At 72.2% G+C, this 47,207-nt stretch carries 46 protein-coding genes; 23 read left to right on the forward strand and 23 right to left on the reverse strand.

Going from position 1 to position 47,207, the window contains the following annotated elements:
- Together ACFC1F_RS22795 and ACFC1F_RS22800 are read right to left on the reverse strand one after the other, a co-directional pair.
- Window positions 1-285, reverse strand: a 285-nt coding sequence (locus ACFC1F_RS22795; RefSeq protein WP_376160739.1) for a DUF6271 family protein, incomplete at its 3' end; no start/stop codon positions are given.
- Between the two features lie 14 nt (window positions 286-299).
- Window positions 300-1,388, reverse strand: coding sequence for a phytanoyl-CoA dioxygenase family protein (locus ACFC1F_RS22800; protein ID WP_376160741.1), 1,089 nt, complete (start codon window positions 1,386-1,388; stop codon window positions 300-302).
- Between the two features lie 1,454 nt (window positions 1,389-2,842).
- On the opposite strand from ACFC1F_RS22800, the gene ACFC1F_RS22805 reads away from it, so the two are divergent.
- The 5 genes from ACFC1F_RS22805 (at window position 2,843) to ACFC1F_RS22825 (ending at window position 9,306) form a co-directional block, all read left to right on the forward strand.
- Window positions 2,843-3,877, forward strand: a complete 1,035-nt coding sequence (locus ACFC1F_RS22805) for a serine hydrolase domain-containing protein (RefSeq protein WP_376160743.1) — start codon at window positions 2,843-2,845, stop codon at window positions 3,875-3,877.
- Between the two features lie 225 nt (window positions 3,878-4,102).
- Window positions 4,103-4,591: a hypothetical protein gene (locus ACFC1F_RS22810; protein ID WP_376160745.1), complete on the forward strand. Its 489-nt coding sequence runs from the start codon at window positions 4,103-4,105 to the stop codon at window positions 4,589-4,591.
- 115 nt (window positions 4,592-4,706) lie between these two features.
- Window positions 4,707-5,042, forward strand: a complete 336-nt coding sequence (locus ACFC1F_RS22815) for a hypothetical protein (protein ID WP_376160747.1) — start codon at window positions 4,707-4,709, stop codon at window positions 5,040-5,042.
- A 341-nt stretch (window positions 5,043-5,383) separates the two neighbouring features.
- A complete protein-coding gene (locus ACFC1F_RS22820) occupies window positions 5,384-6,343 on the forward strand; it encodes a LysR family transcriptional regulator (protein WP_376160749.1) in 960 nt (319 codons plus the stop codon).
- A gap of 278 nt (window positions 6,344-6,621) precedes the next feature.
- A complete protein-coding gene (locus ACFC1F_RS22825; RefSeq protein ID WP_376160751.1) occupies window positions 6,622-9,306 on the forward strand; it encodes a collagenase in 2,685 nt (894 codons plus the stop codon).
- Window positions 9,307-9,532: 226 nt separating this feature from the next.
- On the opposite strand, the gene ACFC1F_RS22830 is transcribed toward ACFC1F_RS22825, so the two are convergent.
- Complete coding sequence (locus ACFC1F_RS22830; protein WP_376160753.1) at window positions 9,533-10,552, reverse strand: NADP-dependent oxidoreductase; 1,020 nt, start codon at window positions 10,550-10,552, stop codon at window positions 9,533-9,535.
- Window positions 10,553-10,656: 104 nt separating this feature from the next.
- Between ACFC1F_RS22830 and ACFC1F_RS22835 the strand changes: the two genes are divergently transcribed.
- Window positions 10,657-11,301 (forward strand): TetR/AcrR family transcriptional regulator, encoded by a 645-nt coding sequence (locus ACFC1F_RS22835; protein ID WP_376160755.1) that lies wholly within the window; start codon window positions 10,657-10,659, stop codon window positions 11,299-11,301.
- A 149-nt stretch (window positions 11,302-11,450) separates the two neighbouring features.
- On the opposite strand, the gene ACFC1F_RS22840 is transcribed toward ACFC1F_RS22835, so the two are convergent.
- The gene (locus tag ACFC1F_RS22840) at window positions 11,451-12,020 is read right to left on the reverse strand and encodes a TetR/AcrR family transcriptional regulator (protein WP_209410274.1); all 570 of its coding nucleotides are present in this window, start codon (window positions 12,018-12,020) and stop codon (window positions 11,451-11,453) included.
- A gap of 289 nt (window positions 12,021-12,309) precedes the next feature.
- On the opposite strand from ACFC1F_RS22840, the gene ACFC1F_RS22845 reads away from it, so the two are divergent.
- Window positions 12,310-13,224, forward strand: a complete 915-nt coding sequence (locus ACFC1F_RS22845) for a TIGR03620 family F420-dependent LLM class oxidoreductase (protein ID WP_376160757.1) — start codon at window positions 12,310-12,312, stop codon at window positions 13,222-13,224.
- 40 nt (window positions 13,225-13,264) lie between these two features.
- On the opposite strand, the gene ACFC1F_RS22850 is transcribed toward ACFC1F_RS22845, so the two are convergent.
- The 4 genes from ACFC1F_RS22850 to ACFC1F_RS22865 all read right to left on the reverse strand — a co-directional run bounded on the left by ACFC1F_RS22850 (window position 13,265) and on the right by ACFC1F_RS22865 (window position 17,039).
- Window positions 13,265-13,819 (reverse strand): hypothetical protein, encoded by a 555-nt coding sequence (locus tag ACFC1F_RS22850; protein WP_376160759.1) that lies wholly within the window; start codon window positions 13,817-13,819, stop codon window positions 13,265-13,267.
- Window positions 13,820-13,841: 22 nt separating this feature from the next.
- Window positions 13,842-15,491, reverse strand: coding sequence for an alpha/beta hydrolase (locus ACFC1F_RS22855; RefSeq protein ID WP_376160761.1), 1,650 nt, complete (start codon window positions 15,489-15,491; stop codon window positions 13,842-13,844).
- Entirely contained in the window at window positions 15,488-15,751 is a 264-nt protein-coding gene (locus tag ACFC1F_RS22860) for a hypothetical protein (RefSeq protein WP_376160763.1), read from the reverse strand. Before ACFC1F_RS22860 ends, ACFC1F_RS22855 begins: the two co-directional genes overlap by 4 nt.
- Window positions 15,752-16,127: 376 nt before the next feature.
- Window positions 16,128-17,039: a LysR family transcriptional regulator gene (locus ACFC1F_RS22865; protein ID WP_376160765.1), complete on the reverse strand. Its 912-nt coding sequence runs from the start codon at window positions 17,037-17,039 to the stop codon at window positions 16,128-16,130.
- 195 nt (window positions 17,040-17,234) lie between these two features.
- Here ACFC1F_RS22865 and ACFC1F_RS22870 point away from each other — a divergent pair, with 195 nt between their 5' ends.
- On the forward strand, window positions 17,235-17,744 hold the full coding sequence (locus tag ACFC1F_RS22870; protein ID WP_376160767.1) for a cupin domain-containing protein: 510 nt from the start codon (window positions 17,235-17,237) through the stop codon (window positions 17,742-17,744).
- A 78-nt stretch (window positions 17,745-17,822) separates the two neighbouring features.
- On the opposite strand, the gene ACFC1F_RS22875 is transcribed toward ACFC1F_RS22870, so the two are convergent.
- A complete protein-coding gene (locus ACFC1F_RS22875) occupies window positions 17,823-18,869 on the reverse strand; it encodes an Lrp/AsnC family transcriptional regulator (protein ID WP_376160769.1) in 1,047 nt (348 codons plus the stop codon).
- 165 nt (window positions 18,870-19,034) lie between these two features.
- Here ACFC1F_RS22875 and ACFC1F_RS22880 point away from each other — a divergent pair, with 165 nt between their 5' ends.
- Window positions 19,035-20,618 (forward strand): MFS transporter, encoded by a 1,584-nt coding sequence (locus ACFC1F_RS22880; RefSeq protein WP_376160771.1) that lies wholly within the window; start codon window positions 19,035-19,037, stop codon window positions 20,616-20,618.
- A 183-nt stretch (window positions 20,619-20,801) separates the two neighbouring features.
- Here ACFC1F_RS22880 and ACFC1F_RS22885 read toward each other — a convergent pair whose 3' ends face one another.
- On the reverse strand, window positions 20,802-21,524 hold the full coding sequence (locus ACFC1F_RS22885; protein ID WP_376160773.1) for a hypothetical protein: 723 nt from the start codon (window positions 21,522-21,524) through the stop codon (window positions 20,802-20,804).
- Between the two features lie 342 nt (window positions 21,525-21,866).
- Between ACFC1F_RS22885 and ACFC1F_RS22890 the strand changes: the two genes are divergently transcribed.
- Both ACFC1F_RS22890 and ACFC1F_RS22895 read left to right on the forward strand, forming a co-directional pair.
- Entirely contained in the window at window positions 21,867-22,247 is a 381-nt protein-coding gene (locus ACFC1F_RS22890) for a PadR family transcriptional regulator (protein ID WP_376160775.1), read from the forward strand.
- The gene (locus ACFC1F_RS22895) at window positions 22,244-22,849 is read left to right on the forward strand and encodes a hypothetical protein (protein WP_376160777.1); all 606 of its coding nucleotides are present in this window, start codon (window positions 22,244-22,246) and stop codon (window positions 22,847-22,849) included. Before ACFC1F_RS22890 ends, ACFC1F_RS22895 begins: the two co-directional genes overlap by 4 nt.
- Before the next feature lie 39 nt (window positions 22,850-22,888).
- Here the strand turns inward: ACFC1F_RS22895 and ACFC1F_RS22900 are convergent, their stop codons facing one another.
- The 3 genes from ACFC1F_RS22900 to ACFC1F_RS22910 form a co-directional block, all read right to left on the reverse strand.
- Window positions 22,889-23,590, reverse strand: coding sequence for a 2-phosphosulfolactate phosphatase (locus tag ACFC1F_RS22900; RefSeq protein WP_376160779.1), 702 nt, complete (start codon window positions 23,588-23,590; stop codon window positions 22,889-22,891).
- Between the two features lie 194 nt (window positions 23,591-23,784).
- Complete coding sequence (locus ACFC1F_RS22905; RefSeq protein WP_376160781.1) at window positions 23,785-24,492, reverse strand: hypothetical protein; 708 nt, start codon at window positions 24,490-24,492, stop codon at window positions 23,785-23,787.
- A gap of 182 nt (window positions 24,493-24,674) precedes the next feature.
- On the reverse strand, window positions 24,675-25,247 hold the full coding sequence (locus ACFC1F_RS22910) for a TetR family transcriptional regulator (protein ID WP_376160825.1): 573 nt from the start codon (window positions 25,245-25,247) through the stop codon (window positions 24,675-24,677).
- Between the two features lie 272 nt (window positions 25,248-25,519).
- Here ACFC1F_RS22910 and ACFC1F_RS22915 point away from each other — a divergent pair, with 272 nt between their 5' ends.
- Entirely contained in the window at window positions 25,520-26,998 is a 1,479-nt protein-coding gene (locus tag ACFC1F_RS22915) for an FAD-dependent monooxygenase (protein ID WP_376160782.1), read from the forward strand.
- A 325-nt stretch (window positions 26,999-27,323) separates the two neighbouring features.
- Here the strand turns inward: ACFC1F_RS22915 and ACFC1F_RS22920 are convergent, their stop codons facing one another.
- The gene (locus tag ACFC1F_RS22920) at window positions 27,324-27,977 is read right to left on the reverse strand and encodes a LysE family translocator (RefSeq protein WP_376160784.1); all 654 of its coding nucleotides are present in this window, start codon (window positions 27,975-27,977) and stop codon (window positions 27,324-27,326) included.
- A gap of 301 nt (window positions 27,978-28,278) precedes the next feature.
- Between ACFC1F_RS22920 and ACFC1F_RS22925 the strand changes: the two genes are divergently transcribed.
- The 5 genes from ACFC1F_RS22925 (at window position 28,279) to ACFC1F_RS22945 (ending at window position 32,802) form a co-directional block, all read left to right on the forward strand.
- Window positions 28,279-28,878, forward strand: coding sequence for a histidine phosphatase family protein (locus ACFC1F_RS22925; protein ID WP_376160786.1), 600 nt, complete (start codon window positions 28,279-28,281; stop codon window positions 28,876-28,878).
- A gap of 177 nt (window positions 28,879-29,055) precedes the next feature.
- Window positions 29,056-29,502: an NADAR family protein gene (locus ACFC1F_RS22930; protein ID WP_376160788.1), complete on the forward strand. Its 447-nt coding sequence runs from the start codon at window positions 29,056-29,058 to the stop codon at window positions 29,500-29,502.
- Window positions 29,503-29,989: 487 nt separating this feature from the next.
- Window positions 29,990-30,688 carry an SDR family oxidoreductase gene (locus tag ACFC1F_RS22935; protein WP_376160790.1) on the forward strand — a complete coding sequence of 233 codons (699 nt, stop codon included), beginning with the start codon at window positions 29,990-29,992 and terminating at the stop codon, window positions 30,686-30,688.
- A 231-nt stretch (window positions 30,689-30,919) separates the two neighbouring features.
- Window positions 30,920-32,164, forward strand: a complete 1,245-nt coding sequence (locus ACFC1F_RS22940; protein WP_376160827.1) for a histidine kinase — start codon at window positions 30,920-30,922, stop codon at window positions 32,162-32,164.
- The gene (locus ACFC1F_RS22945; RefSeq protein WP_376160792.1) at window positions 32,152-32,802 is read left to right on the forward strand and encodes a response regulator; all 651 of its coding nucleotides are present in this window, start codon (window positions 32,152-32,154) and stop codon (window positions 32,800-32,802) included. The genes ACFC1F_RS22940 and ACFC1F_RS22945 overlap by 13 nt, the downstream gene beginning before the upstream one ends.
- A 167-nt stretch (window positions 32,803-32,969) precedes the next feature.
- Here ACFC1F_RS22945 and ACFC1F_RS22950 read toward each other — a convergent pair whose 3' ends face one another.
- From ACFC1F_RS22950 to ACFC1F_RS22960, 3 genes are all read right to left on the reverse strand, one after another.
- Window positions 32,970-33,782 carry a hypothetical protein gene (locus tag ACFC1F_RS22950; protein WP_376160794.1) on the reverse strand — a complete coding sequence of 271 codons (813 nt, stop codon included), beginning with the start codon at window positions 33,780-33,782 and terminating at the stop codon, window positions 32,970-32,972.
- A 222-nt stretch (window positions 33,783-34,004) separates the two neighbouring features.
- Window positions 34,005-34,238, reverse strand: a complete 234-nt coding sequence (locus ACFC1F_RS22955; RefSeq protein ID WP_376160796.1) for a DUF397 domain-containing protein — start codon at window positions 34,236-34,238, stop codon at window positions 34,005-34,007.
- Window positions 34,235-35,155, reverse strand: a complete 921-nt coding sequence (locus ACFC1F_RS22960; RefSeq protein WP_376160798.1) for a helix-turn-helix domain-containing protein — start codon at window positions 35,153-35,155, stop codon at window positions 34,235-34,237. The genes ACFC1F_RS22955 and ACFC1F_RS22960 overlap by 4 nt, the downstream gene beginning before the upstream one ends.
- 134 nt (window positions 35,156-35,289) lie before the next feature.
- On the opposite strand from ACFC1F_RS22960, the gene ACFC1F_RS22965 reads away from it, so the two are divergent.
- The 3 genes from ACFC1F_RS22965 (at window position 35,290) to ACFC1F_RS22975 (ending at window position 37,420) form a co-directional block, all read left to right on the forward strand.
- Window positions 35,290-35,733, forward strand: coding sequence for an ATP-binding protein (locus ACFC1F_RS22965; protein ID WP_376160800.1), 444 nt, complete (start codon window positions 35,290-35,292; stop codon window positions 35,731-35,733).
- An 82-nt stretch (window positions 35,734-35,815) separates the two neighbouring features.
- A complete protein-coding gene (locus tag ACFC1F_RS22970) occupies window positions 35,816-36,538 on the forward strand; it encodes a hypothetical protein (protein ID WP_376160802.1) in 723 nt (240 codons plus the stop codon).
- A gap of 72 nt (window positions 36,539-36,610) precedes the next feature.
- The gene (locus ACFC1F_RS22975) at window positions 36,611-37,420 is read left to right on the forward strand and encodes an alpha/beta fold hydrolase (protein ID WP_376160803.1); all 810 of its coding nucleotides are present in this window, start codon (window positions 36,611-36,613) and stop codon (window positions 37,418-37,420) included.
- A gap of 132 nt (window positions 37,421-37,552) precedes the next feature.
- Here the strand turns inward: ACFC1F_RS22975 and ACFC1F_RS22980 are convergent, their stop codons facing one another.
- The 5 genes from ACFC1F_RS22980 to ACFC1F_RS23000 all read right to left on the reverse strand — a co-directional run bounded on the left by ACFC1F_RS22980 (window position 37,553) and on the right by ACFC1F_RS23000 (window position 42,391).
- Window positions 37,553-38,080: a hypothetical protein gene (locus tag ACFC1F_RS22980; RefSeq protein WP_376160805.1), complete on the reverse strand. Its 528-nt coding sequence runs from the start codon at window positions 38,078-38,080 to the stop codon at window positions 37,553-37,555.
- Between the two features lie 186 nt (window positions 38,081-38,266).
- Window positions 38,267-38,848 (reverse strand): GNAT family N-acetyltransferase, encoded by a 582-nt coding sequence (locus tag ACFC1F_RS22985; RefSeq protein ID WP_376160807.1) that lies wholly within the window; start codon window positions 38,846-38,848, stop codon window positions 38,267-38,269.
- Window positions 38,849-40,165, reverse strand: a complete 1,317-nt coding sequence (locus tag ACFC1F_RS22990) for a DUF6271 family protein (protein WP_376160809.1) — start codon at window positions 40,163-40,165, stop codon at window positions 38,849-38,851.
- A 410-nt stretch (window positions 40,166-40,575) separates the two neighbouring features.
- Window positions 40,576-41,028, reverse strand: a complete 453-nt coding sequence (locus ACFC1F_RS22995; protein ID WP_376160811.1) for a carboxymuconolactone decarboxylase family protein — start codon at window positions 41,026-41,028, stop codon at window positions 40,576-40,578.
- A 202-nt stretch (window positions 41,029-41,230) separates the two neighbouring features.
- Window positions 41,231-42,391, reverse strand: coding sequence for a serine hydrolase domain-containing protein (locus ACFC1F_RS23000; RefSeq protein WP_376160813.1), 1,161 nt, complete (start codon window positions 42,389-42,391; stop codon window positions 41,231-41,233).
- Between the two features lie 266 nt (window positions 42,392-42,657).
- Here ACFC1F_RS23000 and ACFC1F_RS23005 point away from each other — a divergent pair, with 266 nt between their 5' ends.
- Entirely contained in the window at window positions 42,658-44,175 is a 1,518-nt protein-coding gene (locus ACFC1F_RS23005; protein WP_376160815.1) for a serine/threonine-protein kinase, read from the forward strand.
- Window positions 44,176-44,325: 150 nt separating this feature from the next.
- Here ACFC1F_RS23005 and ACFC1F_RS23010 read toward each other — a convergent pair whose 3' ends face one another.
- Window positions 44,326-45,069, reverse strand: a complete 744-nt coding sequence (locus ACFC1F_RS23010) for a TetR/AcrR family transcriptional regulator (RefSeq protein WP_376160817.1) — start codon at window positions 45,067-45,069, stop codon at window positions 44,326-44,328.
- A gap of 103 nt (window positions 45,070-45,172) precedes the next feature.
- Here ACFC1F_RS23010 and ACFC1F_RS23015 point away from each other — a divergent pair, with 103 nt between their 5' ends.
- The gene (locus ACFC1F_RS23015) at window positions 45,173-46,156 is read left to right on the forward strand and encodes an ATP-binding cassette domain-containing protein (protein ID WP_376160819.1); all 984 of its coding nucleotides are present in this window, start codon (window positions 45,173-45,175) and stop codon (window positions 46,154-46,156) included.
- Complete coding sequence (locus tag ACFC1F_RS23020) at window positions 46,156-46,995, forward strand: ABC transporter permease (RefSeq protein WP_376160821.1); 840 nt, start codon at window positions 46,156-46,158, stop codon at window positions 46,993-46,995. The genes ACFC1F_RS23015 and ACFC1F_RS23020 overlap by 1 nt, the downstream gene beginning before the upstream one ends.
- Window positions 46,996-47,207 lie beyond the last annotated feature (212 nt).

Consider the following 47,207-nt stretch of genomic DNA (forward strand, 5'->3'; position numbering starts at 1 on the left):
GAGCAGGGTGTCCGGTTCGGGGGTGTGGGAGCGGTGGATCACCTCGCGGAGGAAGGTGCGCTGGCGGGTCTCGTCGAGGTGGTGGACGGTGACGCCCGGCAGGGCGGGGAGGGCGGCGGCGGCCTTGGCGTGCACGGCGAACGTCGGCTCGTCGGAGGAGTCCAGGATCAGCAGGTGGACCTCGACGCCGAACTGCTCGGCCGCGTAGGCCGCCTCCTCGCCGACCGCCGAAATGGTGGCGGCGCAGGGCCGGTTGGTGGGCAGGGTCAGGCAGATCTTGTGCATGCCGGTTCTCCGGTTCACCCTTCGGCGCCCTGCTGCTCGCGGTGCCCGTCGGAGCACTCGGCGTCCTGCCCGCGGCCGGCGGAGGTGTCCGCGTGCCAGGAGTCGAGGCCGAGCAGCCTGGCGCCGAGGGCGCTCAGCTCCGCGCGGCCGTAGCGCAGCGACTCGTGCCGGCGCGCGTCACCCACCAGCGTCCTGTTCCAGGTCGGCGTCGAGAGGTCGCGCCAGGACGCGATCCGCGAGCGCTTCAGTTCCTCGTGCTCCTCCAGCGCCGGCATCATCGACAGGTACTGCACCGCGCGGACGCCGCTCGCCGAGGTGTTCCGGGCCACGCCGTGGGCCAGCATGCCGTTCCAGATCAGCAGGTCGCCGGCGTTCAGCTCGGGCCGGACCACCGGGAACTCGGAGCGGTCGACCGCCGGCCGGATCGGGTCCCGGTCGGCGGGCTGGGCCGCCTGCCACTGGTTGAACCGCCGGAACAGCTCCGGGTTGCACTGGAAGCCGCCGTGGTCCGGCCGGGTGTCGTTGAGCGCGATGATGCCCTGGACGCGCTGCGGCAGCATGCCCTGCGTGGTGTCGACGTCCCAGTGCAGCTCGATGTCGAAGCCCCGGTCGGTGGGTTCGATCAACGCGCGGTCGCGGTTCTTCACGTTCGGCGGGTTGAGGTTCAGCCGGTCCAGCGTGACCCACAGCTCCTCGCAGTCCCAGATGTCGACGAACGCGTCGTAGACGCGCTGCGCCTGCCGGCTGTCCCAGATCAGCTGGTGCTGGTACGCCTCGACGAAGCCGTAGACGTACAGGTGCTCGTCCAGTTCGTCACGGAACTCCCGCTCCTCGTACCAGGTTTCCGGCCGCTCGGGGTCGAGCCCCTGGAAGTCCCAGGCGAAGTCCAGCAGGCGCTTGGCCGCCTCGGCGGGGATCGCCTCCCGCACGATCACGTAGCCGTAGGTCTGCCAGAAGGTGAAGTCGTCCTCGGAGAGCACGCGCAGGGGCCGCGACTTCTCGATGTCCTTCAGCGGCGTCCGGGCGAGGTAGGCCTCGCCGTCGTTGCTGAAGTACGGACGGTCCGACGCGGCCCGGTAGAGATGTCCGTCAGGGGTCGGCATGCAATCACTCCAAGGATCGGGATGCTTCGTTCGGCCAGGAGGTGAGGGGGAGGGGAAGGGGTGGGAGGAGTGGCGGGAGGCGCGACCGAGAGGGGGGAACTGCGGCCTGGCGGTGGGGTCGTGGTGGGTGCGTGGGTGCGTGGCTGCGTGGGTGACGGTGTGCGTGAGTGTGTGAAGACGTGCGTGCGTGCGGAGGCATGCGGGCGGCTGCGTGCGGACGTTCCCGCTGGGTGTTCCTGGTTGGCGTTCCGGGTTGGCGTTCCGTGCGGCGGGCCGCGTGTGCGGGCAGGCGGTGGTGCCCGGCTGCACGCGGTGTCGCGGGCCGGGAGTGGATGCAGGTGGGTACGGAGGCGGGCGTGACGGACCCGGTTGACGGACCCGGCGTGCGGATCCGGTGTGCGGATCCGGGCAACGTGGGTCCGGGGATTGAGGGTCCGGGAAGTGCGGATTCGTCGTCGAGCGTTCGACGAGGGAGGGGCGTCGGCCGGCCGGAGGTTGCGGTACTGGCGGTTCCCGGGCCGTTTCTCACTGTCCGCCGGCGGCTGCCGTCGCTGCTGCTTCCGCTGTTGCTGCTGCGGGTGCCGCGAGGGCTGCGGTCGTGCGCGGAGACAGGGCCGGGGTTCCTTCCTCCTTCTGGTGCTGGGCGCCCGTTGCGGCTCGTTGACGCCGTTGGCGGACATGCGGAGTCGTGGGCCAACTCCGTTGTCCGGAACGGCGTCCGGCCAGGGCTTTCCGCCTCGTCGAACTTGCTTTCTCCTAAGGTGGACTAGACCAACTTGCGGTGTCAACCCTTGTCCGGGGGTGGCCGGATGACACCTTCGCCACCGTGCGGACCGGCGGTGACCTGCGCCGGAGCCGCCGCAGTGAAAATGGCCCCGGTGGCCGGTGGTGGCCCCTGCCCGAAAGGGCGGCACGGGTTGCCCTTTCGGGCAGGGGCCGGCCGGAGCGGGGCACGGCGGACCGGAGCGGGGCGTCGCGGACCGGAGCCGGGGGCGCCACCGGCCGGAGCCGGGTGTAGCGGACCGGAGCCGGGTGTGGCGGACCAGAGACCGGCGCGCGGCCGACCGGTAGTTAACTGCCGGTGGATCGTCGAGTCGGCTCCACTGTTCGAGGACGACCCGATCGGTAGCGTCAAGTCCGTGAGCAGCCGGCCCGGTTCGGCGGGCGGCGCCACGAACTCGATCGGGAGGTCGGAGATGGGTGGGGGAGTAGTGACGGCTGGTCGCGGCGCCGGGCTTCGGACGGCGGCCGTGGCGCTGGTGGTCGGTGCCGGGCTGACCGGCGTTCCGGCGCCGTCGGCCTCGGCGGCTCAGCTGCCCGCTGTGTCGAAGTCGGCCGTGGAGGCGAAGTCGGCCTCGATGTCGCAGGCGGGCGTGGCACCGCAGGCGGCCGGGGTCCGGGGTGGAGCGCCGGAAGCAGCGCGAGGGTCGCAGGGCTTGGAGGGGTTGCAGGGATTGCAGGGCCTGCAGGGTGAGTTGCAGGCGGTGGTCGACAGTGGTGCGGTGACCTGGGACCTCGCCCGTGTCGTCGCGGACGGCCGGACGGTGTGGAAGGGCGCGGCAGGGGTGTCGGACCTGTCCGGCCGGCGACCGGTCGACCCCGACGGACGGTTCCGGATCGGCAGCATCACCAAGACCTTCACCGCGACGGTGGTGCTCCAACTGGTCGGCGAGGGCCGGATCCGCCTGGACGCGCCGGTGGAGACGTACCTGCCGGGAGTGGTCCCGAACGGCGCGGGCATCAGTGTCCGGCAACTCCTGAACCACACCAGCGGTTTGTTCAACTACAACGACCTGCCCGAGTACGTCCCGGTGGACCAGGCCGGACTGGCGGAGTGGGTGCGCGTCGGCCGCTGGCGGACGTTCTCGGCCCCGGCGATCGTCGCCGACGCGACCTCGCACGCGCCGTACTTCGCGCCGGGCCGGGACTTCCACTACTCCAACACCAACTACCTGCTCGCCGGAATGCTCATCGAGAGGACCACCGGCCGGAGTTGGAACGAGGAGGTCGAGCGCCGGATCATCCGCCCGCTCGGCCTGCGGGACACCTCGATGCCCACCACCTCGCCGCTGCTCACCGGCCCGCACGCCCACCAGTACCTCGTGCTGGCCTCGGGGCCGGTGGACGCCACGCTGATGAACCCGTCCCTCGCGGGCGCCGCCGGAGCCGGGATCTCCACCGCCGCCGACCTCGCGCGCTTCCAATCCGCCCTGCTCGGGGGCGGGTTGCTCCGACCGGCCGAGCTGGCGGAGATGAAGCGGACCGTCGACACGCACTTCGGTGTGGCCTACGGCCTCGGCCTGATGCGCTTCGATGTGGTCGGCTGCGGCGAGCTCTGGGGTCACCTCGGTGGCATCCGCGGCAACGTCTCCTACTTCTTCGGCGATCCGGCGGGCCGCCGCCAGGTCGTCACGGCCGGCGGCCTGTACGGACAGGTCGACTCCAGCGAGGTGTTCACCGACCTGAACCGGGCGGCGGCCTGCGGCTGAGCCGTGAACCCCACAGGATCCGGAGCCGGGCCGGAGCGGACTCGGCGCCGGCCCGGGGTGGACTCGGCGCCGGCCTGGGGTGGACCAGGGAGGCGGCCCGGGACCGGGCTCCGGCGGCTCCGGCGCGCCCGTAACGGTTGTGGGATCGGGCGGTCGCTGATCGGGTGATCCTATGATCCAGCTGTGCGGGCGTCGGCCGACGGCGCCCGAGGGAAGGGGTGGGCCGTGGTCCTTCTGTTGATCATCCTGGCCGGGCCGGTGATCGCCTTCGGCCTCATCGGGTACGGCGGCACCACCCTGGCCCGCCGTCGTGAGGGAGGGGCCCGGACCGTTCACGGTCTCGCCGCCCTGGCCGGAGCCGGCGCCGCCGCGATGTACACCTGGGGCGCGCTGCACGTCGGCATGGCCGTCCTGGACGCGGACGACAGCGGGGCGGGCTCCGCCCCGATCCGGCCCTGCCGGGCGGCCGGGAACGAGAAGGCCATGGAGGTGGTCGGCTACGAGGTGCACTACCTGCCGCTCGACTTCGTCTGCCACGTCCCCGGCGGGCGCGACTACACCGCGGACACCGTTCCCGGTTACGTCACCCCGGCCGCGTCGGCACTGGGGCTGACCGCCGTCGCCCTGCCCCTGTCCACGGCCTTCGCGGCGGAGTTCCGCGCCAGGAGGTCGCGCAACGGCGGGCCCGACCGGGAGCCGCAGCGCAGCCAGTGACGCCCGCCCCGCCGGCGGCCCAGGGCGGGCAGGCGACGACTGGGCGGATCCCGACGGGCAGGCGACGGCTGGGCCGACCTGACGGGCAGGCCAATCGAAAGGTTGGTGTAGATCTATGGGAAGCGCCGATCCGCTGCATCAGGTGTCAACGCCCCGCTTCGACGCGGTCTTCATGCTGGGGGCGGACGACACGGTGGAGAGCGTGGAGAACGTGGACGCCGAGCTGATCCTTCCCGACGGCAGACGGTGGAGTGCCACCTTCATGACACTGGACGAGATCTCGCGTGTCATGGGGAGGTGGCGCGGGACCGGAGAAGCTCTCGGAGGACGCTACTTCCACTGCGATGACCTGGTGATCGTCCGCGAGGCCGGCGTTCAGGCGATGGTCGACGTGTTCGCGGGGATCCTCGACGAGGGCGATCCGGACGATGTCCTCCGGCGGCTTGAATAGGTGCGGTAGACGCAGTTGACCGAGTGGGGCGTGTCTTCGAGGAGGTACTCGAACACACGGCCCATGTGCGTCTCAGCGTCGCGCGAGTGCGATGCGAGAACTGACGCCCCCAGGCGCGCGGCCGGCGGGTCACGGGGCGGTCAGGTGCAGACAATGCGCAGGTAAAAGGTGGTGCCGGTGGTGCTGTCCGGCCCCCGGGCGGGGCTTGACGGGGTGAATCGTGAGGGGTGATGGTTGGCCGCTGACATGTCATGTGTGCGGTTGCACCGGCACGGCGGAACCCGCCCGACGCCGTCGGCCGGGAGGGCCCGGCCGTCGTGTGTGGGGGGAGGGGGAGGGTCATGGAGCTGGAGCTGCGGCACCTTCGGGTGCTGTGCGCCATCGCCGACGCCGGGAGCGTCGGTCGGGCCGCCGCCCTGCTCGGCGCCTCTCAGCCGGCCACCAGTACGCAACTACGGCGGATCGAACGCCATTTGGGTGCGCCGTTGTTCGAGCGGACGGCCGTGGGGGTGGCGCCGACCTGCTTCGGGGTCGAGGTGCTGGCCGCCGCCCGCGACCTTCTCGTGCGGGCCGACGGTCTGGGGCGCCGCCCGGACTCTCCCGACGGGCCGGTCCGACGGGAGCTGCGCCTGGCCGCGACCAACTCGCCCATGCTGCCCGGGCTGGTGACCCGGGCCCGGCACCAGCGGCCCGACCAGCGGTTCACGGTGACCTCCGTCTACCGGTCCTCCGACATCGTCGACCTGTTGGAGCACGGCGACGCGGACGCCGCCGTGGCCGTGGACTACCCGGGCCAGGAACTGCGCCACTCGCCGACCGTGGCCCATCGCGGCATCGTCACCGAGCCCGCCTTCGTCGTCCTTCCGGCGGGCCACCGGCTCCGCCACCGCACCGAGATCTCCCTGGTCGACCTCGCGGACGAGGACTGGTTCCTCACCCCTGACGACGGGGCCGGCTGGCACGGCGTCTTCTACGGCGCCTGCGCCGCGGCGGGGTTCGCCCCGGCGACCGTGCACGAGTTCCTCGGCGGCCGGCTGGAGCTCCAGGAGATGATCGCCGCCGGGCTCGGGATCTCCGTCGTCCAGGCGACCACCCGGCCGCTCGCCGACGTCGTGGTCAAACCGCTTGCCGGGACGCCGATCTGGGTCCGCCACCTGCTGGTCTGGCGGCCCGGCGGGGTGAGCGGGGAGGTGGTGGAGACCCTGTTCGGTGCGGCGGCCGCGGCGTACCGGGATCTGATCGCCGCCTCGCCGACCTTCCAGGCCTGGGCCGCGCGGACGTACCGGCCGACCCGGCCGTAGCGCGGGGCGGGGCGGGGGCGTGCCGGGCCGGGGGTGTTCGGGGGCGGGGGCGTGCCGGGCCGAGGGCATGCCGGGCCGAGGGTGTGCTGCGTTCCCCCGCGGTGGCGGGAGGCGGTGTCCTGGAGGCCGTGTCCGGGAGCCGTGTTATGGCCGGTGGAACAAATGTCATATGACCTGTGACATTGTTCTGAACCTTCGACGACTGGGACGATCGCGTCGGATTCCCCCATGCCTCGGCAGTCGTCCAGCGCCCTCCCCCCACAGGAGAAGGACCCACCGTGCGTCTCCGCATACCCCTTCCCACGCTCATGGCCGGCTTCGTCGCCGGCTGTGCCGCCACCGCCACCCTGTTGCCGGTCCCGGCGCTCGCCGCCGCCGGCCAGGCCTCCCGGCCCTCGGCCGCCGCCCAGTACTCCGCCGACCAGCAGTCCGCCACCACCCAGCAGGCGGCCGACGACGGCTCGGCCGTCCCCAAGCCGCTCGGGGCCTTCCTCACGGTGGACCAAACGTCCGAGGACATCGCCCCCGTCGCCAAGCCGCTGCCGCCGGCGCTGCTCGGCCAGGTCGTGATGGGCCAGCCGGCCGGTACCGCCGTGCAGACCGCGCCGCGCCCGGGCACGCGGCAGACACCCCCGGCCAAGCCGGGCACCTCCGCCCACCCCGCCGCGGGTGCGGCCGGCCCGCTGAGCGCGGCGCCCGCCGGTGCGGCCGCCACAGGCGGCGCCGCGACCGCGCAGAGCTGTACCCCGGCCGACTTCGGCAGCCGCAGCGGGGCCGACCTGGTCTCCTTCGTCGAGGGCTCGACCCTGGACTGCGTCAACACCCTCTTCAACGTCACCGGCACCGACGCGGGCAACATCTTCAAGGAATCGAAGATGCTCACCGTCACCAACGCCTTCCAGAGCCTGGCGGCCAACTACACCGGCGACAACTCGACCGCCATCCTCCAACTCGTGCTCTACATGCGGGCCGGCTGGTACGTGCAGTCGAACAACGCGGCCGCCGTCGGCCCGTACGACGCCGCGCTCACCAGCGCGTCCAAGGCCGGCCTCGACGCCTTCTTCGCGAGCCGGCACTGGACCGACGTCACGGACAACAACGGCACCGTGCTCAACGAGGTGCTGGTCCTCACCGACAGCGCCAACCTGCAGGGCGGCTACCTGGGCGTCTACAAGCAGGTGCTGAACGGCTACAACAACTCGTACAACGCGTTCCCGAAGATGCTCAAGTCGGTCAACTCCGTGCTCAGCGCACCGCTCTGGCGCGGCAACTGGAACAGCGACTTCGTCAAGGCGGTCACTGCCGACCCGAGCATCGCCACCACCCTGGGCACCTTCGCGATCAACCACAAGGACCTGCTCGGCACGGCGAACGCGTACCTCGACACCAACGCGGGCAACGACCTCGGCCGCATGGCCGGTGACGGCCCCGCCGTCGAGGCCGCGGTCAAGGGCCAGGTCAAGGCGGTGCTCGACGCCAGCCAGATCACCGGTGTCACCGGCCCGCTGTACGTCCACACCGCGTACCAGGCCAACGCCTTCGACCCCGGCCAGTGCTCGTACTACGGCACCTGCAACCTGCCGGCGAAGCTGACGGCGGCGGTGCTGCCGAACCAGCTGGTCTGCGACAACCGCACCATCCAGACCGAGGCCCTGTCGCCCGCCGACCTGGCCGCCGTCTGCGCGAGCCTGCGCGGCGAGGACACCTTCTTCCACAACCTGGTGAAGGACAACGGCCCCATCCCCGGCCAGTACGACAAGACCCTCACCCTCGCGGTCTTCGCCAACCAGGCGGACTACCTGACCTACTCCTGGGCGATCTTCGGGAACTCCACCAACAACGGCGGCCAGACCGTCATGGACCCGACCGACCCCAACAACCAGGCCGTGTGCGTGATGTACCAGAAGTCGTGGAACGACGGCTTCACCGCCAACGTGTGGAACCTCAACCACGAGTACACGCACTACCTGGACAGCATCTACGACATGAAGGGCAACTTCACCACCGAGATCTCCGTCCCGGACATCTGGTGGATCGAGGGCGTCGCCGAGTACGAGTCCTACGCCTACCGCGGCACCACCGACACCCAGGCGATGGCCGAGGCCGCCAAGCACACCTACAAGCTCAGCACGGTCTTCCAGAACACGTACAACAACTCGGACACGGTGCGCACCTACCCGTGGGGCTACCTCGCCGTCCGGTACATGTTCGAGAAGCACCCGGCCGACGTCGCGGCCATGCTGGCGCGCTTCCGTACCGGTGACTACCAGGGCGGCTACGCGGTCTACAACAACGTCGGCACCGGCTACGACGCCGACTTCGACGCCTGGCTCGACAGCTGCGCCGGCGGCGCCTGCTACGCGGCCGGCCCGACCGCCCTGTTCGGCTCCGCGGTCAACGGCGCGACCGTCACCCTGACCGACAAGTCCGTCCAGACCGGCCCCGGCCGGATCACCGCCTGGCACTGGACCTTCGGCGACGGCGGCTCGTCCGACCAGCAGAACCCGACCCACGGCTACGCCAACGCCGGCACCTACACGGTGGCGCTGACCGTCACCGACAACACCGGCAAGACCGCCAGCACCCCGGCCTCGGTCACCGTCACCACCGGCACCGGCGGCGGCACCACCCTGCCGACCTGCACCGACCCGCGCACCGACGCGCTCGGCCAGAACTGCTCCCGCTCCAACCTCGCCGCCACCGCCGGCAACCTCAGCTACCTGTACGTCTACCTGCCGGCCGGCACCAGCACCCTGAAGATCAACACCTCCGGGGGCACCGGCACCGCGTACCTGTACTACAACGCGGACACCTGGGCCTCGCCGAGCGCCTTCACCGCCTCCTCCACCAACTCGGGCTCGACGCAGAGCATCACCGTCACCAACCCGACGGCCGGCTACCGCTACGTCAGCCTCTACGCGAACACCGACTTCAGCGGAGTGACGGTCAGCACCCAGTTCTGATCCTCCCGTCTCCGTCTCCGTCCCGTCCCGTTCGGGCCACGCCCGCGGCAGCCTGCCGCGGGCGTGGCCTTCGGCGCGCTTGTCGGGCGCGAGCTCCCGGTTCCGGCGCCACCTCCCGGCGCCACCTCCCGGCGCCACCTCCCGGCGCCACCTCCCGGCGTCGCGGTCCGTCGGGTGGGGTGCCGGGCGGGGTGCCGGGTCGGCGCGGGCGGGCTCGGACGGACGGCTAAGCAGTGACGCGAAGGACGATCTTGCCCTGGAGGTGACCCTGTTCGGCGCGGCGGTGGGCGTCAGCGGCCCGCCGGAGGGGGTAGACGCTGTCGATGCCGACGCGCACGCGCCCGGAGTCGAGCAGGGCGGCCAGTTCGGCGAGGTCGGCACCGCTCGAACGGACCTGCCACGGCCGCTCGTTGAGCGTGATGCCGAGCGCGGCGGCGTGCTCGCGGTGGTAGTCGCCGAGGAAGACGGGAGCGATCCGGCCGCCGCGCCGGACGGTGGGGAGGAGGCGGTGGGCGTCGGGGCCGCCGACGGTGTCGATCAGCAGGTCGGCGTCACGGACGACCTCCTCGGTCGGAGTCCGGGTGTAGTCGACGAAGCGGTCCACGCCGAGGTCGGTGAGGAACCTTCCGTGACGGCCGGAGGCGACCCCGATCACCTGCCGCGCGCCGGCCACCTTTGCGAGTTGGGCGGCGAAGTGGCCGACCCCGCCGGCGGCGCCGTTCACCAGTACGGTGTCGCCGGGGGAGCCCGCGAGATGGCGGAAGACCAACTGATGAGCCGTCAGTCCGGCCATCGGCACGGCCGCCGCCTCGACGTGTCCGAGACCGGCCGGTTTGCGGGCCAGGTGGTCGGCGGGCGAGACGGCGTACTCGGCGTAACCGGCTGCCCGGCCGGGGAAGTTGACCAGGCCGAACACTTCGTCCCCCGGCTCCCAGTCCGTGACGCCCTCGCCGAGTGCCACGACCGTGCCAGAGATGTCGCTGCCCAGGACCAGTGGCGGTTTCCAGTCGGGCCGGAGCTCGGCCGGGAGGTTCTCGAAGCCGCGCCGCGCGTACCAGTCGGGCGGGTTGACGCCCGCCGCGTGGACCCGGACCAGCACCTCGCCCGGTCCGGGCTCCGGTCGGGGCACCTCCTCGTACACGAGCTGCTCCGGCTCGCCGAAGGCGTGCAGCCGGACGGCGTGCATCGTCTCCGGGGCCGTGTCTTCCGCGGCCGTGTCCTTCGTGGTGCTGCGTTCCGTGCCCATGTTCCTCCCCGATCGCATGGTGGAGTGCCCCGGGTAGAATCCGGAGCACTGCTCCGGAAAATGAAACCGGAGCACTGCTCCACTTGTCAATGATGAGGATTCGCATGCCCATTGATCCGCCCGACGGCGAATCGCCCGCCGGAGCGCCGTCCCTCGGTACGTCGTCCGCCAGCTGGCCGTCCGTCGGCACGCCGCGTGCCCCGCGCGCCGACGCCCGGCGCAATCGCGACCGCGTCCTCGAAGCGGCTGCGGAGGTCGTCGCCGAACAGGGCACCCAGGCGTCGCTCCGGGACGTCGCCCGCCGCGCCGAGGTGGGTCTCGGGACGCTCTACCGGCATTTCCCCACCCGGGAAGCCCTGCTGGAGGCCCTGTTGCACCACCGCTTCGAGCGGCTCGCCGAACGCGCGGACGCCCTCGCCGCCTCCGCCCCGCCCGGGCGCGCGCTGACCGACTGGCTGTACGAGTTCACCCTCGGTGCCAGCGCCTACCAGGGCCTCCCCGCCACCCTGATGGCCACCCTCGCGGATGAGGAATCCCCCCTGCACGCCGCGTGCGTGACGATGCGTCAGGCGGGAGGTCGACTCCTGGAGGCGGCCCAGGCGGACGGTGGCGTCCGGCGGGACGTGACCGCCGTCGACCTGTTCGCCCTGGTCAACGCCCTCAGCTGGGCCACCGACCAGGCCCCCGCGCTCGCCGAGCGTCGTGAGCACCTGTTCGGGCTGGTGATGGACGGACTGAAGCCCCGGTGACCCGGGGCGTCACCCCGAGGTCGTCGACGACGGCACGGCGCTGCCGCCCCCGTCGGCGGCTAGGGTGATCACCCCGTCGGCCGCCGCGGCGTGCACGTGCTCCGGTTGTGCCCGGGTGACGTTTGTGTCCGGGTGACGCTCGGGTTCGTCTAGCGGGCGGGGGCGTGTGCGGCGTCCAGGACGAGTGCGAGCAGGCGGTCGGCGTCGGCGTCGGCATCGTCGTGCGGCCCGGTCCCGGTGGCGGTGAGGGCGATGCCGAGGGTGAGCCGGAGCAGGTCGTGCGGGGTGACGTCCGGGCGGGCCGTTCCCTCGCGCTGGGCGCGGGTGACGACGGCCGCGGCAGCGTCCTCGATCCGGCGATGGCAGTCCGCGCCCAGTGCGTCGGTGGCCTCCAGCAGCAGTGCGCCGCCGAGGCCGTGATTGGTGCGCGCATGGGCGATGAACGCACGCAGCCACTCGGCGAGGGCCCGGTCGGCGGGCTCGGTGGTGCCCAACTCGTCGGCGCGGGCACAGAGTCGGTCGACGCGTTCCTGTAGGACGGCCGCCAGCAGCGCGGCCCGGTGGGGGAAGTGCCGGTAGAGGGTGCCCGGCCCGACGCCGGCGCGCCGGGCGATCTCGTTGAGCGAGGCCTCGGCGCCGGCCTCGGCGAACGCCTCCTGGGCGGCGGCGAGCAGCCGCTCGCGGTTGCGCCGGGCGTCGGTGCGCTGCGTCGGGGGCATGGGTGGAGTCCTCGCGATCGGTGGGCGGTCGTTCCCGGGGTGGATGGTGGTTCCCGGGACGGGCGGTGGTTCCCGGGTGGGTGGGCAGTGGTCAAGCGGAGCGGTTCTCCGTATTGTAGTCCGCAGTGATCCGGAGAGCCTCTCCGGATCAGCCCTTCGGCGCGCCGCTGTGTGCAACGTGCCCTGCGTCGCCGTGCCCTGCGTCGCTGTGCCCCGCGCCGCGGCGCCGCGCCCTGCCCCTGACGATCACGGACAAGCTTCGAGGAGCAACGATGACGGAGAGCAGCCGATGACGGACACCGCCCGGAACGGACTCGGCAAGGTCGGCATCTGGACCTTCGCCTTCGACGCCCAGCCCGCCGGCCGCGTCCGGGAGGCCGCCGCGGAGATCGAGGAGACCGGGTACGGCGCGATCTGGTTCGGCGAGGCCTTCGGCCGGGAGACCGCGGGCCAGGCCTGGCTGGTGCTGTCGGCGACCCGGCGGATCACCGTCGCCTCCGGAATCGCCAACATCGCCTTCCGCGACCCGATCGCCGCCGCCACCGCCACCCGCACCCTCGGCGAGGCCTTCCCCGGCCGCTATCTGCTCGGCCTCGGCGGCCACCGGGTGGACGACACCGTCCACCGGCTCGACGGCTACCCGATGCCGGCCCGCGGCCGGGCCGTCGCCACCATGACCGCCTACCTGGACGCGATGGACGCCGTCCCCGCGCACAGTCCCGTACCCGAACCCGCGCCCCGCCGCGTGCTCGCCGCGCTCGGCCCGAAGATGCTGCGGCTTGCCGCCGAACGCGCCTGGGGTGCGCACCCGTACTTCGTTCCGGTCGAACACACGCTGCGCGCGCGGGAGTTGATGGGGCCTGACGCGTTTCTCGGCGTCGAGCAGGCCGTCGTGCTGGACACCGACCCGGCCCGCGCCCGGGAACTGGCCACCGCCCACGTGGCCGGTTACGTGGCGATGGCCGCCCACCAGGAGGCCAACGTCCGCCGACTCGGCTTCGGCGACGAGGACATCGTGGGCGGCCCGAGCCGCCGCCTGGTCGACGCGATCGTCGCCCACGGCGACGCCGACGCGATCCGCCGGCGCGTCCGCGAACACCTCGACGCCGGCGCCGACCACGTCTGCATCCAGGTCCTCACCGCCGACCCGGCCGCCCTGCCCGACCGCGAGTGGCGCGAGCTGGCCCCCGCGCTGCTGGGCTGAGGGCCTCTGAACTGCGGCCGCGCCCGTGGAGGTGACGTGCCTACGGCGTGGGGGAGGCCGAGGTCGTGGGCGGCATCAGGCAGGGGGTGGTGACGCTGAGGGCCATGCGGGTGTCGTCGGTGCTGTCGACACCGGTGACGTACCGGCTCTGGGGGTGGCGGGCGGAGAAGGCGGCGTACGGCTTCGCGTCCGTCGCCTCACGGTAGACGGTGACCGTCAGGCCTTCCTTCGTCAGCGTGTCCCGGACGCTGCGGAGCACCTCGTTGTGCCGGGCGGCGGGAACGTCGCTGTGGAGGAAGTACAGCAGGGTGAACCGGTCGTCGGGCGCCGATTCGCCGTTCTTGCCGACGCACGGACTGAAGGTGGCCTGCTCCGGTTCGCTGTTGATCTGGATGCCGGCGGTCTGGGCCAGGTGGGTCAGGAGCTGACGCGTCCAGTCGAGGGCCTCCTCGCGGGACTTGACGGGCAGGGGGTCGTTCTTCCCGGTACCGGGGCTGGACATGCAGGCTCCAAGAGTGGCGGCCATCAGCGTCACCGCCAGGAGGCGCCGCAGCCGGGTGCCGGCGGTGGACCGGCGGGTGGACGGACGGGTCATGGGTGTTCTCTCCGGGATCGACTCAATGCCAGATGGGGATGAACCCTCCGATGACGATCTCCTTGGGATCGACCTCCGGCGGCTTGTTGACGATGATCTTCCCCTGGTTCCTGAGGCTCTCCGTGTTCGCGTCCCAGTAGCCGCCGTGGCCCGACGTGTCGGTGTAGAGGTTGTTGCCTCCGAACCCGATGATGTGAGGGCCCGGGCCCAGGGTGTACCCGCCGACGAGGCGCGTGGGGTCGTCCTCGGCCTCGGAGATCCAGACGTGGTTGGGGTCGATGTGCAACTTGTCGGCGTTGTCGACGCCCATGCCGGGACTGCCGAGCGTGACGATGTCGTCGGCGTGCAGGCCGTCGCCGCCCGAAGCGGCCACGCCGACGGCGTAGCTGCCGTAGCTGTGCGCGATGTAGGAGAGATGGGTCTTCGGCTCGCCGTGCGCGACCCTGAGCCCGTTGGAGAAGCGCCGCAGGTCGTCGGCGCCGTCCTTGCCGCGCTGGGGATTCGCCGCCTCGGGGAGGCTCTCGGGCGGGTCGTAGCCTAGGTAGGAGATCACCGAGACGGTCTCGCCGGCCTTCGCGAAACCCTTGGCGGTGGACTGCAGTTGGCGGATGCGGTCGATCTGCCCCGGGACGCCGTTGAAGTCGGTGTTCGTGCCCGGGACGAACACGGACGTGTGCGTCGCCTTGTCCGGGTTGCCGGTGGCGACGATCGCGCGCCCGTCCCCCTCGTACGCCTCGGGGTCGATGCCCAGGAGGAACATCTGGTGCTCCTCGTCCTTGGCGTCGGCGGACTCCTCCAGCTTGCCCTTGATGGTCCTGAGCGCGGCCTTGCGCTTGTCGTAGTCCGTCTGGTCGAGGCCGAACGAGGCGGGGGTGCCGGCCTCCAGGGCGTCGAGCTTCTGGTCCAGCACGAGCCGGTTGGCCTCGTCCCGGGCGGTGGCCGGCAGGCCGTCCATGGCGCCGATCCTGGCCGCGTTCAGGGCCAGGTACGTCTCCTGCTGGTCGGGGGTGAGGCCCTTCCACCAGTCGGCGTTCTTCTGCGGGTCCTTGCCGTCCGGGATGTAGGGGTCGGCGAGGCCGAGGTCCTTCATCACGTCGGCGGCGTCGGTCCGCGTCTCGGCCATGGATCCGTTCGCCCGCTCGGCGTTCAGGATGTCCCCGTTCAGGCGTCCGAGGGCGGTGTTTCCCTGGTCGCTCGCCGTCTGGGCGTCCTTCAGTGCCTGGTTGATCCGGTCCTGGTACCCGTTCCTGAGGGTCATGAGGTTGCGGCGGTCGGCCTGGGCGTCCGGGTCGTTGTGTTCCCCGGGGCCCACGGGCGGGAGGCTGACCGTGCCGTCCGCCGACACCGTCAGACCGGAGTCCTGTGCGCGGTGCACCGCGTTCGTCAGGTTCGTCTGTGCCTGGTACATCCGGTCGGCGACCGTGTTCAGCGTCAGCGCTGCCGTCTCCGCCTCGACCCGGACGACGTCCAGCTGCTGCTCGGTGCGCTCCATGTAGGGGTACGCCGCATCGGCGTCCGCGCCCTTCCAGTGCTGGTGCAGCGGGCCGTTGACCTGGTTGCGATGGCGCGAGCCCGTGGTCTCCGCGCTGTGCGCCAGTGCCTTCCAGTTCTTCGCGACGTCACGCAGCCCCTGCGGGTCGAACTTCACCAGGAGCTCGTAGAGGCTGCTCACTGCTTCGCCCCCTGCTGCTGGCTCCAGGCGCCGGCCACCGCCTGCTCGTTGTGGCTGTGGGCGTCGGCGTTCGCGTCCAGGTTGGTGGCGGTGGCCGTGATCCGCTGCTGGAGCGCCGAGAGCGGTGCGGCCCAACTGCTCCCCAGCTGCCCGAGCCCGCCGGCGACCGACCAGCCGGCGAGCTGACCAGAGGTCGTGGTCGCCGAGGTCAGTGCGGTCTGGACGGGCTTGGCGAATTCCTCGGCAAGGGCTTTCGCCACCTGTGCCGATTGGTGCAGTTCAGTCGGAACGACGCTGACGTCAGCCAACGTGATCTCCCCCCCCGAGAGTGGTGCCTGATGCGATTCGAGCCGCACCGAAAATATGGCAACACAATAGATCAGGCGTTCGTACGAATCCTCGGACGGTGGCAGGAGTGGTACACCGACGTGCGGTTCTGTGACATTCCCGGGGTACGGCCGGGTGTCGGCCCCGGGTTCATGGGGCTCGCTTCTCCGAGACTTGGTTCTCCGAATCCCACTTCTCCGGGGGCCTACTTCTCCGAACCCCACTTCTCCGGGGCCTACTTCTCCGAGTTCGCTTCCCCAGTCCTCGCTTCTCGAAGGTTCACTTCTCCAGGGCTCGATTCCTCGGGGCTCAGTTCTCCAAGGCCCGCAGCAACAGGCGTACGGCGGCGGTGGGCGCGCCGGTGGGGACGGCGGTGCCGGTGGGGACGGCGAGTGAGGTGGTCACGGTCGGGCCGACGAGTGGGCGGACGGCCACATGGGGGAGTCGGGGCAGGCCGGTGATCTCGTAGAAGACCGTCCAGGACGGTTCCGCGTCGCCGCCGAGTTCGGCCAGGGTCTCCTGGAGGCCGGTGAAGGGCGCCCTGTGCGGCGGGTCGATGCCGGCGGTCCGGCAGGCGGCGGTCACCAGGTCGTGGAACGGGGGGTTGTGTTCCCGGGCGGCCAACCGCATCGGCAGGTCGCCGAGTTGCTCCAGGCGTAGTTCGGGCTGTGCCGCGAGGGGGTGGCCTGCCGGTACGGCGACGTACAGCGGGTCGTGCCACACCGGGAACAGCCGGATGCCGGGGTGGTCCGGGAGGGTGGCGGCTCGGACCAGGGCCGCGTCCAGCTCGCCCCGCTCCACCCCGGCCAGCCGTTCGGCCGGGGAGGCCCGTCGAAGCCGGACCCGCAGTCGTGGCGCGCTGTCGGCAAGTCGGGCGAGGGCCCGGTACAGCCGGTCACCGGGGGCCTGGACGGTGCCGAGCCGCAGGACGCCGTCCCGGCCGCCGCGCACCTCCTCGGCGACCAGGCCGATCTGCCGGACGGCGGCGAGCGCCGCCCGGGCCTCCGGCAGCAGGCGTTCACCGGCGGCGGAGAGCCGGGTGTGCCGGGTCGAGCGGTCGAAGAGCGTCACGCCGAGCTCCCGTTCCAGCCTGCGGATCTGCTGGCTCACGGCCGACTGCACGATGTTCAGCCCCTCGGCGGCCCGGCCGAACCCGCCGTGCTCCGCGACCGCCACGAAGTACTGGAGCTGTCGCAGTTCCACCTCGTCCCCCTCGTCCATCTCGATCGGTGATGACTGTCTGCTCCAAGTGCTTCTGGTCCGCGGATCATCCCGGCCGGTCCAATGGGCGACGAACCCGGCTCCGAAGGTCGGAGGGCGGGGAAGGTCGAAGCCGGAAAGCCGGAAGGCCGGAAGGCCGGAAAGCCGGAAGGCCGGAAAGCCGGGAAGCCGGGAAGCGGAGCAGAGGAGATGGGAATGGGAAGCGCAGCGGGGATCGCCGGTGGGGCGGCGGGCGCGTTCGTGGTGCAGGCGGCCGAGGTGGAGCGCGCCGAACTGCCGCACGGTGCCTTTCAGTTGCTGGCCGATGCCGGCAATACGGGCGGCGCGTTCGGGGCCAACCGGCTGACCCTCGGGGTCGGCGCGGACGGTGCCAGGCCGCACTGTCACGCGGTGTCCTGGGAGGTGTTCACCGTCCTCGACGGCGCGGCCGAGTTCCTGCTCGGCGACCGGACGGAGGTCGTGGCCGCCGGGGGTCTGGTCGCCGTTCCGCCCGGTCTGCCGCACGCCTTCGGTGCGGCACCGGGCAGTTCGACGGACCTGCTCGTCGTCGCCACGCCGGGGGTGGAACGCTTCGAGTACTTCCGCCGGCTGTCCGGGATCGCCTGGGGCCGGGAGCGGTTCGACGATCTGCTGCCCGATCAGGACACCTACGACGTGCACTTCGTCGAGAGCGCCGTGTGGGACGCGGCCAGGGCCCGGGGCTGACCCGCCGTGAAGGGCGGCCGGGCCACGGGACCGTGCGGGGCGGCCGGGCCGCCGTGACCCTGCGGGGCGGTCTGGCCGTCAGCCGCGAAGGGTGGCGGCGGCCTTGAAGGTGCGCAGCACCGGCGCCGTCTCGATGCGGGTGATGGCGTCCAGGGCGACGCGTCGGGTCAGGTAGTGGTGCAGGGCCTCCGCGTCGCGGCACAGGGCGTGGGCGACCAGGTTGGTGGAGCCGGTGGTGGCGGCGACGACGGCGAGTTCGTCGTGGGCGGCCAGGGTGGTGGCCACCTCGTCGAGGCGGCTGGGGGCGACCTGCATCCAGAGCAGCGCGGACACGGTGGCGCCGAGGACGGCCGGTTCGATGTCGACGTCGAAGAACAGCGCACCGCGCGCCCGCAGTTCGGTCAGGCGACGGGCGACCGTGGAGGGCGTGGAGCCGGTCGCGGCGGCGAGGTCGGCATAGCTGGTCCGGGCGTCCTCGCGCAGCACGGCGAGCAGGCGCAGGTCGGCGTCGGTGAGCGTGTACGGGGCGTCGCCGGTGATGTCGCCCGTGGCGCCGGCCGAGGCGCCGCCTGTGACGTCGGCCGTGACGCCGCCCGTCGCCTCGGCCGTGACACCGCCCGGGACGTCGTGGGCGCGCAGCCGGGCCTCCTGTTCGGGGGTGAGCGTGCTGACCCGGCCGCGCCACGCGGTGGGCCCGCCGAGGTAGGTGTGCAGCAGGTAGTGCGCGGAGACCCCGGTGATCCCGGTCGTGCGCGGGATGTCGCGCAGCAGGAGTGAGTGGGCGTCGGGGCCGCTGGGCGCGGTGTTGATGATCGCGACGATCTCGGTGCCGCCGGAGGTCAGCCGGACCCACGAGGTGTCGGGACGGCGTGACAGCGCGACCGCGATGTCGTGGGCGGTGCGGGTCGCGGCGGTCAGGCGGAGCAACCACTGGTGCTCGCGGGTGCTGCTCGGGGTCGGCAGGGCGACGACGCGCAGGCCGCCCTCGGCGTGCATGCGGCGGTAGCGGCGCACCACGGTCTGGGTCGACGAGCCGAGGACGTCGGCGATGAGGGTGAACGGGGCGCGGGCGTCCACATGGAGGGCGTGGATCAGGCCGCGGTCGAGGTCGTCCAGTTCGAGCATATCCACCAAAGTAGCGGACCAGAATGGAGGAAATCGTCGATTTGGCGGCCAGGAATGGAAGCCGTGGCAGGGGGCGGTTCAGGGTGGTGGTCAGGCGGCCGGACGCCGGAACGACGCGCGGCGCGCCGCTCATCCGCGGACCACACACGACCCACGGGGGTTCCCATGGCCGAACACTCCACCGCGCCCGCCGGCACCGGTGGCGCCGCCACCCGCACCGCCCGCGACACCCTGGCCACGCCCGACCGGCCGCCCGTCCACCACGCCCCGGCCGCCCACGACTCCCCGGCCACGCCCGACGGGCCGGCCCCCGGTCCGTACCGGTGGCGGTGGACCGCCCTGATCGCGCTGCTCACCGCCGAGGCCATGAACCTCCTCGACGCCACCATCGTCCAGGTCGCCGGCCCCGTCATCCACACCGACCTCGGCGGCCCCGCCGCCGCGATCCCCTGGTACAGCGCCGCCTACACCCTCACCTTCGCCCTCGGGCTGCTCACCGCCGCGCGCCTCGGCGACATCGCCGGCCGCCGGCGCGTCTTCCGGATCGGCGTCACCGCGTTCGCCCTCACCTCGCTGGCCTGCGCGCTCGCCCCGAACGTCACCGTCCTGATCGGCATGCGCGCGCTGCAGGGCGCCGCCGCGGCCCTGATCATCCCCCAGACGTTCGGACTGATCCGGGCCATGTTCGACGACGACGAACTCCCCAAGGCGCTGGGCACCATCGGCCCGGTGATGGGGCTGTCCGCAGTCCTCGGGCCCGTCCTGGGCGGTGTGCTCACCCACGCCGACCTGTTCGGAACCGGCTGGCGGGCGGTGTTCCTGGTGAACCTGCCACTCGCGGCCGCCGTCCTGGCCATCGCCCCTCGCCTGCGGGAGGACCGCGCCCCCGTACGTCCCCGCCTCGACCCGGCCGGCACCGCCCTGGCCATGACGGGCACGGCGCTGCTGGTGTGCCCGCTCGCCGCCGGGACCGGCGCGCCGAGCGCCACCGCGTGGGCCGCCGCCGCGCTCGGTGCGGTCGTCCTGTTCGCCTTCACCGTCCACCAGCGCCGCGCGGCGGCCGCCGGCCGCACCCCGCTGGTCGAGCCGTCCCTGCTGCGAGGGCGCGCCTTCCCCGCCGCACTCGCCACCTCCACCCTGTTCTTCGCCGTCATGAACGGCGTCATGATCACGGTGGTGCTTCACCTGGAACTGGGCCTGGACAGCGGCCCGCTCACCGCCGGCCTCACCCTGCTGCCGTGGTCCGGCGGCCTGGCGGTCGCCTCCTTCGCGGCCGGCGGCAGCCTCTACGCCCGCTACGGCACGCGCGTCCTGCACGCGGGCCTCGTCACCCTGGCCGTCGGCCTCGCCGCCGCGGCCCTCGCCTACCGGACGGCGTCCGCCGGCGACTACCCGGTCGGTCTTCCGTTCGCCCTCGCCCTGGCCGGACTCGGCGTGGGCCTGTTCACCCCGCCGTTCTTCAGCACCGCGCTGAGTCGCGTCTCCCCGCAGGAGACCGGCTCGGCGGCCGGGCTCCTCAACGCCGTCCAGCAGCTCGGCGGCACCCTCGGCGTCGCCGTCATCGGTGGCGTCTACCTGAGCGGCGACGGCTCCGGCCAGGCCGCGGCCACCAGCGCGCAGCAGGCGCTGGTCACGGCCGGGGTGCTGCTCGCCGCGACCGTCCCGGCCGCCTGGGCGATGACGTCGCGCCGCCGTGCCGGGGCCGCGACGACCGGGTCCGACGCCGAGGCCGCCGACGACGCGCATTGACCTGTCGGCGGGCGGAAGGAGCACTCCGGGCCACGGCAGGTGCCGCCGTGGCCCGGAGCGCGTCGGCGGTCCAGGGGTGAGGGGTGAGGGGTGAGGGGTGAGGGGTGAGGCGCCCTGCCGACGGCCGGTCAACGGCAGGGCAACGGCAGGGCAACGGCGGGGCAACGGCGGGGCAATGGCCGGTCAGGTCCGGAGGAACCTCAACACGAGTGAGAGGAGCAGGAAGGCGTCGACCATCACGCCCGCGTGCAGCATCAGGCTGCTCGACCGCTGCAGGGCGCCGGCGCCGAGGGTGATCCCGGTGATGGTGAGGAGGGTCGCGACGCCAAGGAGGAGCGGGACGACGGCCGACGGCGCATCCAGCTGTACGGCGATGCTTTCGCAGATCAGGACGACGAGCAGTTGGGGCAGGCCGAGCAGCCACACCGTGACGACGCGGCCCCTGCTCGGACGAGGCCGCACCTTGGGCGGAGCAGCAGCAGGCGGCCGCCGGTGGGTGACGGCGGGGGAGCGCGGCGGGAGCGGGAGCGGGGGGAGCGGGGGCGGCGGGACCGGGGGCGGCTGGGTTGGGGGCGGCTGGATTGGGGGCGAGTGGGGCGGGGGCGGTGACACCGGGGGCCCTGCCGGCCGCAGCGGTGGACGGCCGTTCACGGCGGCCTGGAGCATCTGCCCGAACGCGGCGTCGCCGGAGATCTCATCGGCCAGGACGCTGCGGACGATGTCCGCCGCGCCGCTGCTCCGTTCGCCGTCGAGCCGGAAGAGCGCCGCGGTGCCGAGCTGCGTCCGACCGAGCCGTTCACGCACGAGCGAGACCACGTCCTGATTCGGCGACCCGGCGGTCGTCCCGCGAGCGGCGGAGTCGACGAGTATCCCGACCGCGGCCGCGGCCGACTCCTGTCCGTGCATCGCGCCCTCCCTCGCCGGTGCCCCGCCGCGATGGTACGGACTTGGTTCGTCGCCCACCAGGGTTCTTCGGGTTCTCGTTTGCCAACCTCCAGTCCCCGAAGGCTGGTTCGGGTGGCTCTGCGAGCGGCCCTGTGAGCGGCTCGGGTGACTGGTGCGCGTGGATGGCTCGTGCGGGGGGCGAGCAGGCGCGGGAGGGTGCGTCCTCGACGGCCTGGGCCGAAACCCTCGGATCGGCGGCGGAGCGGTGACGAATTGGCGGCGAAGCGGCGGCGGAGCGGTGACGGAGCGGCGGCGGAGCGGCGACCCTCTCGCTATCTGGCTTCGCATGCTACCTTGTGATGCATGGTACCTGGCATCACAAACCCCGAGGGTGGAGCCGACGCGGCGGACGGACCGGTGGCGACCCAGCTGCGCAAAGGCGTGCTGGAGTACTGCGTCCTTGCCCTCCTGCGAGACGGACCGCGCTACGGGGTCGAGCTGCTGCAGGAACTCGGCCGCTTCCCGATGCTGGCGACCAGCCAGGGCACGATCTACCCCCTGCTGTCCCGACTGCGCCGCGCCGGGCTCGCCGACACCTTCCTGCGCGACTCGGCCAGTGGCCCGTCCCGCCGCTACTACAGCCTCACCGAAGCGGGCCGCAGCGCGCTGGAGGAGTTCAGCACGCTGTGGCCCGCCTTCCGCGAAACCGTCGACCACGTCCTCGCCCCAGGAGAGAACCCGTGAACAACCCCATCGAGCACCCCCTGGTCCGCGCCCACCTCGACGCCGTCGACCGGTACACCGCCCCGCTGCCCGCCGAGCGCCGCCGCGAACTGCTGGCGGACCTGCGCGAGCACGTCGAGGTCACGCTGGCCGAGCACGACAGCGCCGACGAGGACACCGTCCGGCAGGTCCTCGCGCAGCTCGGCAGCCCCCGGCAGATCGCCGACGCCGCGCTGGCCGAGGAGGGCCAGGCCCGCCCCGAGCCGGAGACCGGCCGCCGCACCACCCTCACCCTGGTCCTCGCGGTGCTGCCGATGCCGCTGCTCCTCGTCCCGGCGATCGGTCCGGCCCTCGCCCTGATCGCCGCGGTCGCCGCCGCCGTCCGGGTCGCGAAGTCCGCGCAGTGGAGCCGCCGGGAGAAGACCCAGGCGACCCTGCTGTTGCTCAGCCCGGTCCTGGTCACGCCGCTGGCCGCCGCCGTCGTCGCCGTCGCGTCCTCCGCCGGCCTCAGCCCGGCCGGCGTCCTCACCGCCTGCGCACTGGGCTTCTGCCCCACCCTGCTCGCGGCGTTCCGTCTGGCCCGCTCCGCCGCCCACCTGCGCACCGCCGCCCTGGCGGCGTGAACGCCCCCCGGACACGCGGCCGCCGGACCATGCCGGCGGTCAGATCGAGGCCTCGTCCGTCAGGGAAGGCACGGCGCGCGGACGCAGGACCATGAGCGAGTCCTCCAAGGCCGCCACCACGGCGAAGGGGAAGCGGTCGAGCTCAAGACAGAGCGCGACGTCGTCGGGGTGGACTCCCTGGCGCACACCCTCCGTCAGCTCGGCCGCGGCGCGCGACTCGGCGCCGCGGCGGAGGAACCCGGCCGCGTCCGTCACGTCCCCGGCGGCTCTCCGGGCGATGTACTGGGCGCACGCCAGGTCCTCATCGGCTCGCCCGCCCTCACCGGTGACCACGAACGTGACGCTGTCGCACTCACGTTCCCGCAACAGCCGCGCAGTTGCCTCCGCCACCACGAAGCCGGCGCACAGCACCAGCGACGCCTCCCTGACCGCGAGGGCGCCGACCGTTCCTGCCGTGGTCTTCTGTACGACGGTCCGCCCGCCGAGGTCGACGGACTGTAGCAGGCCGGGCGAGTTGACGGCGTCGAACCCGGGCGCGGCCGGACCGTCCTTGAGCGCCACCCAGTCCGGGTGACGAGCCTTGAGCGCCAGGGCTTCGTCCAGCGACTCGGCGAGAACGATCTTCTCCGCCCCCTGGGCAAAGGCCCAGGCGGCCACGGTGAAAGCACGCATGACGTCGACGACGACCGCCACGGACGGGACTTCGACCAGCTCATCGATGCCAAGGAAACGAGCGTCCATCCGGTCATGATCGCGCACGCCGGACCCACGGCACCCGGAAGGTGGCCCGGATCACGGTGGCGGTCTCGGGATGCGAGACCCGCGGCCTCCCGCGCCGCAGAGGTGGTCCGTGACGGCACGTCCTTCGACGAGAAGGGCGTCCCCTGCTCGTGGGGGCCGGTTGCTCCGAACTGCCAAGGGCGGGCGGCTCCCGGTCAGACTGCGATCGGGAGCTCCTCGATCCAGCAGTCGACCGACCTCGCGGTGATCGCGGCCAATGCGTTCTCGGCGTCGGCCCTGGTCAGGAAGACGCCCGCTCCGGTGACGGCGGGCCCGTCGGGGCGGATTACCCGTGTCATGACGACGTGGACGAAGCGGTGACGCTCCCGGCGGATCGTGACGCTCTCCTCGGCCGACAGCGCCTCGACGAGATCCCGGGTCGAGGCGATGGTGAGGCCGGGGTCGACCCCGTCCAAGGGCAGGCTGGGCCAGATCGGCCTGCCGGGGTCGACGTGGCTGAAGAAGCTCTGTTGCGTGTGGCCGAGTACCCCTTCCGTCCAGCCGACGGCCATGGCCACCACGTAGTCGGACTCGCCCTGGCTCTCCAGGACGAAGACGTGATCGTCCCGGTCGAAGGAGACGCTGGCGTGCTCGGCCTTGACCTGCGCGCTCTCGGCCTCGGTCGCGCATCTGATCGCCAGGCCGCGGTGGTTGTCACGGATCTTCACCACGGTGACGGGCTTGAACAGCAGGTCGATCGTCGTCTCGGGCTCGCCGGGTTCGTCGGGCCGGCCGACGCTCCGCATCAGGAGCTGGCTGTGGCTCGCCGTGTAGGCCAGGAGGTGGAATGAGCGCTCGCTGCGGAAGAGCTCCTTGCCGGGGACGAGCTGGTGATCGCGATTGAGCCAGGTGCTGTCCGTCATGGGCTCACGATCTCCGTCCCGCCCACGCAGGTCAACGTGATTGTCGAGCGGAGGGGCCGGTCCCGTCCGCTCCGCCTGCCGGGCCGGCCGGCTGTACGCGGCGGAGCGCAGCCCCGGGTGCGCCGCCACGCCGTCGCGCCCCCAACAGGCCCCGAGGTGCGTGCCGTTGCCGTGCCCGCGGGTCAGAATCCGCGGGTGGCGGCGCCGTCGCGCAGCAGTGCGAACGCCTCGGTCGACTCGGCGGCGGCGATGCGGGCGACGTCGCCGATGTCCTGCCCCGCGGCGAGCCGGTCCCAGGTGGAGCGGGCGAGGACCTGGCGGACCGCCGTGAACTGGGCGGCGACCAGCCGGGCGGCCACGCCGCCGTCCGGGTCCAGCGCCTCGGCGAGCGCGCGGGTGTCGGCGTCCATGTAGTCGAGCAGGTTGGCGGAGAGGCTGGGGGTCTCGTAGATCAGCCGGAGGAAGGCGAGCACCTCCGGGTGGTCGGACAGCCCGGTGTTGGGGTCCCGGGCCGCCAGTCGCTCCAGGTGGTGGCGCTCCAGGGCGTCCAACGGCGTGAGTCCGGCCCCGCGGTCGCGTACGACCCGCCCGGCCTCGCCGAGGTGGTCGGCGAAGCGGTGCAGGACCAGCTCCTCCTTGCTGCCGAAGTAGCGGAAGAGCGTGGGCTTGGAGACCTCGGCCGCGGCGGCGATCTCGGCCACCGAGACACGGTCGAAACCGCGTTCGAGGAAGAGAGCGATGGCCACGTCGGCGATGGTCTGCCGGGTGCGCCGCTTCTTGATGGTCCGCAGGCCCGTGCCAGGGCCCGCGCCAGGGGCCGCGTCAGGGTCTGCGCCCGGGCTTGGGTCAAGGTCCGCCTCCGGGCCCCTGCTCGGTCCGGTCGGCTCGGTCGGCTTGCTCGGACGCGTGCGCTGCTCACTCGGGCTCATGCCGAGATCATAACCCGGAGACATTTGTTACCCGGTTGCATTTGTTACTGGGTTGCTGTTTCATGGTGTGCATCGACAACCGGAAGGGGCGGACGGACATGACGACCGTGGTGATCGTGGGGGCGGGGCCGACCGGACTGACCCTGGCGTGCGGACTGGCGCGACAGGGCGTGGCGGTCCGGGTGATCGAGAAGGCGGCGGCCTTCCACACCGGCTCGCGCGGCAAGACCCTCAATCCGCGCAGCCTGGAGGTGCTCGCGGACCTCGGCCTGGGCGAGCGGCTGGCAGCCGAGGGCCGCACCCACCTGCCGTTCCGCAAGTACTTCGAGGGCGAGTTCGTCAAGGAGAGCGAGCCGTTCGCCGGCGTCCGCCCCAGCGATGTCGCCCCGTACCCGGCGAGCCTGTGGCTGCCGCAGACGCGGGTGGAGCGGCTGCTGCGCGAGAAGCTCGCCGAGTACGGGGTGGCGGTCGAACTCGCCACCGAGCTCGCGGACTTCACGCAGGACGGTGACGGGGTGGAGGTGCGCCTCGCGGACGGCGGGCGGATCTCCGCCGAGTACCTGGTCGCGTGCGACGGCGGCCGCTCCACCGTGCGCAAGCTGCTGGGGATCCCGTTCGTCGGCGACGGTGACCCGGAGCCGATGATGGTCTGCGGCGACGTCGAGGTCGAGGGCCTGGAGCCGGGCGCCTGGCACCAGTGGTTCGGGCCGGAGGGCGTGTTCATGCTCTGCCCGTTCGAGGGCAGCCGCCGCTGGCAGCTGCAGGCCAGCCCCGAGAGGGACGCCGACGGCCGGGCGGTGGCCCCGTCGCTGGAGAGCTTCCAGCGGCTGGCCGCACGGCACACCGGCCGCGAGGACCTCAAGCTCACCAACGCCACGTGGCTGTCCACCTGGCGGGTCAACGTCCGGATGGCCGAGAGCTACCGCCAGGGGCGGGTCTTCCTGGCCGGCGACTGCGCCCACGTCCACCCCACGGCGGGCGGGCTCGGCATGAACACCGGCATCCAGGACGCCTGGAACCTCGCCTGGAAGCTGGGGCACGTGCTGCGCGGCCTGGCGGGACCGGCCCTGCTGGACACCTACCAGGAGGAGCGGCTGCCGATCGCCGCCTGGACCCTCGACGTCAGCACCGCCGGGATGGCCGCCGTCACCGAGGGCATCAGCACCCCCGGCGTCGGCGTCGAAGCCGGCCGGGTGGCCGACGTCACCGGCCTCTCGCTCGGCTACCGGTGGAGCCGCCTCGCCACCGACCGCCTCGGTGGCCCGCTCCAGGCCGGCGACCGGGCGCCGGACGCCGTCTGCTCCGGCCCCGACGGCGAACCGTCCAGCCTCTTCGGGCAGTTCGCCGGTGACCACTTCACCCTGCTCGGCTTCGGTCCGAGTACCCGCCCCGCCCTCGCCGACCTGCCCGGCCACGTCCGGCCGGTCCTCCTCGACGACCCCGACGACGCCGCCCGCGACGCCTACGGAATCACCGGCGACGCCCTCGTCCTCGTCCGCCCGGACAACCACATCGCCCTCACCGCCCCGGCGGCCGCCCGCGACGAGGTGCTCGCGTACCTTGCCGCCCTGCGGTAGGCGGAGCGGGCGGATCGCCGGGCACACTGAACGCCGGACGCCGCACGCGGGACACCGCACAGTGCACGCCGCACACTGCACGCCGCACGCGGGACACCGCACGCCGCGAGGACGTGTCGACTCATTCGGGCCTCCGCCGGATCGGCGGAGGCCCGACGGCGCTCCGGGGTCAGGCGGTGATGCCGGTGACGCGGCGACGATGGCCGCCGGTTGGATGTTGAGCGAACGGTGCCTGCATGTGCTCGTCCCGCAACCGGGAGAGCAGGACCCGGCCCGATGTGCTCCTGGTCGACATCTCGCCGTCCCTGCCGGTCGGTCCCGGCGGTCAGTTCTCCCCGAGTGCCAGCTTGACGCCGAAGCCGACGAGGACCGAGCCGGTGATCGCGTCGATGGCCCGCTGCACCGAGCCGCGGTTCAGCCACCGGCGGACGAGCTGGGTGCCGAGGATCAGCGCGCTGAACCAGACCAGCCCCTCCAGGTCGTGCACGGCCGCCAGGACGACCCCCATCAGCAGATGCGAGGTGCCGCTGGGGATGAACTGGGGCAGCATCGCCATGTAGAAGACGCCGTTCTTCGGGTTCAGCAGGCTGGTGCCCAGCCCGCGCGCCCAGGACCGTGCCCACGTCGCCTCCGCGGTCGTGGCCCCCGCTCCGTCCGCCGCATCCCCCGAGGTGGGCCGGCCGCGCTCCTTGAGCGTCCGGCGAAGCATGCCGATCCCCAGCCAGGCCAGGTACCCCGCACCGGCCACGCGCAGCGCGTCGTACAGCAGATGGGATGCCGTGAGCACCGCCGCGGCACCGACCGCGGCGGCAATGCCCCACACGAGCACGCCGCAGAGGATCCCCAGCGCCGTCGCGAAGGCCCGGCGCCTGCCCAGGGTGATCGCGGAGCGCAGCACCAGAGCCGTGTCCAGTCCCGGCATGACGGTCAGCATGCCCGCCACGACGGCGAAGGAGGCGGCAGCAGAGGTAACGGTCATTCGGCCATCCTGAAGCCGTGTCCGCGATCACGTCCAACGCGGTCTGCTTCACTGCGCATCAGCAGGGCTGATGCCGCTGACCGCTCGGCGCTTCGCCCCTGGGAGCGGCGGACCTCTTGCTACTTCCCGGCGGAATTGAGGCTCTGCGACATCCGGGGCCTCCTTCCGGTGGCGGGACGGGTCCCTTCGTCGCTGCCGACGCCTCGGCGAGGGGCTTGCGAGGTCTATGGCCGGAACCGGGCGAGAATGGCCGGCGTCGGATCCCTGGACGGCGTGTGCGAGATCGCGAGGGAGATCCGGGATGACGGGGGCGGCGACGCGTTACCTGTATCTGGTGCGGCACGGGGAGGCGTTGGCGGACGAGAGCGGGTTGAGCCAGAACGGGCGGCGGCAGGCGGTGCTGCTGGGCCGGCGGTTGAGGGGGCGGCCGATCTCGGTGGTGCACCACGGGCCGTTGGCGCGGGCCGCGGAGACCGCGCGCCTGGTGGGGGAGCAGCTGGGCGGCGGCGCGGTGCTGCGGGAGACGGAGGTGGCCGGGGACTACGTGCCGTACGTGCCGGAGCGGGCCGAGTTGCCGGCGGACTGCGCCGACCACCTGGTGCGGTTCCTGGAGCAGGCGACGCCGGAGGAACGGCGGCGGGGGCCCGGGTTGGCGCGGCGGGCGGTGGAGGAGTTCACCGGGCCGGTGACGGGGGAGGAGGAGCGGCACGAGCTGGTCGTGACGCACAACTTCCTGGTGGGGTGGCTGGTCCGGGAGGCCCTGGACGCGCCGAAGTGGCGGTGGCTCGGGCTGAACCACGCCAACGCGGCCCTGACGGTCGTCCGCTACGCACCGGGCCGGCCGTCGTCGGTGGTCGTCTTCAACGACACGCGGCACCTGCCGGGCGAGTTGCCGTTGTAAGTCCCTGCCCGCGGTGCGGCAATCCGACGGTCCGAGCTGAAGCGACCAGGCGGCGGGACGACGGCGTGCGGCGTGGCCTTCGACGGTGAAGTCCGGGGAGCGGGCGACCGATACCGGTTGCGAGCGCGGACCAGCGGCTGGGATCGTGGGGGCCCCGCAACTGGCCACGAGGCTCGGATGACGATCTACTTCTACGGTGCTGACGAAGTCCCCTACGGCTGCTTCTCCAACTTCTCCGTGCACAGCCTGGACCTCGACGGACACTCGTGGCCGACCTCGGAGCACTACTTCCAGGCCCAGAAGTTCGTCGGCACCCGCCATGCCGATCTCATCCGTCGGGCCCGCACGCCGCTGCGTGCAGCGGAGTTGGGCCGTGACCCGTCCAAGCCACTGCGACGGGACTGGGACCGGGTCAAGGATGACGTGATGCGCCGTGCCGTGGCGACCAAGTTCCGAGCGCATGCGGACATCCGGGAGATCCTGTTGTCCACTGCCGACGAGGAGATCGTCGAGGACACCACCACCGACCACTACTGGGGCCGCGGCAGGACCGGTACCGGCAAGAACATGCTCGGCCGGATCCTGATGCGCACTCGCAGTCAACTCCGCGCCGAAGCCCAGTGATCAGGCGGGGAGACGACGGCGCCCAGCGCGGCAGGCGGAAGGCGCCCCACTGCCGCCCCATCTGTGACGTGACAACCCCAGCCGCAGCCCAATCCACCAACTCCACCAAGACACGGGCCAGATGAGGGAACGGCGCCTCGAAACTCCGCGAAGAACACGCGAGACGTGACCACAGCCAATCGCTGGTTCCTCCCGCACTCCTCTCCGTCATGCCGGCCGGACCAGGAGCGTGAGCGCAGCCCGGGCGCTGCGCGCCGCCGCGCAGGGCCCAACGTGGGTGCCGGCAGGGCGGGTTCGGCCACTTCGTACGGCATCGTGGCCGGTCAGCGATGGCGTACCGGCTCGGCGGAAAGATCGCTGGGTATAGTGCAGTGTTTCGGGGAACCGGTGACCTGGAGTCGGCCGACCTCACGCGCCACCTCGCGTTCACCGGCATCCGGGACCCTGGCGGAGCCCCGATGACCCATATCGCCGAGGAGGCCGTCCCATGGAACCCGTCACGCTGATCACCGGTGGCTCGACCGGAATCGGCGCCGCCACCGCCCGCGACCTGCTCAAGCAGGGCCACCGCGTGGCCGTCACCGGACGTGACGCAGACAAGCTGGCCGCCTTCGCCGCTTCGGCCGGAGCGGGCGAGCGGCTGCTGACGATCACGGGCGACACCAGCGAAGCGCACGACGTCGCCTCCGCCGTGCGCCGCGTGGTGGACGCGTGGGGCCGACTGGACAACGTCATCGCCAACGCCGGTTTCTCACTGCCCGGCAACCTGGAGAGCCACGCCCCCGAGGACATGCGCGCCATGGTCCTCACCAACGTCCTGGGCCCGGCCCTGCTGGTGCGGGAGACCCTGCCGCACCTCAGGGAGTCCAAGGGCCGGATCGTGATCATCGGTTCGGTCGCCGGGCTGCGCAACACGCCTGGCAACCTGTACTCGGTCACCAAGTGGGCCGCGCACGCGCTGGCCGAGAACACCCGGCTGCTGGTCGGCAAGGACGGAGTCGGCGTGACCCTCGTCGCCCCCGGGGTGGTGGACACCCCGTTCTGGGACGAGCGCGGCGGCACCCCCGAGGCGGCGCCGGCGATGACCGCCGAGCAGATCGCGGACACGATCGTCTTCGCCGTCAACCAGCCCGCGGGCGTGGACATCAACCACATCACCATGCGGCCGACCGGGCAGCTCGGCTGACGACGCGCTCCCGACGACCGTGCGACAAGGCGCCTTGGACCCCCCGCCGCATACCAAGCGGTGAAGGCCGAAGGCGCCTTCGGGGTCCGGGTGGACGCGCGGCGTCAGGGGGAGAAGTACGCCCCCGGGCCCGCCGGACCCGAGCCCTCCTCGGTGGTACTGGTTTCACCATCGGACCGGGTCCTGGGCGCATGGCACGCACTGGTCGGGGTGCTCTAGGTTCGAGCCGTGATGATTCCTCCCGGGCTGTGGCGCTCGGTCCTTCGGGCGCGGCGGGACGCCGGTTTCCTGGCTGCCGGTGTCCTGCCGCACCTGGCGCTGATCCCGGTGTGGAGCTGGGGCGTGGCGACCGCTGTCGAGGCCGGGAACTGGCCGCTCGCGCTGCCCACCTCGGTCGCCGTGATCCTGCTCGGTGTGCCGGTGCTGACGGCTGTTCAGCGGGCCCGGCACCGGGTGCTCCTCGGCGTGTACCTCCCCCGGCCGACGCCCGCGCCGGGGAAGCAGTGGTGGTGGGCGGCGGCCGCCCGTTGGCTCCGCGCGCCGCGCACCTGGGGGCAGCTCGGCTACCACCTCCTGCTGGGCCCGGTCCTGGCGGTGTCGGAACTGCTGGTGCTCATGGCGCTGCCCGTGGGCCTGGCGGGCGCCACCTGCTCCGCCTGGGCGTGGGCGCTGCCGGTGGAGGTGCGCGAGGAGTGGTTCGGCAACACGACGCAACTGCCGTGCTACACGCTGGGCGGACTCGTCCTGCTCTGCGCCGTACCGTGGGCGGCGGGGGCGGCGGCCCGCGGCGAGTCGCGTGTGGCGACGGCTCTGCTCGGCCCCAGCCCGGCCCAGCAACTCCGCGAGCGGGTAGACGAGTTGGACCAGAGCCGCACTGGCCTGATCGAAGCCGTCGACGCCGAGCGTCGCCGCATCGAGCGCGATCTGCACGACGGCACCCAGCAGCGGTTGGTCTCGCTCGCGGTCAACCTGGGCCTGGCGATGGCCACCCAGCCCGACCTGCCGGCCGGAGCCCGCGAAGCGCTCGCCGGGGCACACCTGGAGGCCAAGCAGGCGATCGAGGAACTCAACGACCTGGTACGGGGCTTGCATCCGGCCGTGCTCGAAGACCGGGGCCTGGACGCGGCGCTGTCCGGACTGGCCGCCCGGGCGCCCCTCCCGGTGCGCCTGCGGGTCGATCTGGCGGAGCGGGCGGCGCCCGCCGTGGAGTCGGTCGCGTACTTCGTGATCTCGGAGGCGCTGACCAACGTGACCAAGCACGCCCGCGCGACGCGTGCCGAAGTGACCGTCCGGCGGGTCGGTAAGGTGCTGCGGGTGAACATCACCGACGACGGGCTGGGCGGGGCCGACGCCCGCGCCGGCACGGGACTGAGCGGGCTGGCCAAGCGGGTCGGCTCCATCGACGGCACCCTGCAGGTCAGCAGTCCCGTCGGCGGACCGACCACAGTGGCTGCGGAGTTGCCGTGCGAGCGGTGATCGCCGAGGACTCGGTGCTGTTGCGGGTCGGCCTGGTCAAGGTGCTGGAGATGGGCGGGTTCGAGGTCGCCACCGAAGTCGGGGACGGCGAGGCACTGTTGGCGGCAGTGGCGGAGCACCGGCCCGAACTCGCGCTGGTCGACGTCCGGATGCCGCCGGGCTTCACCGACGAGGGGGTGCGCGCCGCGGTGGAGATCCGTCGGCGCTGGCCGGGGACGGCGGTGGTGCTGCTGTCGCAGTACGTGGAGGAGCGGTACGCGGCCGAGCTGCTCTCGACCAACGCCGGCGGCGTCGGCTACCTGCTCAAGCAGCGCGTCGCCGATGTCGCGGAGTTCGTGGCGGCGGTGCGGCGGGTGGCGGAAGGCGGCACGGCACTCGATCCGCAGGTCGTCTCACAACTCCTGCTGCGCCGCGACCTGGACCCACTGAAACGGCTCACCCCGCGCGAACGCGACGTCCTCGGCATCATGGCCGAGGGCCGCTCCAACGCCGGCATCGCGCAGGCACTGGTGGTCAGCGAGAGCGCGGTGGCCAAGCACATCAACAACATCTTCGCCAAACTCGACCTCCCCACCGCCGACGCGGACCACCGCCGCGTCCTCGCGGTGCTGAGGTTCCTGGCGGCGTCAGGAACGTGACCGGCCGTCCCCGGACCTGACGGACCGTTGTCCGATCGGCCCGGCCCGGCCTGCTCCGGGCTTGTTCGTCCATCTCCTCGGAGGACCGAAGGGGGCTGGGCAGGGAGAACGCCAGGACGAGGCGCCGTGGCAGAGCCTCGTCGGCCGCCTGAGCCGAAGCCCGTTTCTCAGGGGGACGGCGGTTGCGAGCGGGTGCCCAAGGGCGGGACGGGCCTGTCCGTTCCCATGTACAGCGGGTCGGTCGGCCACGGGTAGCCCAGTTGCTCGGTCTGCCAACCTCCCCAGACCTCGGCGGTGGCCCGGGGATCGCCTGCGGTCAGCCACGCTTCAAGGTGTTCGGCCTGGTCCGACGGGTCGTCCGCGGAGACCGGGAGGGTTGTCCCGAACTGGATCTGGGGCAGATCCGTATCGGCCCGGTCAGCGGGGTACCTCAGAACGAGGTGGATCCGGTCGGGTTCCTCGCGGGAGGCCCAGACGGCCTCCAACTCGCACTCCCACCTGACCAGCCAGTCCCCGCGCTCCCTCAGTCCGTCCTCAAGCAGCCGCGCAACCGCTCGTGCCGGCCACTCCCAATCGCGGTCCTCCCCGGCCCGCAGGACCTCGGCCTCGTACTGGGCTGCGGCGAACCGGAACTCCGGCAGGTCGAGGTCCTCATTGGTCGGGTCCCGCCAGCCCGCCCAGACGACATGGTCCCCGTCACGCCTGACCGTGACGTACAGACCACCGCAGCACCTCTCCAGGCCGCACCCGGCTCCACCGAGCAGGACCTCCTGGGGCGTCACAGTGGCATGCAACGGCCCGTTCCGGCGCAACAGATTCCGGGGGCCTGATCCGTCGTACCGGGGGCCTCCTTCCCCGCCGCGGGGGGACAGGTCGGCCAGGAGATCCCGGCCGTTGACGATCGGGCGGACCTCTATGCCGCCCTCGCCGGGCGGGTGGCAGACGACGCTCAGGACGAGAAGGTCCGGTTCCGTGGTCATCGGTCCATGGTCGCGGAGCCGGTCGCAGCTGTCATGTGAATTTGCGTGGCTCCGCTCAGGGCGGTGGTCCGGGCCGTTGTCGGGCACGCCGGCCTTCCGGCACTTCCCGAACGACGGGGCAGTCTGGGGAGGTGTGGTCGTCTTCAACGACACGCGGCACCTGCCGGGCGACCTGCCGCTGTAGGCCCTGCCCGGGCAAGCCGGGCAGGGCCATCGCGGCGGTCAGGCGGTGAAGTTGGGGGAGTGGGACTCGATGGCCTTCACGAAGGCGGCCCACTCGGCCCGGTCGAAGGCGAGGTGGGGGCGGGAGAGGTCCTTGTCGTCGCCGAGCCAGACGTCGCCGTTGTCGAAGCGGGCGATGATCACGCAGTTGCCGTTGGAGTCACCCGAGAATGGGGACTTGGTCCAGTCGGCGTCGGCAGGGTTGTGGTCGTAGGGGTTGTGCTTCTCGCTCACGTGATCTCTTCCAACTTACGTTCAAGGGCAGTGATTGTGTCCTTCGGTGACAGTGCGCACCGCTTCAGCCGCGCAAATGCACGCTCAGCTCGCCGAACGTCCCGTCCTGATCTACGCGGGAGCATACCGCCGACGGCTTCTGTGAAGACGAAGCCGCCGTCGGGCTCATCCGGGAACCGCAGTAGGGTAAGGCCCGAGGAGAGAATTCCGGGTCGGCCTGCACTCAGCGGGACCATTCGGAGTGTCACGTTGGGGTACTCGGACACCTTGATGACATGCCGGATTTGCTCCGCGAGAACGTCCAGGTCGCCTGCGACCAGCAGCGCGACCTCGCCGAAGTACATCTCCAGGTTGAGGCGGGGCTCCTCTGTGAGCCTTCGTTGCCGCAGCACCCGGATTTCCGCTGCAGCCTCGTTTTGATCCTCGCTGAGACCGTCCAGGCCTGCTGCGATCACCTCGCGTGCATAGTCTGGGGTTTGAAGCAGCCCAGGAAACGCGGAGAGGTAGTAGTCGAGCATGTGAGTTGCGGCGGCTTCGAGGCCCAAGAACTCACCGAATGCGGCGCTGATGGTGTCCGCGAACTCGTGGTCCTGCCACCAGTTCCTGTCGGGGCCGTCACCGATCAGGTCCTCGATCTCGCCTCGGTCTGCTTCGCTCATACCGCAGTGATCGAGTAGTCGTGCGAGGTCGGCGGCGCTGACCGGTACCTTTCCGTGTTCGACCTTGCTCAGGCGGCCCGGGTTCCAGCCCTTCAGGCCCGCCGTCATGTCGATCTGGGTCTTGTTGTTCTCCACGCGCCAGGCGCGCAACTCCTCCCCGAGTCGGATCCGTCGGAGTGTGGACCTGTCCATGGTCAACAGCTGTCCCTCCCTATGGGCGTAGGCGACCAGTCTCTCCAGGCAGGCTAGGGGGCTCAAGCTACACCAAGATCAAATAACTTGTTTTTCTCTTGCAGCCGTTCGGGTTGCAAATTCGATTTCCCTTGCCCCACACTCAACGTGACCGCACAGACACGCTCCTGACAGGGCGTCGAGCTGCGAAGGGGTGAACCATGTCCACCTTCCGCACACCCGTCCTCCGCACCTGGGAGGCGATCCTCACCGAGCACTCCAGCTCGGTCCGCACGGCCCGCCGCCACATCCGCGACCAACTCAACTCCTGGGGCTGGGCGGGCGAACGCGTCGACGACCTCGTCCTCATCACCTCCGAACTCGTGACCAACGCCGTCGTCCACGCCTGTCAGGGGCAGGGTGAAGTCCGGCTCTACCTACAGGAGTTCGGCGGCGACTGCCGACTCGAAGTCTGGGACTCCCGCTTCGACCTCCCGCTCCAGGAGCGCCGTCCGCGCCGCTTCAACGAAGGTGGCCGCGGGATCGAACTCGTCCGCGACCTCGCCTTCGACTTCGGGGTGATCACCCGCCGCGGCGCCGGCAAGCGTGTCTGGGTGCGTGTCCTCCTGGATGTCGCCAACCAGCCTCCGTTGCTGGCCGGTTGAAGAATCCGCTGCCGGGCGCGATCACGCACACAGTCGAAGGTCACCCGGCCCCCAACCCGTCCGACCCGAAGGAGCAGAGCCCATGCACCCCGCCGCCATCGCCTTCCGCGACCCCGCCGCCGTCCACGAGCGCTGCGAGATCGCCGCCGCCCGCCGCCTCACCCTCGAACCCGGCTACGACACCACGGTCGTCGTCCCCGACGGCGCCTGGAAGCCCCTCCCCGACGGCTACCCCGAGCGGTTCGCGCCCAGCATCTTCACCAGGGACAGCGGGCTGATCGAGCTGTTCCGCGTGCCCGACACGGTCTTCGACCTCCACACCCTCACCGCCCTCGTACACACCCTCGGTGACCCCACCCCGGTCACCCTCGGTGATGCGTACGACGTTCCGGGGCAGCTCGTCACCCACCGCGACCCGGTCACCGGCCTGTTGTCCGGCCTGCACGTCGACAACCACCAGAACCTCCCCTATGCCGCCCGGGAGACCGCCCGCCGGCGCCTCTGCGTCAACCTGGGCCCCGGCAGCCGCTACCTGCTGCTCTCCGACACCGACATCAAGTCGGTCTGCCGGACCGTCCACGACCGCTACGAGAACCACCACCCCCGCACCGCCGACCTGCGCCTCTTCGTCACGCTCCGACGCCCGCTGAACGTCCTGCGGCTGCGCATCGACCCGGGCGAGGGCTGGTTCGCGCCGACGGCCGTGCTGCCGTACGACGAGTCCACCGCGGGGCAGGAGTTGCCCTCCGTCACCGGCTCCTGGCTGGGGCACTGGGACCGCGGGGTGTTCGGTCCGCTGATCTGACCGGGGCCGGTCAGCTTGTGTCAGGCTGGTGGGGAGGGGGCTTGGAGCACGACCGCGGTCGGGAGGCTCGCGATGGCCGAGATACAGGTGAACGAGGTGTCGCTGTACTACGAGGCCCGGGGGTCAGGGCCGGGCGTGGTGCTGGTCCACGGGTCCTGGAGCGACGCCGACAGCTGGGCGCGCGTGGTGCCCGGGCTGGCCGAGCAGGCGACCGTCGTCGCGTACGACCGGCGCGGGCACAGCCGCAGCGACGACCTGCTCACCCAGGGCTCGGTCTACGAGGACGCGGCCGACCTGGCCGGGCTGATCGAGGGGCTCGGCCTCGCCCCCGCCTTCGTCTGCGGGGAGTCGTACGGCTCGCTGATCACGCTCCGGCTCGCCGCCGCCCGCCCGGACCTGCTGCGCGGTCTCGCCGTGCACGAGCCGCCGGGGACGTCAATGCTGCTGGCCGATCCCGACCTGCGGCCCGTCGGGACGGCCTTCGCCGGGCGGATCGCCGCCGTCCGGGAGCTGCTGGAGCAGGCGGAGTCGGCCGCGGCGGCCGAGCTGTTCGTGGAGACGCTCGCGTTCGGGCCGGGGGCGTGGGCGCAGCTGCCGGCGCCGATCCGGCACACCTACATCCGCAACGCGCCGACGTACCTGGACGAGCTGCGCGACCCGGACGCCCTGGACCTCGACCTCACCGCCCTCGCCCACTATTCCGAGCCCGCGCTCCTCACCCAGAGCGACGACAGTGCACCGATGTACGGCGAGGTGCTGGACATGATCGACCTCGTGCTGCCGAAGGCGGAACGGCACCTGTACGATGGTGCCGGTCACGCTCCGCATCTGTCGCAGCCGGAGGAGTGGGTGCGGGTGACCCTGCCGCGCGTCCTGGGGTGAGGCGCGCGCGAGGGGCGTGAACGGAGGCGTGCGCGCCCCCGGGGCGTGCGGACCAGACGGTGGTACGGGTCGGACGGTGCCGCGGGTCGGACGATGCCGTGGGCCAGGCGGAGGCGGAGGCGTTGCCGTGGGTCAGGCGACGGCGCGGGTCACCAGGAGGACGGCGAACAGCGCCGGCAGGAGGCCGGTGGCGAGGACGGCCAGCAGGCAGCCTCCCGAAGCCGCGGTGGAGCCTCCGCCGGCCTTCGGCCCCCCGGGCGGATCGATCCCCTCGACCAGCAACGCGAACACCACCGCCACGGCGGTCCGGCGGACGTGCAGCGGATCGTCCGCCCCCGGAAAACCGGGGCTGGTGCGCACCCGCATCTCCCAGCGCCGGGCGTCGTGCGGACGGGACATGAACTGCGCGGCGATGGCACCCCGGAGGTACCCGGCCAGGAGCTCCCGGTCGCGGTAGCCGACGGCCAGGTACTTCCTCAACCAGTCCTGGGCCGTCGGCATTTCGTCGCGCACCGCGTGATGGGCCGCCAGGACGAGCATCGCGTCGGTGATCCCTGCGTCGGCGGCCCGGCGGTACCAGACCACCGCCTTCTCCCAGTCGTTGCGACCGGCGAACTCCCGGGCCTTCTCGAACATCTGCCGCGGTGGAAGGTCGGGCATGCGCCGCCTCTTCTCCGTCGGAACGGGACCTTCCTGCTGACGGTACCCCGTCAAGCCGGAGGGGTCGACAGTGCCTCCGGTCCGAGGGGCGCCGGCCGGATCAGGCCCGGAGTCGGCCTGGACCCGGCCCGGATCAGGCCCGGCCCGGCCCGGACCCGGCCAGCCGGTCGGTCCCGCCGGGCCTCCTCAGATCGCCAGCGACATGTAGACCGCACGCCTGCCGTAGCACTCCGGGACGACGACCTCGCGGTGGGTCCGGTAGCCCAGCATGGCCAGCAGGATGTCACTGCGCCGGACCGCCACCATCGAGATCCGCTCGAAGCCCTGTGCCCGGGCGTACGCCTTGAGGTGGCGCATGAACCGCAGCGCGACGTCCTTGCTGCGCCACTCCTCGGCGATCACCAGGTCGTGGACGTGGAGATTGCGGGACGGTGGGTCGGCCGGCGGGGCGGCGGGTTCCACGGAGCCGAGGTCCGGGCACTCGTACAGCGGGTAGGGCAGGCTCAGCACGTAGCCGATGACCTCTCCCCGGAGCTCCACCACGAAGCAGGTGTCCGGTGAGGACCGGCCCCGGGCCTGGAGGGACTCCCGGCCCTCGGACAGGTCGTCCGCCGCGTAGGCGGCGAACTCCAGCGCCACGACGGCCTCCCAGTCGGCGTCGGCCAGCCGGCGGAAGGCGAGGTCGTCGGTGGTCGGGCTGGTGCCGGCGGTCGCGCTGGTGTCGCCGGTCAGGGGGTCGTCGGTGGTCGGACTGGTGTCGTCGGTCATCTACTCGGACCCTCCGGACGGGATGCCGACGTGCCGCGCGGCCTCGACCAGCGGGCCCCAGGCCTCGATCAGCCGGGCGAAGGACTCGGCGTCGGCCTGCGCCTCGTCCAGCAGTCGTTCGCGCCGGGGTGCCAGGTGCTCAGCGAATTCGGCGTACTTGCCACCGAGTTGCCGGTAGCTGCGGTCGAGGACGTCCAGCCGGCGGACGTTCTCCGCGCGGTCCCACGCGGCGCTGCGGCGTACCGAGTCGAGGATCACGTCTGCCCGGACGTGGTGCTGCTCGTCCAGCAGGGCGGCGCCGGTCACCATCATCTCGCCGTAGACGGGGTGCAGGTAGAGCATCGACAGCAGGAACTTGGTGAACCGCTCCTGGTAGGCGGTGAAGCCGTGGCCGGTACGGCGGCCGGGCGTGTAGTAGTTGACGATGTTGCGGTTGTGGACGACGCCGGGGAGCGTGGAGTCGAGGACGACGTGCAGGAGGAAGTAGTCGCTGCCGATGGTGTCGGTGGCGGGCGGCAACGGGACGCGCTCGTAGACCTGGTGGTCGAGGCCGACGTTGCACATGTCCACCCGGTGGATGTCGGGCGCGCCCAGGACCGCCTCGTCGGCGGTGAACGGTTCGGTGCCGCCGCCGGTGAAGGAGTCGTCCACCAGCTCCTTCTTCTGCTCGTCCGTCCAGATCGGCGGGGCCCAGAGGCTGACCACGTCGTAGTAGAGCGCCGGGTCCAACTCCCTGATCTCGGCGACGTCCACGGAGAGCTCGCCGACGAAGGAGCCGCCGACCAGTGAGACCGGCTTCTCGGCGTCGGCCGGCTCCAGCGTGCTCCGGGTGACTCCGGCCACCGCGTCGGAGGCTCGTTTGCCGAGTGAGAGCAGTTCGTGGTGGATCGGGAACACCGGTTCGCCGTTGTGGAGTTGGTAGGCGCTGTCGGAGTCCCGGCGGTGGACGGAGGTGCAGCCGAGGGCGGTGGCGAGCAGGAACGCGCGGTTGGTGCAGGCGCCGTAGGAGACGGCGTCGGGGAGCATGAGGTCGAGCAGGGTGTCCGGTTCGGGGGTGTGGGAGCGGTGGATCACCTCGCGGAGGAAGGTGCGCTGGCGGGTCTCGTCGAGGTGGTGGACGGTGACGCCCGGCAGGGCGGGCAGGGCGGCGGCGGCCTTGGCGTGCACGGCGAACGTCGGCTCGTCGGAGGAGTCCAGGATCAGCAGGTGGACCTCGACGCCGAACTGCTCGGCCGCGTAGGCCGCTTCCTCGCCGACCGCCGAAATGGTGGCGGCACAGGCCCGGTTGGTGGGCAGGGCCAGACAGATTCTGCTCATGCCGGTTCTCCGTTCGGTCGTCGGTCGGTCGTTCGCTCGGTCGCCGTTCGGCCGTCGCTCGGTCGTCGCTCGGTCGTCGTCAGGGACATGCGTTCGCCGGTCCGGGGGCGCGCCGAGGAGGCGGCCGGTGGACGGCCGCGCGGGCGCGAGGGGGCAACTTGTCTTCCGGACTGGCGGGTTGAGTCGACCCCGGCGAGGGATAGCGGTCGCCGTCTCGCCCCGGTGGCCTTGCTTTCCCCTACGGTGGACTAGACCAACTTTGAGTGTCAACGGCAACGGTGCCGAGTGCCGGAGGGGGCGTCCGAGGTTGCCCGATCGGGCAGTTGGGGCCTCCGGTCCGGAGTCGCAGTCCGAACGGCGGAGGGCGGTGGCCGCCCGTTGCGGTCACCGCCCTCCCGGGGCCGGCCCGGTCACGCCGTGCCCGGCGTCTTGCGGGTGGAGACGTTCATCCGGTTCCAGGTGTTGACCGTGAAGATCAGTGCGATGAGCTGGGCCAGCTCCTTCTCCTCGAAGTGCTCGGCCGCCTGCGCGTACACCGCGTCCGGGACGCCCTGCGGCAGCACGGTCACGGCCTCGGTCAACGCGAGGGCCGCGCGCTCCTCGGCGGTGTAGAGGCTCGACTCCTCCCAGGCGGAGAGCTGGTGGATGCGGTCCTCGGTCTCGCCCGCCTTCCGGGCGTCGGTGGTGTGGTAGTCGATGCAGTAGGCGCAGCGGTTGATCTGAGAGGCGCGGATCTGCACCAGCTCGACCAGAACCGGGTCCAGGCCCTCGCGGGCGGCGGCGTCCAGGGCGAGGACGGCGCGGAACACCTTGGGCGCGGTGACGGAGAAGTTCATGCGCTGCGGGATCTGAACGGTTGTCATGGGAATGAGCCTAGGCGCGTGAGTGGCCCGGTGATTGGTGCACTTGTGGGGTTGTTTCGTGGGTCAATGGGAGAGGGGAGGCGCGGGTGACGGTTTTCGGCTGGTGGGAGTACGTGTTCTGAGCGACGCAGCACGCCCGGCACCACCCGATCGGTCTCGGGTGGTGCCGGGCGTGACCGGAGAGAGCGGGGCCGGCCGGTGCTCAGCCGCCGAGGCAGTTGCGGACGGCGTCGATCAGGCGGTTGGCGCGAGCGTCCCCGTGGCCGATCATGCGGTTGGCGACGTACGCGAAGCCGATGCCGAACTCGTCGTCGCCGAAGGCGAACTGGCCGCCGGCGCCGTCGTTGCCGAAGCTGCGGGCGCCGAGCATCGGGCGGAAGGCCGGTGACTCCAGCAGCACGCCCGAGCCCCAGCGGGCACCCATGTCGAAGCCCAGGAAGCCCGCGCCGGAGGAGACTTCGCGCACGAGGTCGGTCACGGTGGCGGGGGAGAGGAGCCGCTCGCGCCCTCCGTCCCGACCGCCCTCGATGCCGGTGACGGCGGCCGCGTACAGGCCGGCCAGGCCGCTCGCGGAGGCGACGGCGCCCGCGCCGGGCAGCTCGATCGCGTGCAGCTCGGGGTCGTTCCAGCCGTGCGGCACGTCCAGGCCGGGGAAGACCAGCGCGCCGTTCATCGTCACGATCCGGGTGAGCAGGTGCTCCGGACCCGGCATCGGACGACGGCCGTCGGCCTCCACCAGCCGTGCCAGGCGGTGGAGTTCGGCGGCGGGCAGACCGATCCAGGCGTCCAGGCCGAGCGGGTCGCCGATCTCCTGCTGGAAGAACGCCCCGGGGGTGAGGCCGGTGATCCGGCGGATCACCTCGCCGACCAGGAAGCCGAGCACATGACCGTGGTACTCGTAGGTGGTCCCGGGCTCCCAGAGCGGCTTCTGCTCCTCGATCGCCCGGACGACCGGCGTCCAGGCGGCGATCTCCTCGAAGCTCAGTACGGCGTCCAGGGCCGGGATGCCGGCGCGGTGGCCGAGCACCATCCGGCAGGTGATCTCCTCCTTGCCGTGCTGCGCGAACTCGGGCCAGTACCGGCCCACCGGGGCGTCGAGGTCGAGACGGCCCTGCTGGGCGAGGAGGTGGGCGCAGACGGCGACGAGGCCCTTGGCGCACGAGAACACGGGGACGACGGTGTCGGCCTCCCACGGCCGCCCGGTGCGCTCGTCCGCGACGCCGCCCCACAGCTCGAGCACCTTCCGGCCGCCGGCGAAGACCGTGACGGCGGAGCCGAGTTCGGGGAAGTCCGCGTAGTTGCGCGCGAACGCGTCGGCGACCGCGCCGAAGCCCTCGTCGGCGTGGCCCTGGTGCTGCTGCATGGTGTCCGTCCTGTTCATCCGGGTGCGAGGCCGGCCGTCGGGTGCGTGCCCGGTCGTGGGAGCGTGCCCGGTCGTCGGGTACGCGCCACTGGTCGGGTACGTGTCCGTCGTCGGCCACGCGTCCGGTCTCGGGTGTGCGGTCGCCGGTACGCCGCCGGCGGCCAAGATCGTCGGCTGGGCCACCGTACGGGCTGCCGGGCCCCGAGCGGAAACGATTTGACGACGTGCCGCCAACGCCGGGGAGGCGTGCCGCTAGGGTGAGCCACGTGACAGGGGTGAACGGGGCAGTGGTCGGGGGCCGGTACCAGCTCCAGGAGCTGATCGGTCAGGGCGGCATGGGGCGGGTCTGGCGCGGGTTGGACACCACCCTGGGCCGCGACGTCGCGGTGAAGGAGGTCCTGCTCCCCCAGGGCGTCACGGAGGCCGAACGCGAGCAGCTCGTCCAGCGCGTCCTGCGCGAGGCCAGGGCCGCGGCGCGGCTGAACCACCCCGGGATCATCACCGTGCACGACGTCGTCGAGCACGAGGGTGCGCCGGTCATCGTGATGGAGTACGTCAGCGGGCTCTCGCTGGCCGCCGCCATCGCCCGCGACGGCGCGCTGCCGGCGGCGAGGGTCGCCGAGATCGGCGCGGCGATGGTCAAGGCGCTCCAGCAGGCCCACGCGGCAGGCATCGTCCATCGCGATCTCAAGCCGGACAACGTCCTGTTGATGGGCGACCGGGTGATCCTCACCGATTTCGGCATCGCCCACATGGCCGACGCCACCACCGCCCTCACCCGCACCGGCGCGGTCATCGGCACGCCCGCCTACATGGCCCCCGAGCAGCTGGAGGGGAAGCCCGCGGCGCCCGCCAACGACCTGTGGTCGCTCGGGGCGACGCTGTACGCGGCGGTCGAGGGCGAGACGCCGTTCAGCGGGGACACCTTCGGCGCGCTGTGCGTGGCCGTCGTGACGAAGGAGCCGCGCCGGCCGGTCAGGGCGGGCGCGCTGACGCCGGTGCTCGGCGCGCTGCTGGCCAAGGACCCGGCGCAACGGCCCTCGGCGGAGCAGACGTTGGCGGCTCTGGAAGCGGTGGCGCGGGCGGCCGCGCCGGCCGTGCAGGTCGCGCAGGTCGCGCCGGTTGCGACGCCGACGGCTCCCGACGTGGCGGGGGGCGGTGGGTGGTACGGGCCGCCGCAGCCGTTGACGGCCCCGCAGCCGTCGCCCGGAGCGCCCCAGTCGGCGTCCGCCGGGGCGTGGCTGCCACCGCAGGCCGGGCAGGCCGGGCAGGCCGGGCAGGCTGGGCAGGCCGGGCCGACGCCGCCGCTCCTCCCGCCCGTGTCCTCGGGGGCCACTGCGTTCTCCGGGGCCACTGCGTCCTCGGGGGCCAGCGCGTCCTCCTCCGCGCCGGCGGCCCCGAGCGCGGCCGGGGCGGTCCTGGTGCGGTTCATCGGCTGCATGGGGCTGATCTGGGCGATCGGCAGCGCCCTGCCGTGGAACTACCTGGGCACCATCCCTGACAGGTTCGTCCCGCACGCCCTCCTGGTGACCGCCGTGCTCTCCCTCGTGCACGCCGTGCCCCGGCCCCGGTGGCATCCCGCGGTGGTCTGGGCGGTCGCCGTGACGGCCGACCTGGGCCTGTTCTTCGTGACCAAGGCCGTCGTTGCGCAGTGGCTGGGCACGGGCCAGTTGGGCTTCAGCGAGGAGCCGGGGCAGATGGCGCTCAACATGCTGCTCCTGGGGACGGGTGCCTGGCTGCTCTGGCTGCTGGTCCCGGGCAGCCGGCGTCCCGCCCGCCCGTAGCCCCGGCCCGTAGCCCCGGCAGACGGCCCTTGGGGCTCCGGCGGACGGCTGCCTCGGTGTACAGCCGTCCGTAGCCCGTAGCCCGTAGCCCGTCACCCGGCCCCGTCATCGGCCCCCGGCCCCCGGCCGTTCCGGCGTGGGCCCGTCCGCTCAGCCGCGCTCCACCGGGGTCAGTGCGGCCGTGATCACCCGGTGCAGTGACCGGTCGAACGCCGTGTCCGGGTCGGCCGGCGGGCCCGCGGTGGCGAAGGCCGCCGAGAGGTGGGGGTAGTCGCCGCTCATGGCGGCCCTGGTGAGGTAACCGACCAGCTCGGCCTGCCACTTGGCACCCGCCGCGCCGGTCCGCTCGTACTGGGCGTACTGGCAGACGAAGCCGTTGAACAGGGCCATCGCCTCCATGCGCGTGCCGCCGTCGAGGCCGCTCGGTTCGGTGACGGCGAGGAAGTGGTCGGTGTACCGCAGGGCGTTCGGGCCGATGCCGGGACGGGCGATCAGCAGGGCGGGCAGCCAGGGGTGGCGCCGCATGAGCGCGAGTTGCGCGTGGCCGAGCCGGAGCAGGTCCGCGCGGCAGTCACCGGCCGGGGCGAGGTCGTCGTAGTCGTACTCGCCGGCGACCGCGTCGAGCATCAGGTCGAGCAGGTGCTCCTTCTTCGGCACGTAGTTGTAGAGCGACATCGTCCCCGCCCCGAGTGCCGCCGCGACCCGGCGCATGGAGACGGCGTCCAGCCCCTCGGCGTCGGCGATCGTGATGGCCGCGGCGGCGATGGAGGCCCGGCTGTGGGCGGGCTTGGGGCCGCGGCCGGTGCGTTCGGGACGCAGCCAGATCAGTTCGGGGGCCTCGGGCGGTTCGGGGGGCGCCGACGGGGAGTCGGCGGGGGGCTTGCTGGACGGCACGGAAGATCACCTCGGTTACCCATCTTAGATACGTACGGCGTACGTAGTACGATGCGTGGGCACGCGCTTCTACGTACGCTGTACCTAGCTGAAGGGCAGAGCCATGTCGAAGACCAGCCGGCCCGCCGTCGAGATGACAGGCGTGGCGAAACGATTCGGAGTTCGTTCCGGCGCCACCGAGGCCCTGCGCGGCCTCGACCTCACCGTCCCCGCCGGCACGGTCTGCGGCCTGCTCGGCCCCAACGGGGCCGGCAAGACGACCGCCGTCCGCGTCCTCGCCACGCTGGTCGCCCCCGACCGCGGCACCGCCCGCGTCGCCGGCTACGACGTGGTGCGGGAGGCCGAGGCGGTCCGGCGCAGCGTCGGACTGGCCGGGCAGCACGCGGCCGTGGACGAGGGCATCACCGGCCGCGAGAACCTGGACCTGATCGGCCGGCTGCACCACCTCGGCGCCCGGGCCGCCCGGGCCCGCGCCGGCGAGCTGCTCGAACGCTTCGGTCTGGCCGAGGCCGGCGACCGCCTCGTCCGCACCTACTCCGGCGGCATGCGCCGCCGCCTCGACCTCGTCGCCAGCCTGGTCACCAGCCCGCCGGTGCTCTTCCTGGACGAGCCGACCACCGGCCTCGACCCGCGCAGCCGGCAGGAGATCTGGTCCACCGTCAAGGAGTTGGCCGACGGCGGCACCACCGTGCTGCTCACCACCCAGTACCTGGAGGAGGCCGACCGGCTCGCCGACGACATCGTGGTGATCGACCACGGCGCCGCCATCGCGACCGGCCCGCCACAGCGGCTCAAGGCCGCGATCGGCACCCGGATCGAGGTCACCCTCGCCGAGGCCGGTCAACTCGGCCCCGCCGCGGTGGTGCTGGCCGCACTGGCGGAGAGCGGGGACGTCGTGGTCGACCACGACGAGCGGACCGTCGCCGTCGTGACCCGGCCCGGAGTGGAGGTGCTGCTGCCGCGCCTGGTCCGGGAGTTGGACGCGGTGGGGGTGGTCGCCCAGGACGTCGGTCTGCGGCCGCCGTCGCTGGACGACGTCTTTCTCGCGCTCACCGCCGACTCCAACTCCCTGGGGAGGGCCGCCTGATGGCCGTGTCCGCTGCTCCGCCCGTGCGCCCCGTGCCGGGGCGGACGATCTCCGTGCCGGGCCGGCTGGTCTCCGACACCTGGTCCTCGATGCTCCGGATCCTGCTCAACTACCGCCACTCGCCCGGCCTGCTGGCCGCCTCGCTGGGTGTGCCGGTGGTCATGGTGGTGGTCTTCGGGTACGTCTTCGGCAGCGCCATGCAGGTGCCGGGCGGTGGGAACTACCGCGAGTTCCTGATGCCCGGGCTGTTCGCCATGGTGGCCGTCAACGGCGTCATGCCCACCATGGTCGGCGCCGCCCGCGACGTCGGGCGCGGGGTCACCGACCGGCTCCGCTCGATGCCGGTCTCGCGCACCGGCCTGCTGCTCGGGCAGACCCTCGCCGACTTCCTGGTCAGCATCGTGGTGTTGGCGCTGCTGGCCGCCGTCGGCCTGGCGGCCGGCTGGCGGATCCGGGGCGGAGTCGCGGACGCCGCGGAGGCGTTCGGCCTGTTGCTGCTGCTCCGCTTCGTGATGACCTGGGTCGGCACCTTCCTCGGGTTGGCCGTCGGCAAGGAGGAGGCGGCCGGCCAACTCGCGGTCGCGGTCTTCCCGATGGCGATGGTCACCAACGCGTACGTGCCCACCGGGGGCATGCCCGGCTGGCTCAGGGTGATCGCGGACTGGAACCCGGTCAGCGCCGCGGTGCAGGCCTGCCGCGAACTGTTCGGCAACCCGTCGGCGTCCGGCGGGCCCTGGCCGATGCAGCACGCCGTCCCCGCGACACTGCTCTGGTGCGCGGTGCTGCTGGCGGTGTGCGGACCTCTCGCCGTGCGGAAGTTCGCCACGCACGGTCGGTGAGGCGCCGCCTTCGGGCGCCTTCGCGCCGACTGCCGGCGTGCGCCCGGGGTACTCGCGGCGTACTCCCGGTACATTCCCGCCGTGCGGCGGCCGTTTCGGGCGATCTTCGGCCCGGCTCCGGCCCGCTCTGCGGAATGTGCTGGACAGCGGCGCCGGGGGGGGCGGGGGTTGGGGGCGGGGGGTTTAACCCCCCCCCGCCCCCCCCGCCGAAC

Source organism: Kitasatospora sp. NPDC056181, from assembly GCF_042266225.1.
Lineage (GTDB): Bacteria > Actinomycetota > Actinomycetes > Streptomycetales > Streptomycetaceae > Kitasatospora.

Excerpts from the sequence above, each read along its gene's own strand:
- ACFC1F_RS22800 (WP_376160741.1), bottom strand. The coding sequence starts at position 1,388 with ATGCCGACCCCTGACGGACATCTCTACCGGGCCGCGTCGGACCGTCCG.
- ACFC1F_RS22815 (WP_376160747.1), top strand. The coding sequence starts at position 4,707 with ATGGGAAGCGCCGATCCGCTGCATCAGGTGTCAACGCCCCGCTTCGAC.
- ACFC1F_RS22820 (WP_376160749.1), top strand. The coding sequence starts at position 5,384 with ATGGAGCTGGAGCTGCGGCACCTTCGGGTGCTGTGCGCCATCGCCGAC.
- ACFC1F_RS22830 (WP_376160753.1), bottom strand. The coding sequence starts at position 10,552 with ATGGGCACGGAACGCAGCACCACGAAGGACACGGCCGCGGAAGACACG.
- ACFC1F_RS22835 (WP_376160755.1), top strand. The coding sequence starts at position 10,657 with ATGCCCATTGATCCGCCCGACGGCGAATCGCCCGCCGGAGCGCCGTCC.
- ACFC1F_RS22840 (WP_209410274.1), bottom strand. The coding sequence starts at position 12,020 with ATGCCCCCGACGCAGCGCACCGACGCCCGGCGCAACCGCGAGCGGCTG.
- ACFC1F_RS22845 (WP_376160757.1), top strand. The coding sequence starts at position 12,310 with ATGACGGACACCGCCCGGAACGGACTCGGCAAGGTCGGCATCTGGACC.
- ACFC1F_RS22850 (WP_376160759.1), bottom strand. The coding sequence starts at position 13,819 with ATGACCCGTCCGTCCACCCGCCGGTCCACCGCCGGCACCCGGCTGCGG.
- ACFC1F_RS22865 (WP_376160765.1), bottom strand. The coding sequence starts at position 17,039 with ATGGACGAGGGGGACGAGGTGGAACTGCGACAGCTCCAGTACTTCGTG.
- ACFC1F_RS22870 (WP_376160767.1), top strand. The coding sequence starts at position 17,235 with ATGGGAAGCGCAGCGGGGATCGCCGGTGGGGCGGCGGGCGCGTTCGTG.
- ACFC1F_RS22875 (WP_376160769.1), bottom strand. The coding sequence starts at position 18,869 with ATGCTCGAACTGGACGACCTCGACCGCGGCCTGATCCACGCCCTCCAT.
- ACFC1F_RS22880 (WP_376160771.1), top strand. The coding sequence starts at position 19,035 with ATGGCCGAACACTCCACCGCGCCCGCCGGCACCGGTGGCGCCGCCACC.
- ACFC1F_RS22885 (WP_376160773.1), bottom strand. The coding sequence starts at position 21,524 with ATGCACGGACAGGAGTCGGCCGCGGCCGCGGTCGGGATACTCGTCGAC.
- ACFC1F_RS22890 (WP_376160775.1), top strand. The coding sequence starts at position 21,867 with ATGGTACCTGGCATCACAAACCCCGAGGGTGGAGCCGACGCGGCGGAC.
- ACFC1F_RS22900 (WP_376160779.1), bottom strand. The coding sequence starts at position 23,590 with ATGGACGCTCGTTTCCTTGGCATCGATGAGCTGGTCGAAGTCCCGTCC.
- ACFC1F_RS22905 (WP_376160781.1), bottom strand. The coding sequence starts at position 24,492 with ATGACGGACAGCACCTGGCTCAATCGCGATCACCAGCTCGTCCCCGGC.
- ACFC1F_RS22915 (WP_376160782.1), top strand. The coding sequence starts at position 25,520 with ATGACGACCGTGGTGATCGTGGGGGCGGGGCCGACCGGACTGACCCTG.
- ACFC1F_RS22920 (WP_376160784.1), bottom strand. The coding sequence starts at position 27,977 with ATGACCGTTACCTCTGCTGCCGCCTCCTTCGCCGTCGTGGCGGGCATG.
- ACFC1F_RS22925 (WP_376160786.1), top strand. The coding sequence starts at position 28,279 with ATGACGGGGGCGGCGACGCGTTACCTGTATCTGGTGCGGCACGGGGAG.
- ACFC1F_RS22930 (WP_376160788.1), top strand. The coding sequence starts at position 29,056 with ATGACGATCTACTTCTACGGTGCTGACGAAGTCCCCTACGGCTGCTTC.
- ACFC1F_RS22935 (WP_376160790.1), top strand. The coding sequence starts at position 29,990 with ATGGAACCCGTCACGCTGATCACCGGTGGCTCGACCGGAATCGGCGCC.
- ACFC1F_RS22940 (WP_376160827.1), top strand. The coding sequence starts at position 30,920 with ATGATTCCTCCCGGGCTGTGGCGCTCGGTCCTTCGGGCGCGGCGGGAC.
- ACFC1F_RS22950 (WP_376160794.1), bottom strand. The coding sequence starts at position 33,782 with ATGACCACGGAACCGGACCTTCTCGTCCTGAGCGTCGTCTGCCACCCG.
- ACFC1F_RS22965 (WP_376160800.1), top strand. The coding sequence starts at position 35,290 with ATGTCCACCTTCCGCACACCCGTCCTCCGCACCTGGGAGGCGATCCTC.
- ACFC1F_RS22970 (WP_376160802.1), top strand. The coding sequence starts at position 35,816 with ATGCACCCCGCCGCCATCGCCTTCCGCGACCCCGCCGCCGTCCACGAG.
- ACFC1F_RS22975 (WP_376160803.1), top strand. The coding sequence starts at position 36,611 with ATGGCCGAGATACAGGTGAACGAGGTGTCGCTGTACTACGAGGCCCGG.
- ACFC1F_RS22980 (WP_376160805.1), bottom strand. The coding sequence starts at position 38,080 with ATGCCCGACCTTCCACCGCGGCAGATGTTCGAGAAGGCCCGGGAGTTC.
- ACFC1F_RS22985 (WP_376160807.1), bottom strand. The coding sequence starts at position 38,848 with ATGACCGACGACACCAGTCCGACCACCGACGACCCCCTGACCGGCGAC.
- ACFC1F_RS22990 (WP_376160809.1), bottom strand. The coding sequence starts at position 40,165 with ATGAGCAGAATCTGTCTGGCCCTGCCCACCAACCGGGCCTGTGCCGCC.
- ACFC1F_RS22995 (WP_376160811.1), bottom strand. The coding sequence starts at position 41,028 with ATGACAACCGTTCAGATCCCGCAGCGCATGAACTTCTCCGTCACCGCG.
- ACFC1F_RS23000 (WP_376160813.1), bottom strand. The coding sequence starts at position 42,391 with ATGCAGCAGCACCAGGGCCACGCCGACGAGGGCTTCGGCGCGGTCGCC.
- ACFC1F_RS23015 (WP_376160819.1), top strand. The coding sequence starts at position 45,173 with ATGTCGAAGACCAGCCGGCCCGCCGTCGAGATGACAGGCGTGGCGAAA.
- ACFC1F_RS23020 (WP_376160821.1), top strand. The coding sequence starts at position 46,156 with ATGGCCGTGTCCGCTGCTCCGCCCGTGCGCCCCGTGCCGGGGCGGACG.